The sequence below is a fragment of the Nostoc sp. UIC 10607 genome, assembly GCF_047228265.1.
In the GTDB taxonomy this organism is placed as follows: domain Bacteria; phylum Cyanobacteriota; class Cyanobacteriia; order Cyanobacteriales; family Nostocaceae; genus Nostoc; species Nostoc foliaceum_A.
Genome location: NZ_JBIQNW010000029.1, coordinates 1 through 56,364, shown reverse-complemented (window position 1 = coordinate 56,364; position 56,364 = coordinate 1). Strand labels below are relative to the sequence as shown.

General features: G+C 43.4%; 61 protein-coding genes, 1 pseudogene and 1 CRISPR repeat array (1 of these 63 only partly in view). Of the genes and pseudogenes, 38 read left to right on the top strand and 24 right to left on the bottom strand.

Annotated features, from left to right (window positions below; all coding sequences use genetic code 11):
• From ACEYW6_RS22095 to ACEYW6_RS22000, 20 genes are all read left to right on the top strand, one after another.
• Positions 1–361, top strand: partial view of a lipocalin-like domain-containing protein gene (locus tag ACEYW6_RS22095; RefSeq protein WP_193914936.1) — the 3' portion only. The gene continues 128 nt to the left of window position 1, outside the view; 361 of the gene's 489 nt are visible here — the last part of the coding sequence; its start codon lies beyond the left edge, outside the window; it ends in the stop codon at positions 359–361.
• 347 nt (positions 362–708) lie between these two features.
• Complete coding sequence (locus ACEYW6_RS22090; protein ID WP_412981439.1) at positions 709–1,602, top strand: pirin family protein; 894 nt, start codon at positions 709–711, stop codon at positions 1,600–1,602.
• Positions 1,595–2,008, top strand: a complete 414-nt coding sequence (locus ACEYW6_RS22085; protein ID WP_412981438.1) for a hypothetical protein — start codon at positions 1,595–1,597, stop codon at positions 2,006–2,008. The genes ACEYW6_RS22090 and ACEYW6_RS22085 overlap by 8 nt, the downstream gene beginning before the upstream one ends.
• Positions 2,009–2,029: 21 nt before the next feature.
• The gene (locus ACEYW6_RS22080) at positions 2,030–2,128 is read left to right on the top strand and encodes a rubredoxin (RefSeq protein ID WP_190946824.1); all 99 of its coding nucleotides are present in this window, start codon (positions 2,030–2,032) and stop codon (positions 2,126–2,128) included.
• 59 nt (positions 2,129–2,187) lie between these two features.
• Positions 2,188–2,853, top strand: a complete 666-nt coding sequence (locus ACEYW6_RS22075; RefSeq protein WP_412981437.1) for a hydrolase — start codon at positions 2,188–2,190, stop codon at positions 2,851–2,853.
• A gap of 133 nt (positions 2,854–2,986) precedes the next feature.
• On the top strand, positions 2,987–3,217 hold the full coding sequence (locus ACEYW6_RS22070) for an AraC family transcriptional regulator (protein WP_412981436.1): 231 nt from the start codon (positions 2,987–2,989) through the stop codon (positions 3,215–3,217).
• A gap of 35 nt (positions 3,218–3,252) precedes the next feature.
• Complete coding sequence (locus ACEYW6_RS22065) at positions 3,253–3,621, top strand: cupin domain-containing protein (RefSeq protein WP_412981435.1); 369 nt, start codon at positions 3,253–3,255, stop codon at positions 3,619–3,621.
• A 98-nt stretch (positions 3,622–3,719) separates the two neighbouring features.
• On the top strand, positions 3,720–3,896 hold the full coding sequence (locus tag ACEYW6_RS22060) for a hypothetical protein (RefSeq protein ID WP_412981434.1): 177 nt from the start codon (positions 3,720–3,722) through the stop codon (positions 3,894–3,896).
• Positions 3,897–3,967: 71 nt separating this feature from the next.
• Positions 3,968–4,696, top strand: coding sequence for an alpha/beta fold hydrolase (locus tag ACEYW6_RS22055; RefSeq protein WP_412981433.1), 729 nt, complete (start codon positions 3,968–3,970; stop codon positions 4,694–4,696).
• Between the two features lie 113 nt (positions 4,697–4,809).
• Positions 4,810–5,085 (top strand): UBP-type zinc finger domain-containing protein, encoded by a 276-nt coding sequence (locus tag ACEYW6_RS22050; protein WP_193914943.1) that lies wholly within the window; start codon positions 4,810–4,812, stop codon positions 5,083–5,085.
• Positions 5,086–5,155: 70 nt separating this feature from the next.
• On the top strand, positions 5,156–6,094 hold the full coding sequence (locus ACEYW6_RS22045; protein ID WP_412981432.1) for a DUF5996 family protein: 939 nt from the start codon (positions 5,156–5,158) through the stop codon (positions 6,092–6,094).
• Between the two features lie 65 nt (positions 6,095–6,159).
• The gene (locus ACEYW6_RS22040; RefSeq protein WP_412981431.1) at positions 6,160–6,537 is read left to right on the top strand and encodes a nuclear transport factor 2 family protein; all 378 of its coding nucleotides are present in this window, start codon (positions 6,160–6,162) and stop codon (positions 6,535–6,537) included.
• 223 nt (positions 6,538–6,760) lie between these two features.
• A complete protein-coding gene (locus ACEYW6_RS22035) occupies positions 6,761–7,810 on the top strand; it encodes an SGNH/GDSL hydrolase family protein (protein ID WP_412981430.1) in 1,050 nt (349 codons plus the stop codon).
• Positions 7,811–8,614: 804 nt separating this feature from the next.
• Positions 8,615–9,358, top strand: a complete 744-nt coding sequence (locus ACEYW6_RS22030) for a CPBP family intramembrane glutamic endopeptidase (RefSeq protein ID WP_412981429.1) — start codon at positions 8,615–8,617, stop codon at positions 9,356–9,358.
• Positions 9,359–9,386: 28 nt separating this feature from the next.
• Complete coding sequence (locus ACEYW6_RS22025; protein WP_412981428.1) at positions 9,387–10,178, top strand: CPBP family intramembrane glutamic endopeptidase; 792 nt, start codon at positions 9,387–9,389, stop codon at positions 10,176–10,178.
• Positions 10,179–10,321: 143 nt separating this feature from the next.
• Positions 10,322–10,609 (top strand): hypothetical protein, encoded by a 288-nt coding sequence (locus ACEYW6_RS22020; protein ID WP_096646670.1) that lies wholly within the window; start codon positions 10,322–10,324, stop codon positions 10,607–10,609.
• Positions 10,610–10,800: 191 nt separating this feature from the next.
• Positions 10,801–11,007 (top strand): hypothetical protein, encoded by a 207-nt coding sequence (locus tag ACEYW6_RS22015; protein ID WP_412981427.1) that lies wholly within the window; start codon positions 10,801–10,803, stop codon positions 11,005–11,007.
• A gap of 78 nt (positions 11,008–11,085) precedes the next feature.
• Positions 11,086–11,487, top strand: a complete 402-nt coding sequence (locus ACEYW6_RS22010; RefSeq protein WP_412981426.1) for a RidA family protein — start codon at positions 11,086–11,088, stop codon at positions 11,485–11,487.
• 74 nt (positions 11,488–11,561) lie between these two features.
• A complete protein-coding gene (locus ACEYW6_RS22005) occupies positions 11,562–11,816 on the top strand; it encodes an SgcJ/EcaC family oxidoreductase (RefSeq protein WP_412981425.1) in 255 nt (84 codons plus the stop codon).
• A gap of 36 nt (positions 11,817–11,852) precedes the next feature.
• Complete coding sequence (locus ACEYW6_RS22000) at positions 11,853–12,308, top strand: peptidoglycan-binding domain-containing protein (RefSeq protein ID WP_412981424.1); 456 nt, start codon at positions 11,853–11,855, stop codon at positions 12,306–12,308.
• A gap of 104 nt (positions 12,309–12,412) precedes the next feature.
• On the opposite strand, the gene ACEYW6_RS21995 is transcribed toward ACEYW6_RS22000, so the two are convergent.
• The gene (locus ACEYW6_RS21995) at positions 12,413–12,622 is read right to left on the bottom strand and encodes a hypothetical protein (protein WP_412981423.1); all 210 of its coding nucleotides are present in this window, start codon (positions 12,620–12,622) and stop codon (positions 12,413–12,415) included.
• Positions 12,623–12,667: 45 nt separating this feature from the next.
• Here ACEYW6_RS21995 and ACEYW6_RS21990 point away from each other — a divergent pair, with 45 nt between their 5' ends.
• From ACEYW6_RS21990 to cobJ, 5 genes are all read left to right on the top strand, one after another.
• Positions 12,668–12,925: an alpha/beta hydrolase gene (locus ACEYW6_RS21990; RefSeq protein WP_412981422.1), complete on the top strand. Its 258-nt coding sequence runs from the start codon at positions 12,668–12,670 to the stop codon at positions 12,923–12,925.
• Between the two features lie 105 nt (positions 12,926–13,030).
• Positions 13,031–13,672 carry an isochorismate family cysteine hydrolase YcaC gene (ycaC, locus tag ACEYW6_RS21985; protein ID WP_412981421.1) on the top strand — a complete coding sequence of 214 codons (642 nt, stop codon included), beginning with the start codon at positions 13,031–13,033 and terminating at the stop codon, positions 13,670–13,672.
• Positions 13,673–13,818: 146 nt separating this feature from the next.
• Positions 13,819–15,402 carry an iron uptake porin gene (locus tag ACEYW6_RS21980; RefSeq protein WP_412981420.1) on the top strand — a complete coding sequence of 528 codons (1,584 nt, stop codon included), beginning with the start codon at positions 13,819–13,821 and terminating at the stop codon, positions 15,400–15,402.
• 133 nt (positions 15,403–15,535) lie between these two features.
• Positions 15,536–15,835, top strand: a complete 300-nt coding sequence (locus ACEYW6_RS21975) for a transposase (protein WP_412981419.1) — start codon at positions 15,536–15,538, stop codon at positions 15,833–15,835.
• Positions 15,836–16,053: 218 nt separating this feature from the next.
• On the top strand, positions 16,054–17,784 hold the full coding sequence (gene cobJ, locus ACEYW6_RS21970) for a precorrin-3B C(17)-methyltransferase (protein ID WP_412981459.1): 1,731 nt from the start codon (positions 16,054–16,056) through the stop codon (positions 17,782–17,784).
• Positions 17,785–18,909: 1,125 nt separating this feature from the next.
• Here the strand turns inward: cobJ and ACEYW6_RS21965 are convergent.
• Positions 18,910–19,683, bottom strand: a complete 774-nt coding sequence (locus ACEYW6_RS21965; RefSeq protein ID WP_412981418.1) for a glucosamine-6-phosphate deaminase — start codon at positions 19,681–19,683, stop codon at positions 18,910–18,912.
• 203 nt (positions 19,684–19,886) lie between these two features.
• Between ACEYW6_RS21965 and ACEYW6_RS21960 the strand changes: the two genes are divergently transcribed.
• On the top strand, positions 19,887–20,573 hold the full coding sequence (locus ACEYW6_RS21960; RefSeq protein ID WP_412981417.1) for an HAD family hydrolase: 687 nt from the start codon (positions 19,887–19,889) through the stop codon (positions 20,571–20,573).
• Positions 20,574–20,625: 52 nt separating this feature from the next.
• Here the strand turns inward: ACEYW6_RS21960 and ACEYW6_RS21955 are convergent, their stop codons facing one another.
• The 3 genes from ACEYW6_RS21955 to ACEYW6_RS21945 all read right to left on the bottom strand — a co-directional run bounded on the left by ACEYW6_RS21955 (position 20,626) and on the right by ACEYW6_RS21945 (position 22,315).
• Positions 20,626–21,252 carry a PadR family transcriptional regulator gene (locus tag ACEYW6_RS21955; RefSeq protein ID WP_412981416.1) on the bottom strand — a complete coding sequence of 209 codons (627 nt, stop codon included), beginning with the start codon at positions 21,250–21,252 and terminating at the stop codon, positions 20,626–20,628.
• Positions 21,253–21,383: 131 nt separating this feature from the next.
• Positions 21,384–21,575, bottom strand: coding sequence for a helix-turn-helix domain-containing protein (locus ACEYW6_RS21950; protein WP_412981415.1), 192 nt, complete (start codon positions 21,573–21,575; stop codon positions 21,384–21,386).
• Positions 21,576–21,580: 5 nt separating this feature from the next.
• Positions 21,581–22,315 carry an AraC family transcriptional regulator gene (locus ACEYW6_RS21945; protein ID WP_412981414.1) on the bottom strand — a complete coding sequence of 245 codons (735 nt, stop codon included), beginning with the start codon at positions 22,313–22,315 and terminating at the stop codon, positions 21,581–21,583.
• 165 nt (positions 22,316–22,480) lie between these two features.
• On the opposite strand from ACEYW6_RS21945, the gene ACEYW6_RS21940 reads away from it, so the two are divergent.
• Both ACEYW6_RS21940 and ACEYW6_RS21935 read left to right on the top strand, forming a co-directional pair.
• Complete coding sequence (locus tag ACEYW6_RS21940; protein WP_412981413.1) at positions 22,481–23,215, top strand: SDR family oxidoreductase; 735 nt, start codon at positions 22,481–22,483, stop codon at positions 23,213–23,215.
• A gap of 361 nt (positions 23,216–23,576) precedes the next feature.
• Entirely contained in the window at positions 23,577–24,038 is a 462-nt protein-coding gene (locus tag ACEYW6_RS21935) for a helix-turn-helix domain-containing protein (protein ID WP_412981412.1), read from the top strand.
• A gap of 102 nt (positions 24,039–24,140) precedes the next feature.
• Here the strand turns inward: ACEYW6_RS21935 and gatA are convergent, their stop codons facing one another.
• Entirely contained in the window at positions 24,141–25,601 is a 1,461-nt protein-coding gene (gene gatA, locus ACEYW6_RS21930; protein WP_190892115.1) for an Asp-tRNA(Asn)/Glu-tRNA(Gln) amidotransferase subunit GatA, read from the bottom strand.
• A 240-nt stretch (positions 25,602–25,841) separates the two neighbouring features.
• On the opposite strand from gatA, the gene ACEYW6_RS21925 reads away from it, so the two are divergent.
• The 3 genes and pseudogenes from ACEYW6_RS21925 to ACEYW6_RS21915 all read left to right on the top strand — a co-directional run bounded on the left by ACEYW6_RS21925 (position 25,842) and on the right by ACEYW6_RS21915 (position 29,452).
• Entirely contained in the window at positions 25,842–26,018 is a 177-nt protein-coding gene (locus tag ACEYW6_RS21925) for a hypothetical protein (RefSeq protein ID WP_181374256.1), read from the top strand.
• Between the two features lie 175 nt (positions 26,019–26,193).
• Positions 26,194–29,109, top strand: coding sequence for a glycerol-3-phosphate acyltransferase (locus ACEYW6_RS21920; RefSeq protein WP_412981411.1), 2,916 nt, complete (start codon positions 26,194–26,196; stop codon positions 29,107–29,109).
• Positions 29,106–29,452, top strand: a pseudogene (locus tag ACEYW6_RS21915) (cupin domain-containing protein). The gene ACEYW6_RS21920 and the pseudogene ACEYW6_RS21915 overlap by 4 nt, the downstream one beginning before the upstream one ends.
• A 97-nt stretch (positions 29,453–29,549) precedes the next feature.
• Here ACEYW6_RS21915 and ACEYW6_RS21910 read toward each other — a convergent pair.
• The 7 genes from ACEYW6_RS21910 to ACEYW6_RS21880 all read right to left on the bottom strand — a co-directional run bounded on the left by ACEYW6_RS21910 (position 29,550) and on the right by ACEYW6_RS21880 (position 37,378).
• Positions 29,550–29,906, bottom strand: coding sequence for a hypothetical protein (locus ACEYW6_RS21910; RefSeq protein WP_190892109.1), 357 nt, complete (start codon positions 29,904–29,906; stop codon positions 29,550–29,552).
• Between the two features lie 149 nt (positions 29,907–30,055).
• Entirely contained in the window at positions 30,056–30,727 is a 672-nt protein-coding gene (locus tag ACEYW6_RS21905; RefSeq protein ID WP_412981410.1) for a glutathione S-transferase family protein, read from the bottom strand.
• A 96-nt stretch (positions 30,728–30,823) separates the two neighbouring features.
• Positions 30,824–31,315, bottom strand: coding sequence for a DUF4174 domain-containing protein (locus ACEYW6_RS21900; RefSeq protein ID WP_412981409.1), 492 nt, complete (start codon positions 31,313–31,315; stop codon positions 30,824–30,826).
• 259 nt (positions 31,316–31,574) lie between these two features.
• On the bottom strand, positions 31,575–32,225 hold the full coding sequence (folE, locus tag ACEYW6_RS21895) for a GTP cyclohydrolase I FolE (RefSeq protein WP_412981408.1): 651 nt from the start codon (positions 32,223–32,225) through the stop codon (positions 31,575–31,577).
• Between the two features lie 158 nt (positions 32,226–32,383).
• Positions 32,384–33,359: a CRISPR direct-repeat array (repeat unit 37 nt; unit sequence GTTTCAATCCCTAATAGGGATTTTAGGTAATTGCAAT).
• A gap of 357 nt (positions 33,360–33,716) precedes the next feature.
• Complete coding sequence (locus ACEYW6_RS21890; RefSeq protein ID WP_069073361.1) at positions 33,717–34,040, bottom strand: hypothetical protein; 324 nt, start codon at positions 34,038–34,040, stop codon at positions 33,717–33,719.
• Between the two features lie 174 nt (positions 34,041–34,214).
• A complete protein-coding gene (locus ACEYW6_RS21885) occupies positions 34,215–34,394 on the bottom strand; it encodes a chlorophyll a/b-binding protein (RefSeq protein ID WP_190892099.1) in 180 nt (59 codons plus the stop codon).
• A 128-nt stretch (positions 34,395–34,522) separates the two neighbouring features.
• Positions 34,523–37,378 carry a CHAT domain-containing protein gene (locus ACEYW6_RS21880; RefSeq protein ID WP_412981407.1) on the bottom strand — a complete coding sequence of 952 codons (2,856 nt, stop codon included), beginning with the start codon at positions 37,376–37,378 and terminating at the stop codon, positions 34,523–34,525.
• 200 nt (positions 37,379–37,578) lie between these two features.
• Between ACEYW6_RS21880 and ACEYW6_RS21875 the strand changes: the two genes are divergently transcribed.
• The 3 genes from ACEYW6_RS21875 to ACEYW6_RS21865 are packed head-to-tail and all read left to right on the top strand — an operon-like array spanning position 37,579 to position 38,402.
• Positions 37,579–37,731: a hypothetical protein gene (locus tag ACEYW6_RS21875; RefSeq protein ID WP_412981406.1), complete on the top strand. Its 153-nt coding sequence runs from the start codon at positions 37,579–37,581 to the stop codon at positions 37,729–37,731.
• Between the two features lie 27 nt (positions 37,732–37,758).
• On the top strand, positions 37,759–37,986 hold the full coding sequence (locus ACEYW6_RS21870) for a DUF2281 domain-containing protein (protein WP_412981405.1): 228 nt from the start codon (positions 37,759–37,761) through the stop codon (positions 37,984–37,986).
• The gene (locus ACEYW6_RS21865) at positions 37,986–38,402 is read left to right on the top strand and encodes a type II toxin-antitoxin system VapC family toxin (protein ID WP_412981404.1); all 417 of its coding nucleotides are present in this window, start codon (positions 37,986–37,988) and stop codon (positions 38,400–38,402) included. The genes ACEYW6_RS21870 and ACEYW6_RS21865 overlap by 1 nt, the downstream gene beginning before the upstream one ends.
• A 211-nt stretch (positions 38,403–38,613) precedes the next feature.
• Here ACEYW6_RS21865 and ACEYW6_RS21860 read toward each other — a convergent pair whose 3' ends face one another.
• Entirely contained in the window at positions 38,614–40,203 is a 1,590-nt protein-coding gene (locus ACEYW6_RS21860) for an alkaline phosphatase D family protein (protein ID WP_412981403.1), read from the bottom strand.
• Between the two features lie 226 nt (positions 40,204–40,429).
• A complete protein-coding gene (locus ACEYW6_RS21855) occupies positions 40,430–40,672 on the bottom strand; it encodes a PEP-CTERM sorting domain-containing protein (RefSeq protein WP_412981402.1) in 243 nt (80 codons plus the stop codon).
• 480 nt (positions 40,673–41,152) lie between these two features.
• On the opposite strand from ACEYW6_RS21855, the gene ACEYW6_RS21850 reads away from it, so the two are divergent.
• Positions 41,153–42,727 (top strand): iron uptake porin, encoded by a 1,575-nt coding sequence (locus ACEYW6_RS21850; protein ID WP_412981401.1) that lies wholly within the window; start codon positions 41,153–41,155, stop codon positions 42,725–42,727.
• Between the two features lie 154 nt (positions 42,728–42,881).
• On the opposite strand, the gene ACEYW6_RS21845 is transcribed toward ACEYW6_RS21850, so the two are convergent.
• Positions 42,882–44,054: a glycerate kinase gene (locus ACEYW6_RS21845; protein WP_412981400.1), complete on the bottom strand. Its 1,173-nt coding sequence runs from the start codon at positions 44,052–44,054 to the stop codon at positions 42,882–42,884.
• Between the two features lie 103 nt (positions 44,055–44,157).
• The gene (locus ACEYW6_RS21840; protein WP_412981399.1) at positions 44,158–45,624 is read right to left on the bottom strand and encodes an SLC13 family permease; all 1,467 of its coding nucleotides are present in this window, start codon (positions 45,622–45,624) and stop codon (positions 44,158–44,160) included.
• Positions 45,625–46,240: 616 nt separating this feature from the next.
• Here ACEYW6_RS21840 and ACEYW6_RS21835 point away from each other — a divergent pair.
• Positions 46,241–47,557, top strand: a complete 1,317-nt coding sequence (locus tag ACEYW6_RS21835; protein WP_412981398.1) for an amino acid permease — start codon at positions 46,241–46,243, stop codon at positions 47,555–47,557.
• Positions 47,558–47,618: 61 nt separating this feature from the next.
• Positions 47,619–48,164, top strand: coding sequence for an RNA 2'-phosphotransferase (locus ACEYW6_RS21830; RefSeq protein WP_412981397.1), 546 nt, complete (start codon positions 47,619–47,621; stop codon positions 48,162–48,164).
• A gap of 75 nt (positions 48,165–48,239) precedes the next feature.
• Here ACEYW6_RS21830 and ACEYW6_RS21825 read toward each other — a convergent pair whose 3' ends face one another.
• The 3 genes from ACEYW6_RS21825 to ACEYW6_RS21815 form a co-directional block, all read right to left on the bottom strand.
• A complete protein-coding gene (locus ACEYW6_RS21825; RefSeq protein WP_412981396.1) occupies positions 48,240–48,449 on the bottom strand; it encodes an SDR family oxidoreductase in 210 nt (69 codons plus the stop codon).
• 85 nt (positions 48,450–48,534) lie between these two features.
• Complete coding sequence (locus ACEYW6_RS21820) at positions 48,535–49,296, bottom strand: class II aldolase/adducin family protein (protein WP_412981395.1); 762 nt, start codon at positions 49,294–49,296, stop codon at positions 48,535–48,537.
• Complete coding sequence (locus ACEYW6_RS21815; protein ID WP_412981394.1) at positions 49,280–49,954, bottom strand: hypothetical protein; 675 nt, start codon at positions 49,952–49,954, stop codon at positions 49,280–49,282. Before ACEYW6_RS21815 ends, ACEYW6_RS21820 begins: the two co-directional genes overlap by 17 nt.
• Before the next feature lie 644 nt (positions 49,955–50,598).
• Between ACEYW6_RS21815 and ACEYW6_RS21810 the strand changes: the two genes are divergently transcribed.
• The gene (locus tag ACEYW6_RS21810) at positions 50,599–51,417 is read left to right on the top strand and encodes a carbonic anhydrase (protein WP_412981393.1); all 819 of its coding nucleotides are present in this window, start codon (positions 50,599–50,601) and stop codon (positions 51,415–51,417) included.
• Positions 51,418–51,534: 117 nt separating this feature from the next.
• Here ACEYW6_RS21810 and ACEYW6_RS21805 read toward each other — a convergent pair whose 3' ends face one another.
• The 4 genes from ACEYW6_RS21805 to ACEYW6_RS21790 all read right to left on the bottom strand — a co-directional run bounded on the left by ACEYW6_RS21805 (position 51,535) and on the right by ACEYW6_RS21790 (position 56,078).
• Positions 51,535–53,214, bottom strand: coding sequence for an RluA family pseudouridine synthase (locus tag ACEYW6_RS21805; RefSeq protein WP_412981392.1), 1,680 nt, complete (start codon positions 53,212–53,214; stop codon positions 51,535–51,537).
• A 60-nt stretch (positions 53,215–53,274) separates the two neighbouring features.
• Positions 53,275–54,150, bottom strand: coding sequence for a GNAT family N-acetyltransferase (locus ACEYW6_RS21800; RefSeq protein WP_412981391.1), 876 nt, complete (start codon positions 54,148–54,150; stop codon positions 53,275–53,277).
• A 104-nt stretch (positions 54,151–54,254) separates the two neighbouring features.
• Entirely contained in the window at positions 54,255–55,580 is a 1,326-nt protein-coding gene (locus ACEYW6_RS21795) for a hypothetical protein (protein WP_412981390.1), read from the bottom strand.
• A gap of 336 nt (positions 55,581–55,916) precedes the next feature.
• Entirely contained in the window at positions 55,917–56,078 is a 162-nt protein-coding gene (locus ACEYW6_RS21790; protein ID WP_412981389.1) for a hypothetical protein, read from the bottom strand.
• Positions 56,079–56,364 lie beyond the last annotated feature (286 nt).

The following is a 56,364-nucleotide window of genomic DNA, read 5'->3' as shown; positions in this document are numbered from 1 at the left end:
TTACACATCAGATGGTCACATGATGGTGATGTTTTCTAGGAGCGATCGCTCACCGCTGAGTCAGGAGGTCAGATCACCTCTGACTCCCCAGATGCAATCTTTACCCGTGGAAGAGCTTGCTCAAGCATTTACAACATTCAATGCTTACGCTGGAACTTATACGTTGAGTGGCAACACAGTAACTCACCAGATCAAAATTGCATCAATTCCTAATCGCGTTGGTACAACGTTAGTTCGCACCTTTACTCTTAATGAGAGCCGACTAACGCTCGTGACGCCGCCAGTCTTGAGTGATGGTGTTGAAGCGGTTTTTGAGCTGCTGTGGGAACGCATTATAGCAAGGGGAGTTCGTTGTCGATAACGAAGTAGAGGCAAGTACGATCACTTTTCACTCACTGAAAACGTCGCTATCCTCGGTTATCTCGACGGACGAAACTGGCTCACTGGCGAACGATCGATTGCCGCTCCCTACCTGTTCGTCATTCTGCGCTGGGCGATCAACACTCAAGCTGGTTGTCATTCCCGGCTGGCCGCACGCCATCAACTGGACTCACCCCGCTCAGATCAATCCCCTGTTGCTGGACTTTCTTCAGCAGGAATAATCAGTGATCTGCTGCATTTCTGGCTTGCGAAAAAACTCTGTGATTCACCCTGTTGAGTCAGGCTCAAATGATACACATATTTGTCTAGTTCTGAAGAGGCAATTCTATGACTGTCCCCACTCAAACGTCTCGAACCATTGCCGGAGTAATCAACAGCGTTGAAACACTCGAAGGGGCCGGATTTCTTGTACGTCGGCCCTTTCCCAAAAGTAGCTTCTCTGAATTTGACCCGTTTCTCCTCCTCGACGAGTTGGGTCCGATTAATCTAAAGCCGGGTCAGGCAAAAGGTGCACCCGATCATCCGCACCGGGGCTTTGAAACCGTCAGCTATGTCTTGGATGGACGGTTAGAACACAAAGATTCTGCGGGACACGCCGGGCTACTAAATCCGGGTGATGTCCAGTGGATGACAGCAGGTGCCGGGGTCGTGCATTCCGAGATGCCGGAGTCAATGTTTACCCAAACTGGTGGACGGCTCCACGGCATTCAACTATGGGTCAATCTGCCACAACGAGACAAAATGATGCCGCCCCGCTATCAGGAAATTCCAGCGGCTCACATTCCGGTAGCTCAAACCGAAGATATGTCTGTGACGGTGCGGGTGATTGCGGGAGAAGCGTTAGGGGCAAAAGCCGTAATTCAGACGCGCACGCCAATAACCTACCTCCACTTCACACTGCAACCAGGGGCAACGATAATCCAGCCTGTACTCTTTGAGTACAACGCCTTTGTCTATGTACTGGAGGGGTCTGGGTTGTTTGGGACAGAGCCAGTGCCTGGTGATGATGGGCAGATGGTGCTCTTTTCTCAAGATGGAGAAGATGTGGTGATCTCCAACCCTGCTGATACTCAGCGTCCTCTAGATCTTCTGCTGATTGCAGGTGTACCCCTTAACGAACCAGTCGTGCGCTATGGTCCATTTGTCATGAACACTGAAGCTGAAATCACCCAGGCGATCAACGATTACCAAGAAGGAAGGATAGGACGAATTCATGCTTAACACACTTCAATATTGGACTAGTCAACATCAACGCTTGAGTGAGTTACGAATCAAACTACTGCATCTGCACAAGCTTTTACTAGAGACTGAGCGTCTTACCTATGAGCAAGTTCGAGGGCAAGTTTCTAGAGGTGAATTGCTACAACTGGTGATTAGTCATAAGCAGTTTGCTTGGTTGCATCGACTCTCAGAATTGATTATCCAAATCGATGAGTTGCGTCATGCCGATGAACCTGTTACATCAGAAGCAATTGAAGCGATTGACAGTGACATTCGGACACTGCTCAGCCCCGACGAATCGGGCAATGAGTTTGCCATGAAGTATAACACGGCGCTTCAACGCCACCCCGATGTCGTGTTAGCTCATGCAGATTTCATGATGTTGCTGACCTCTGACAGTATTTAACCCGCTTAACCACAGTCTGGAATTGCTTCGGGAACAGCTTTTGAGGATCTGCCGGAAGATTGGTTATGTCCAGTCTGTGGCGCGAAGAATGTGAAAAAACTGTGTGATTCACCCCGTTGAGTCAGACTCACACGCTAGGGCGTGTCTGAAAAGTAAACATTGAATGGAGACTTATAGCGATGTCTAAAAATCCAAAAATCGGCTTAGAAGGACTGCTTCGTCCAGAAGATAGCATCCTGGTACTGATTGACCACCAGCCCTATCAGTTCACCAACTTGAACAGCCATGAACCTACGATGATCATTAACAATGTTATTGGTCTTGCTAAATCGGCAAAGGTGTTCAACGTACCAACAATCCTTACCACAGTCATTGAAGAGAGAGGAGGTTACATCATTAAGGGACTACAGGATGTTTTTCCTGATCAAAAACCGATCAACCGCACTTTCATCAATACCTGGGAAGATCCAAACGTTACAGATGTAGTGAAGAAAAGTGGCCGCAAGCAACTTATACTTGCTGCGCTTTACACCGAAATCTGTCTCGCAATGCCAGCAATCCAGGCGCTAGGTGAAGGTTATGAAGTATTCATCGTTACCGATGCTTCGGGTGGTGTTACTGCGGAAGCTCATGACATGGCTGTTCGCCGTATGGTTCAGGCTGGCGCAATTCCAATCAACTGGATGGCTGTACTTGCTGAATGGCAGCGTGACTGGGCACGCACAGAAACATCTGCGGGTATATCAGATATTATTCTTGAGCATGGCGGTGCTAGTGCGGTGGCCCTTGCCTGGGAACTTCAGCTTCTTGCAACAACCCCTCCAGTGACCTCAGGTGGACACTAATACTTGAGGTTTCCTCTACGGAAGCAACAAGTAAAATAGGAGACAGCATTTTGAAAAAGATAAAATACTGTCTCTGTCTCAAGCGTTATTGATTCATCTGTTGCGCCACTATTCTGAGGTCGTACAATTTATCATGCCTGAGAATAGAAGCTTAACTTACAGCCAATTGCAGCAGGCGATCGATTACATTCATGCTCATCTGAATCGTGATTTATCCTTAGCCAAACTGGCAAGTGTAGTTAACATCAGCCCGACTTACTGTGCAAGTTTGTTTAAGCGAACGATGGGGATTTCGCCCCATCAGTACGTAATTCAACGGCGCGTGGAACAGGCAAATTTCTCCTCCAAAATTTACAGATTTTGAACTTGCTCCGATTGTGTAATTGCAAGCCTAAACTTATGCTGATCCAAAAACTAAACGACTGTGAAGAAATTATCGCTGGAGATGGAACTGTTCTGCGTGAACTGCTTCATCCTGACAAACAAGACATCAACTTGCGTTACAGTTTGGCGTATGCGATCTTGCCTGTTGGCAAAACTTCGATTCCCCATTTTCTAAAGACTTCTGAGGTTTATTACATCATTAGCGGTGTTGGAGAAATGTCGATCGATAGCGAAGTTCGTCGCATTGAACCAGGCGATGCGGTTTACATTCCTCCAAATGCCATTCAGTTCCTTCACAACTACGGCAACGAACCCATTGTTTTCGTTTGTCTAGTTGATCCAGCTTGGCGCAAAGAAGACGAAACGATTTATGCACCAGTCTGATTCATGCAAATCTCACTGCTAGGGATGATTGATCACGATCTTAAGAAACCCAGCTATCGTTTTCAGTCAATGTTCATTGAAACTCTCTAGGAGCCATCATGAGTACTACTGTAGTGAATGGCGCGTCCCATGTTGGGATGGTTGCCCATGCAATGCTGTTGCCAAGCTCATCGATTGTGCTGCAACCGCGCTATAGACGAGGCATAAACGCATCCGGCTACATCACTGGCACTGGACAATCCTTAGTGATCGATGGCGGATACACAGCGAACTGACCCATTTCAAGAGAGAACAAGAGAGAACAGACGAGCTTGATTTTCAGATCACATCTACAAGGAGGGATTCTATGTCAACTTTTGTCTTAGTTCATGGCTCCTGGCATGATGGTTCTGCTTGGCAGGCAGTCATTGATCAACTAGAAGCAAAGGGACATCATGCTTTTGCGCCCACGATCGCTGGACATGGCAAAGGCGTGAACAAAAACGTCAACCATGCTCAATGCACGCAATCGATCGTCGATTACATTGTGAATAAAGACTTAAACGATATCGTTCTAGTCGGACATAGTTTCGGTGGGACAATTATTGCCAAAGTTGCTGAAGCAATCAGCGGTCGCATTCGACGACTCATCTTCTTCAATGCCTTTGTCCTCAATGATGGTGAAAGCCTCAACGATAACACCCCACCGCACTCTCAAGCGTTATCCGATCAGCTAGCGAGACAATCGGGCGATCATACGGTGATGCTACCTTTTGAGATTTGGCGAGAAGCGTTTATCAACGACGCTGACCTCGAACTGGCTCGATCGAGTTACGCACAATTATCGCCCGAACCGTATCAACCGTGGCTTGACAAGTTAGACCTAAAGCAGTTTTACTCGCTGCCCATCCCCAAAAGCTACCTCTACTGTACAGAAGATAATGTCCTCCCTCAAGGCGAACAGTGGGGTTGGCATCCCAGAATGTCTAGCCGCTTGGGACTATTTCGGCTTGTACAAATGTCCGGTAGTCATGAGGTGATGTTTTCCAACCCGGTCGGCTTGGCAGAAAAGATAATTGCGGCAGGGCGCGACTAGCTGATGGTTGAGATGAACAACAGACAATCGCTTATCCCCGAAACAAGGGCGCTAACCGATCAGAATTTGACCAACTGTTCACCGTTGTCTCCTACCAGGGATACCAAAAAACTATGACCTGCGAACATCTCAACAATCTAACTGTGGAAAACCTGATTTCTAAAGCAGCTTATCCCGTATTTCGTTGTGAAGAGTGCATTAAAATAAATAGCCGCTGGGTACACCTCCGGATTTGCCAAACCTGTGGCAAAATGCTGTGCTGCGATTCTTCTGAGCATCAACATGCTCGCCGTCATTATGAAGCAACCAGTCATGCAGTGGTTAGTTCGGCTGAATTGGGGGAGCAGTGGTTATGGTGTTTTGCAGATGAACAGGGAAAAGACTATTGATAGCGATTCTGATTTCATCTAGATTTCCTTCTCATTTCTTCAACATGTTCTCCTCATGTGGGTGATTTTCATGGCTGTTTCTAATCAAAGTACTCCCATTGATATCGTTTGGCCTAGTTTGCCCTTAGCAGCTTGGCAGGATACCTATGCAACTCTCCATCTATGGACGCAAATCATCGGTAAAATCCGGTTGGCACTGGCACCTAAACTCAATCACTGGTGGCAATCTACTCTTTATGTCACACCGCGTGGACTAACAACCGCTTCAATCCCTTGCGGAACTCGTAACTTTCAAATTAGCTTTGATTTTCTCGACCATCAACTACAAATCGACACTAGCGACGGCATTACTAAAAAAATTGCACTGGCTCCTCGCTCTGTGGCAGATTTTTACCAAATGGTGCTAACTACATTGAGCGACATCGGCATCGAAGTTCAAATCTGGACGATGCCGCAAGAAGTGTCAGAACCCATCCCGTTCGATCAGGACTATCAACACGCAGCTTATGATCCAGAATATGCACAACGGTTCTGGCGAATTCTTGTGCAAGTCGATCGGGTCATGACCTTATTCCGTTCCCGGTTTATTGGTAAATCCAGCCCTGTACATTTTTTTTGGGGCAGCTTTGATCTTGCTGTGACTCGTTTCTCTGGTCGTCGTGCGCCAGAACACCCAGGGGGAGTTCCGAATATGGCAGATTGGGTCACACGAGAAGCCTATTCACACGAAGTCAGTAGCTGTGGTTTTTGGCCAGGGGGTGGGTCAATTGTGGAGCCTGTTTTTTACGCTTACGCTTACCCTATGCCGGAAGGGTTCCATAATTACCCGATCCAACCCACAGAAGCTTTTTACAGCTCAGAGATGCAAGAGTTTATCCTACCCTATGAAGCCGTGAGACAAACTGACGATCCAGATGCAATGCTCCTTGCTTTTTTCCAAAGCACCTATGAAGCAGCAGCCAATTTAGGACATTGGGATCGAGTTGCGCTGGAACATACTCAAAGTTGAGTGTTGGAACTTACTAAACTCAAGTTGGTTAAAACAAAGACAACTTGAATAGAGGAGAAATTCAAATGTCAGACAAAAATAAAGCCATCTTAGAAGAGGCAAACGCGGCGATCGCCCAAGGCAACAATGAAGGATTCTTGTCGTTCTGCGCCGACGACATGGAATGGACATTTGTAGGTGACAAGACCCTTAAAGGAAAAGAAGCCGTTCGCCAATGGATGGCAATGACATACATAGAGCCGCCAAAGTTTAGGGTCGCTAACTTAATCGCTGAGGGTGATTTCGTCACGGCACTCGGCGACATCACCATGAAGGACGAAGACGGGAAAGCGGCTCATTACTCGTACTGCGATGTCTGGCGCTTTCGCGGCGATAATATTGTCGAGTTAAGGGCTTTCGTTATCAAAACCGAGGTCAAGGATGAAACCAGCAGAGCGGCGTAAATCATCTGCAAAAGTCAGGATGTATTCTTGCAAAGCAGAAAGTCCGCCGAGTGATAATCAAGAATTGCTGTAAAGCCGTGAATTTTTTCGCTTTTACTACGATTTCACTTCGCTTATCGACAATCGTTACTGAACAGAGGAACACCATGAATAAGCATAGTGAATTAAAAGTAAAGGTTACACCTTTGAACATAATTTTAGATATTGGGAAATGCATTGATCTATGCTGAAAAATACAACTTTCAAGACATTTGTTACTGCCACAGTAAGTAGTGCGGCTTTTTTGTGTGTAAGTGTTAATAATGCTTATGCTGCTTCTTTCAACTCTATTTCTCGTATTTATGCTTTTGGTGATAGCTATTCAGATAATGGGGCAGCACTTCGGATTACAACAGCAGCAGTTAACTCTGGGGTGCCTGGAGCATTTATATTCCCCCAAGTAGACGTGTATGACTCTGATGGTCGATGGACAAATAATTCCGGCTTAACATCAGTTGAGGTACTAGCAAAACAAAAAAAATTACAATTAACAGATTATGCTGTGGGTGGTGCAAAAAGCGGTAATGGCAATTTAAGTACTTGGCTTGATAAATATCAAAATACTGGTTTATTCGGTCAAATCGAAGAATATAAAGCAGAAGTTAATCGCGTGCCAGATTCTAAGGGATTATACTTCATTTTTATATCTACAAATGACTTATTAGAAAGGTTTTTTAATAATCAGACTGGTTCGGTCGATGTATTAGCTGATGCTGCTGTTAACAATATTGTTTCTGGAATATCACAACTTGCAGTGCTAGGTGCAGAACAGTTTTTTGTTGTAAATTCTACAGATTTAGCTGCATTACCACTTTTTGAGCAATACTCAGAAGAGGCAGCTAAGTTTACAGATGTTATCAATAAAAGTCTTCCCGGTCAACTCGATACCCTGAATAAGCAATTAGGTGTCGAAGTTGCACTGTATGACCATGTTGCAATTAGCAACAAAATTCGCTCTACCCCAGCGACATTTGGTTTTACCAATATAAATGATGCCTGCAAACTTTTATACACCACTGGGGGGTTAGAGCCTGGTTGTTCAACACCTGATAATTATTATTACTTCGACGAGATTCATCCTACTCGTCGTGTACATCAAATCATTGGTGAAGATATGGCCAATTTCTTAGATACACAGAAAACACCAACTGTTCCTGAACCATCAAATGTTGTAGCTTTGATATCTTGTATAGGTATAATAAGTTTACTACGGCGTAAAGTTCATAGTAGCTAAGGGTATCACCGTGCCAAAGTAGGTTTCATTGTACGCGCTTGTCCCAAACTTATAGCGGTTCTCAGTTGGGTGCAATATAGTAACAGCAGTGCGTGAACCATCCAATAATGTCTTTTTTAGTTACAGCATCTAAGGCATTTGTAATGGCCTTATCTAGGTATTGAGCCGAGATACAAGTAAAAAACAGCAAAATGGTCTGAAAAACCCTGCTGTATATAAGTTTGAACGTTTTTTAAGCGAAAGTAGGATTTTGCCTGAAGATACTTGCAGTCTGAGGGTCAATAATTGCTTTTCGCCAACCCAAGAGTTTAATAAATACTCTGTGGCAGAAGGCTAATATTTTGGGCTATAATCCTTTGCCTGTAATAGTTACAGACAATCCATTGCGAAGGATACTCAAAGTCCTTGCTGTAAAACCTGTAAATAAAATTAATAAATACTCTAGTTTTTGTAGCGATACATACCCAAGATTTACGTTATCCTGCCAATTTTACTTAAAAAATGGCTGAACCCTATATATAGTATGAGTTTCGAGACCATATTGCAGGTTTTTACTTATATCTCGGCTCAATACCAACTGGAACCGTTGTGACCACCCCAGCCCTGCTCACAGTCAGCGCGTTCCACGCAACCTTCCACGCGCTATCGGTGCTGGTTGCAATCCCTGTGTTCCTGGCGATCGCCTACAAGGTGTTCAAACGCGACGAGGTATCCGAACCTGTTTCCCAGAGCGATCGAATTGGTCGTCGGTGATCTCGTCAGTTCGTAAAACCATCAGCAAATGGATCAAAGGAGTTGATCATCATGTCTAAAGTGCCTTCTAACTACTCGCAGCAGTCATGGAAGTCCCCCATCGCGTCCTCGGAGCAGTCTGCACCTAACAAGCCCTCCCGTCCGGGCTGGCTTGAGATCATTGTGGGTCTTGTCGTCTTGGCGATCGTCGGATTCGGGGTTGGCTCGCTACTCAGGCGGCTCGGTCTTGACCCCGTGGTCTACGGACTGATTTTGACTTCGTGGACGGGTGTCGCCACGCTAACCGCGTTCGCGGTGGCTGTGCGGCTGCGGATTCGTTCCCTGAACGCCTTCGGTGTGCGTCCGGTCTCTAAGCGCTGGTTGCTCATTGCGATCGGAGTCGGACTGGTTGCCTTTGTACTCAAGGGATTGGCAGTTCTGGGCTGGATTCAGATCACCGGGAACACCAACAATGTTCAGGGTGTGTACGCAGAGGGCGGTAGCGGCGGAGTACTATCCCTGGTTTTAGCCACGTTGTTCCTCGGTATCGTCACGCCTCTTGGCGAGGAGTTGTTCTTTCGGGGTGTCGTCGCTAACGCGCTGCTGCGCTACGGTTCGTTCATCGGGGTCGTGGGTAGCACCGTGATCTTTGCCCTTTGTCATGGCATCAATATCGTCTTTCCCGCAGCCGTAGTCGCGGGTCTCGCCACTGCCGAGGTCTTCCGCCGCAGCGGCTCGGTCTGGACTGCTGTCATTGTTCACGTCGTTTTCAACTTGCCCACAATTCCGGTGATGGTAGCTGCTGGCATGGGCTGATAGTACGGATCATCTGGAGGTTAAACCAATGGCAATTCTGAAACAATTCGGGATTTTATTTGTATTGGGCAGTGTGGGAATTGTGATGTTCACGATCGCGTCTATTCCTTTAGTCGAGCAACAGTTAGCGAAACTGTCTCCAGAAATGCTGGAAAAAGTGCCGCCATTGTGGATTTTAATGCTTCTGCAAGGACTACAGTATTCAATTCTACTGGCAATCAGCATTCTGGTCGGAATTGGTTGTGCCTATCGTGTTGGATTAAGCTCCCATTTGATTGATCATTGGGTGTTTCACACCGCTAAGTCTCCATCTTTTGCCGTTGAGATGAAGTGGAGCTTGGGTGTGGGTGCAGCGGCGGCGATCGTTCTCTTGTTGCTCGATCAGTTGATGCAACCTGTCCTACCTGAAGCGCTACGGGCAGCCAATAATACAGAGCCAAGTTGGTTGAATTTGCTCACAGCAATGTTCTATGGCGGCATCACTGAGGAAATTTTGATGCGCTGGGGTTTAATGTCGCTGCTTGTTTGGACCGCGTGGAAAGGGCTAAAACAAGGCGTTACGTTGCCAAGTCAAGGGATTTACCAGGGTGCGATCGTTCTAGCCGCGTTGGTATTTGGACTACTACACCTGCCAGCGACTGCCGCGATCGTTCCCCTCACTCCAGTTGTGATTATTCGGGCGTTGTTACTGAATGGGATTGTGGGGATTGCGTTTGGCTGGCTCTTTTGGCAATATTCGCTAGAAGCTGCAATGTTAGCCCATATCAGCTTTCATGCTTTTGCTTCTGTTCTTAGCGCTTTACTGGCAAGGTTGGCTTAAGTTTTGGAATAGATATCGTAGGGCTAGCACTGCCCACAAAGCTTTACCGTGAAAGGTTTTAAAAAGAAAGGTTTTAAAAATGGTGGGCGATGCCCACTACTTGAATTGATGCTCAACTCTACAGTTTTAAGGTGGTAAATCAAATGATTCAGTGCAAAGATTTTGCGCCTCGGATTACTGAACGGGGACCCTTCGGCGGAGCTTCCGATTATGAATCCTTCTCTGAGGTTGTGAGTGAGGTCAATCAGTGGATTGAAAATACAACGATACAGGTGATCAATGTTGAAACCGTTGTTTTACCAGATAGCTTGAAAAGCACAAGTGATGGTGTCTACGGCGTGACAGTCAGTAATGGGGTCTACCCAGTGATGATCAGCCAGGGCGTTACAGTCAATTGCTTTCAATGTGTGCGTGTGTGGTACAGAGAATAAGCTTCACCGGAGAAGAAATAATGAAACGATTTACCTTGTTTACTTTCCTGTACCTCGCGCTGGGAGTTTGTCTAACGGCGATCGCGCTTGGATACCCAAATCTGCCTTCGGGTCTTCAAATAAGCCTGTTCATCAGTGCAGGAGCGTCCTACCTCGTTTGTCTCTTCAGTACCTTCCCATTTTGGCGGGAGATGACAATCCGTTTCTATCGCAGGCGGAATTCAGCGGTCATTCTACCCTGGTTAGTGATTGGAGTGAACATTGTTTGGATGCTCTGGGAAGTTCAGAGTCAGAACTGGGCAATGGCAGCCATTTTACAAGCGTTTTCGCGGCTAATAGTTGTCTTACTGTTTGCAGAAATCATTGTGATTACATGGCAAGTGAATTCTGAACATTAGGGTCTAAATCGGATGATGCCGAAACAAACTCGTTTCAGCAACGCGAGATAGAGTCAAACGTACTACATGAGGAACACCATGAATAAGCCCAAGTTTTTTGTTACCCCTGGTTATGGGGAATATCTGTTAAATCAATTGCATTACTCGCAAGCGGTAAAAATTGACAATCGAGTGGAGATATCAGGGCAAGGCGGCTGGGATGACAATCTGCAAATTACCGAATCGCTTGCAGACGAGATTGCTCAGGCGTTCCGGAACGTCGAGCAAACCTTGGCGATGGCTGGTGCGGGTTGGGAGCATGTGGTTCACGTTAATTCTTACCATGTTGGCGGGTTACCCCCGGAGGTTAACGAAGTGATGTCCAAGCTATTTCGTCATTATATGCCGAACCACGCTCCAATCTGGACACAGGTAGGAGTCGCGGCGCTTGGACTACCCACGATGCGGATTGAAATTCGCGTGACTGCAATTGTTCCGTGAGTTTTGTAAGCGTTAATAACACAATTTATGCTGCTCGAAAACTGGTCTATCACTTAAAAGGAGAACTCAAGAGTGTGAATTCACAAACAGCTCAAACCACCACTAATGCTGACGAGTCGGCAATCCGTGCTTTCCTTCACCAGATGATTGATGCTTGGAATCGAGGTAGCGGGGAAGGCTTTGCTGCCCCGTTCAGCAAAACTGCCGATTTCCTCACGTTCGAGGGCACACATCTCAAGGGTCGAAAAGAAATCGCTGCATTTCATCAGCAAGCGTTACCTCGTTGCAGGTCTCAAAGCGAGTGGAGTAATCACTCCGACGCAAATTGATGCGAAATAAAACCAATCCCCATCAGGAGGACAATCATGAAACTTCAACTCATTTTCGGAGTACTAACGATCGCAACAGGATTGCTCGGAGGTTCATTCACTCATCCCGCGATCGCACACAGCATTCCTCCACAACAAACCTCCCCCATTCTGATCGCCACTGCCTACACTGATTTAACCTTACCTACCTTACGCCAAGGCGATCGCGGCAAAAACGTGCAATTGTTACAGCGCATCCTTCAAGACAATGGCTTTTTAGGAGCCGCAGGTGTGAGGTTAGGCAATCCAAGAGGGGCGATCGTCGATGGCATCTTTGGTGCGGTCACAGTGTCTGCGGTACGCGATCTCCAGAGACGATACAAAATCCCAGTTACAGGGCGAGTTAATCCAACCACCTGGGAAGTCCTGGATATGCACGAAAACCCCTATCGATCGCCGCTTCCCTGGAAACAACAGAACATTACACAACCACAAGCCACAGGAGATTTCTAATGAACCGAAAGATTCTTTCAACCAAAATCACAACCACAATCGCAATCACAATTCTGTTCGGCGTACTCCTACTGTTCAATTTTCCATCCCTGGCTCAAGTCAGTTCACAGGTGATTCCTAGAATCGAAGTGATCGAAAGTTCTGAAGGGATTCCACCCAGCTACCGTTTGGTCATCAGCCTGTCGCAGGACAATGTTTATGTCTTCTGTCCGACTGACTTCGAGCCACAGTTGAACTATCTGCGAAATGTCAAGGCGATTCAATGTAAGCCGTTTATCAGTCCCTAGAAGTAAACCAGTGAGGGGCAACAGCATAACAACTCACACCACTTTGTTGCTTTGAACAGAGGAGAGATTCAGATGTCAGAGAACAATAAAGCAATTTTAGAAGCGGCAAACGCGGCGATCGCCAACATTCGCGGCGGCTCCGAATATGGCAAGGCATGGCACGAAGGCGGCATCAGCCTCGCCAAGACGCTCGGCGCGAGCCTGCTGACCGTCGAGGGCGAACAGCACGGTGTAGCCCTCACCGCCGGCAATGCGTGTGTCAACGACATCCTCGCTGACTACCTCATCGGTCTCAAAATCCCCGCAGACGGCGTTCGCTGCGTCCTTTAGGCGCGTTGGGATACTGAGTCCATCTCGCAACAGCTTACGCCATAAGCTATTTAGAGCATTCTGCAATTCCTCATTCCCAATAACTCAAATTAGGATCAATAACTCATGTCTACATTCAAGTACAACCGGTTAGACAAAAATAATGCTGCGGTGCTGCTGGTCGATCACCAAACTGGACTGTTCTCACTTGTGCGTGATATTGGTGCAGCCGACTTCAAAAATAATGTGTTAGCACTGGCAAGTGCAGCCAAGTTTTTTAACCTGCCTACAGTTTTGACAACTAGCTTTGAGGATGGCCCCAATGGTGTCATCATCCCTGAACTGAAAGAGAAGTTTCCCGATGCTCCCTTTATTCCCCGCCCCGGACAGATCAACGCTTGGGACAACGAGGACTTTGTGAAAGCAGTAGAAGCCACAGGCAAAAAGCAATTAATCATTGCCGGGATTGTCACCGATGTATGTGTTACTTTTTGTGCGCTTTCGGCATTGGAGGCAGGTTATGACGTTTTTGTTGTCACCGATGCCTCTGGAACCTTTGATGAAGCCTGTCGCTATGCAGCTTGGGATCGAATGTCTCGTGCTGGAGTTCAATTGGTCAATTGGTTTAGCGTTGTGTGTGAATTGCACCGTGACTGGCGTAACGATATTGAAGGGCTAGGTAGTCTTTTAGCAGGGTTTATTCCTGACTACAAAAACCTGATGACCAGCTATACAGCAAACTCAAGTGCTGGATCTCCCAGTAAATAATGAGAAAGTGTCTATTTTAGCTCGTGTGTAACTGAGTTGGTATTGTCATCGCTAGGTTATCAACTTTACTTGAAACATAGCGGTGACAACTACTTCTTGGTAAAAAATTGCCGAACAATCTGGTGTCTCTAAGGTGGTTGTTCTCAATGAAACTTTTTTCTCAATTAATTCTCTCGTCATCTCTGATCTTTGGAGTATGCCTTACTCAGCAATGCCTTTCTAGGTCTGCTACTGCCAAAGATACGTTGCCTGAGCAAGTCACATCTGTGAATCAGCTTACTGATGTGCAGCCTACAGATTGGGCATTTCAAGCATTACAAGCCTTCGTTGATCGCTACGACTGCATTGTTGGTTATCCCGATCAAAAATTTCAAGGCAATGTCTTACGACAAGCCGCTTTGCGTCTACGCTCAATCACTCGCTATGAATTTGCTGTCGGGTTGAATGCTTGTCTGGCTCGGCTCAATCAGCTACTAGAAAGTACGACAGCAGATGTGATTAAGAGAGAAGATTTACAAACTTTGCAAAGACTTCAAAAGGAATTTGCAGCAGAACTCTCAATATTGCGTGGACGGGTAGATTCCTTAGCAACACGCACAGATCAATTCGAGTCTCAGCAATTCTCGACGACAACAAAATTTACTGGAGAAGTAGTTTTTGCGGTGAGTGGTGCATTTGGCGATGATAAAGCTGTACCAGCAGGAGAAACACCTGGCTCCAGGGGTAAGGTCGGTGATAATATCATTTTTAGCGATCGCGTGCGGTTGATATTTAACACCAGTTTTACGGGGCAAGATTTACTGAGAATTCGATTTCAGGCTGGCAATATTCCCAACTTTAGGGAAGCCACAGGCACAAATATGGCTCGCCTCAGTTTTGATAGTGATACAGGTAATCAGTTAATTCTCAATCAACTCTATTATCAATTTTCCATCGGGTCTGCTGTTAAGGTGAGTGCGATCGCTCAAGGTACGTTATTTGATGTGGTCGATACCATTAACCCTCTATTGGGAAGTGATGGCAGAGGTTCTATTTCTGCATTTGGGATTCGCAGCCCTATCTATCGTGAAGAAACAGGTGGGACAGGCATTGGTATCAGTTATAACTTCAACTCAGCCATCAATTTGGCACTGGTTTATCTTGCTAGTGAAGCCAACAACCCGACTGCGGGATCTGGATTATTTGATGGTTCCTACTCTGCCCTAGCACAACTGACATTAAAACCTACGAAATCCTTAAGTTTTGGCTTAACCTATGCTCGTTCTTTGAATGCGATCGATATCAGTACAAGTAGTACCATTACCAATGACCCCTTCAATGGAGCCAGTAAAAACATTGTTGGGAATAGCTATAGTCTTGCAGCTTCCTGGCTCGTCAACCCTGCCTTCAGATTAGGGGGCTGGGTAGGATATCTCCAAGCATCGGCACAAGATATCCCCAATGATCCCAGCGCTGAGATTTTTTACTATGCTGTTAATTTTGGATTCCCAGATTTGGGCAAAAAAGGCAATCTATTGGGCTTTGTCTTTGGACAACCCCCCAAAGTAATCAGCAATGAGTTTGGGGTAATAGATCGCAACACCTCATTGCATTTTGAAGCCTTATATCGATTGCAAGTGAACGATAATGTCTCAATTACTCCTGGTGCGGTCGTCATTATCAACCCCGATCACAACAACAATAATGACACCATTTTTGTTGGTACCATTCGGACGACGTTTCAGTTTTAGGGTCTGTACAGGTAAGGTAAGAGCCGTTTTTCTTTTTTAAAGATCAAATTACCTATAACGTTAACGTGAGTTCGACGGATAGAAAAGCCCAAAAAGCTTGCTAGATAAGAATTTACTTAACTGAGCAGACAAAGTGCGATGGCTACGCCCGCCGCAGGCATCGCTACGATTGATTGAGAATCGGGAAAAAAGTCACAAAAAAACTTTGGTAAAACTGATTGACAAGATTTTATTACGCAAACGTGCTGTAATTGAATCGGTCAATGACCATCTGAAAAATATATGTCAAATAGAACACTCCCGCCATCGTAGTCCATTTAACTTTTTGGTTAACTTGATAGCTGGTTTAGCTGCTTATACCTATTTGCCTAAAAAACCTTCGATTAACATTTACCCAAAAGATTTGCCTGCTCTACCTCCTGCCATTTTTTAATTCCGTCGAACTCACGTTGATTTATAACCAGCTAAAGTAATTAGCGCGTAGGCGTAAAGCCTGCGGCATAGCTACGCTTAGGGCGTAGCCTCTCGAAGAGTTGCCCGTCGTAGACATTGCACTCTGAAATTCCCAAGCTTGTAAACGGGAAGTCACTGTATGTCTAAATCTGTGGTTTCATTTGAAGGATATCAGATTTTGCAAGATATCTACTTATGATGATGAACGTTGCACCCGCGATTGTAGTACTAGGTCAAAATAGCGTCACAGTAGCACGCAAAATCATTACTATCCTACCAGGGGCGACACTATACGGTCTAGCGGGTCGCACATCTGGAGTTGATGTCAGCTTTACTAACTTTGGCGAGACGCTGCGCGAGCTATTTGCCCAAGGAACGCCGCTAATTGGCATTTGTGCCGCTGGTATTTTAATTAGGACGCTAGCTCCCCTACTCTCGGATAAACAGCAGGAACCACCAGTGTTGGCTGTGGCTGAAGATGGTAGTGCTGTTGTCCCCCTCTTGGGCGGACTTGGTGGGGTAAACGATTTGGCCCGCCGCATTGCCGAAGCGCTTGATGTTAAACCTGCAATTACAACTACAGGTGATTTACGTTTGGGTACAACGCTCTTGTCTCCTCCCCCCGGATACCGTTTAGCAAACCCAGACGATGCTAAGAAATTTATTTCAGATGTGCTAGCTGGGGCAGAAGTCAGACTAGAAGGCATAGCGCCTTGGTTGAGCGATAGTAAATTACCCATAAATCCCAATGGAGATTTGACCATCCAAGTTACGGAACGTTTGGTAACTCCTACAGCCAACTGTCTTGTGTATCACCCAAAAACTGTAGCGATCGCAATTAGTGACATCATTGATGATGCAGTAGCTTTAGTACAGCAGCTACTAGCTGATGCCAAACTAGAAAGAGCATCAGTCGCCGGGATATTTGCACCTATCACCGCCGCAGCTGATCCCGCAATCCACGCAGTCTCTAGCGCCTTGGGAGTGCCTGCCCGCTTTTTTACCCCAAATCAGCTAGAAAGTCTGTTAACACAAGGTTATAGCCCCGCCCAAGCAGTTGTGATCGCGGCCACAGGCACATCCCCCTTATCTTCCTCATCTCCCCACATAGCGATCGCTATTGCCCCTCAACCAATTGACCCCAACACCATCGGTCAACCACGCGGACGATTAGCGATTATTGGCACGGGCCCCGGTGGATCGCAATGGATGTCTCCAGAAGTCAAGGAGATACTCAAGTCGGCAACTGACCTAGTGGGTTACAAAACTTATTTGGATTTAGTCGGTTCTCTGGCTGATGGCAAGCAACGGCATGAGTCCGACAACCGCGAAGAAGAAGCACGGGCGAAAATGGCCCTTGATTTGGCCGCATCTGGGCGATATGTAGCTGTAGTTTCATCTGGTGACCCAGGTATCTATGCAATGGCAACAGCAGTATTTGAAGTATGCGATCGCTATGCCAAGCCCGAATGGGACAATATCGATATTCATGTAGCACCAGGGATCTCAGCCATGCAGGCAGCAGCAGCAGCCATTGGTGCGCCTCTTGGACATGACTTCTGTGCTATCTCCCTCTCTGACATTTTGAAACCTTGGTCTGCGATCGAACAACGAATTGCGGCTGCTGCCGAGGCTGATTTTGTAATTGCTTTCTACAATCCTGTTTCCAAAGAGCGTACCTGGCAACTGGCAGAAGCGAGAAATATTTTGCTGCGACATAGAACACCGGATACCCCAGTAGTGTTGGCGCGAAATCTCGGCAGACCAGGACAGGCGGTGAAAGTGATCACACTTGACCAGTTAGCACCAGCAACCGCTGATATGCGGACAATTATTCTCGTTGGTTCCACAAAAACCCGAACCATCAAGCGCCGCGATGGTAATATCTGGGTTTATACGCCGCGTCGCTATACAGAAAAGCAGGCATAAGCACTTTTTTAAATCCACTTTTCTAAGCGATCGCATAATAAAACCCCAGGATTGGGAATTCATTCCTGGGGCTGTTATACCTGACCACCTTTACCTTTTTAATGCAAAAATCTTGTAAATCCTTACTTTTTAAAAGACATATATATCTGTGTTATGTCCAAATATAATTACATAAGTTAGTAAATTTGTGGTAGTCTTAATCTCTGTTGCGGGGAATAATAAGAAATATTTTGACACAATTTAATAGCTATTATTGAAGTATCTTAAACAAGATATAATTCAAGTAATTATGTCTATTAAAATAGTTCAAGTGACTTGATTTTTTTTGGCGAATCAACAACAATAAAAACATCATGATTCATACATGATTGTAGCCGAAAAAAGTGACAGAAGCCCTTAGTTAAGTCCGCGAAAGCGGACTTTTTTATATTGATAGCGGTTTCCATTCAGATGCGGTACAACATATCGTGAGGTGTAGGAATACGGCAGTACCCATTGGTGGCAACTTAAACTAAAACTCCTTTAAAGCCTTGTTCCCAGCTAGAGGAGCGAAATGCTCATCATTGCAACTCAAGAGGCGGCAGCCCTCCCAGTCGGAGACTCTTGACGAGACAATCTCTAAGCCATGCTTTTAAATATCTACAATTATTTAACTAATTAGCCTAACTAGATAGAACTAAATTATATAGCTACAGACCGAAGTCTTACTAGATTATGGGTAAATAGACAAGATGCACGCTACAAAGAATTATAGAAAATTTCAAAATTACCAATCATTTAAAAATTTAGTAGTTTTCTAATTTCTTAAAACTATAAATAATAAACATAATTACAACAATTTTGTCCAAGTATTTAACATTAGAAAATTGATGGTATAAATTTGCTCAAAAATTAGGGTAGGCGCAAGGATCTTATGCTATTAAGGCATCACATCAGGCAACACCTAAAGCATATAATTGTATACAGCAGTTTTTGTTTGCATGAAGTACAAAATCACAGATTTTGAGGAAGGAGAAAGAATAATAATTTCTGTTTCGAGTTCTTGGTTTTGTACCTCATTTAGTTGCAAACTGCTGTAACTCGCCGTTCGCGTAATCAGCTTGAATTGGAGTCCTTAATCCCTCTTCACGACAGCAAACTAGCAGAATTGACATCCAACAATAACGTCGCTTGAGGTTGTTGACGGAGAATAGAAGCCGGACAGTTTGTACTTATAGCTCCTTGCAACATCTCTTTTACCACATTCGCTTTACGTTTTTCTGGAGCAAGACAGAGAATTTTTTTGGCTGAACAAATCGTCGGGATGGTGACAGTAAAAGCATACTGTGGGACAGTTTCTAGATCCGGAAAGTGACCTGTGCTTACTTGTTGCTGACGGTTCACTGTATCCAGTTTTACTAGTTTTACACTGTAAGGATCTTGAAAATTTACTACTGCTGGATCATTAAAAGCCAAATGTCCATTTTCGCCAACACCAAGACAGCATAAGTCAATTGGTTGTGCTTGCAGTAGTTTAGTGTAGCGATCGCACTCTGTTACTGGTTGCAATGTATCACCTTCTATATAGTGAAATTGCTTAGGAGCAACCCGTTTCTCTACACGTTCTCGCATATAGCGCCGGAAACTCGCAGAATGGTCAGCCGTAATTCCCAAATATTCATCTAGATGGAACAGAATAATCCTTGACCAATCTACACCACCCAATGCAATCAAAGCATCGAGAAATTTAAGTTGTGAGTTACCTGTTGCTAACAATACAGCGGCTGTATCTTGTTGTTTGAGAACTTGCTGTAAATGCTTTTGTGCGATTTTGGCAACATCCTGGGCCATTTCGACTTCAGAGTTGTAAATCTGCACTAGTAAATCATCAACGCGAAAAAAGTTTGTAGCGGCTAGCATTTGCTTACACAGAAGGTTATCAATTATACGGCACTTTGTTGAGAAGCTCTACCTGTCTGCCTTTACATGGCTTATCCAGTATAGATTTTAGGATTTAGCGCGACTTTTTGCCCTGTATTAACCAAGGAATAATCACTAAGAATAAAAAACGATGTAAACTATTTAAATTAAGTTAACAATTATTTACATTTTACCAAACAATCATGCTAACTGCAATTCTCTTTGACCTAGACGGCACTATTGTTAATACTGACCCCATACACTACCGAGCTTGGCAGGAAATGCTGTTAAATTACAGCATAAAAATTGACGAAACATTTTATAAATCCCGAATTAGTGGGCGGCTAAATCCAGAAATTGTTAAGGATATTCTGCCACAATTATCAACAGTAGAAGGACAAAAATTTGCAGACAAAAAAGAGGCACTTTTCCGCAAACTCGCCCCTCATCTAAAACCGTTGAGTGGATTTTCTGAACTATTAGAATGGACAGATACACATAATTTAAAACGTGCATTAGTTACTAATGCCCCTAGATTAAATGCAGAATTTATGCTAGACGTTTTGGGAATCAAAGAAGCTTTCCATACAGTTGTTGTAGCGGATGATTGTATTGCAGGTAAACCTGACCCTGCACCCTACCAAGTCGCCCTGAATAAGTTGGGGATTACAGCAGAGGAAGCGATCGCTTTAGAAGACTCTCCCTCTGGAATTCGGGCGGCGGTGGGCGCAGATATCCGCACTATTGGTATAGCGTCAACCCACGATCCCCAAGTTTTACAGGAAATCGGCGCATTTATGGCAATTCCAGATTTTACTGATTTGCAGTTGTGGACATTGCTCAACTCACTTATTGAACAAGATTTAAGTGCGATCGCTTCTAACTTATAAGCGCAAAATCTGAGAATATTGAGAGTAGAGATGCAAGTTTTTGCCTCTCTACTTATTTTTGAGCCAAAATTGCGTAAATTTCCCGTTTAACTTGCTCTAATAGCTCACGCACCCGATTTATTCGCTCCACATTGCCACTACGAGCCACCTGCACCACAACAGCAGCTAATTCTGTTGCAGCATTTCGCAACTCAATAAACTCTTGGGGCTTACCTGTCACGAAACTTTTGACGGTATCCCAAGGAGTATCTGAAGTTTCTTGTTGGGCACGTTCTGCCAAAAGTTGTCTACCTTCATCGGTGATCGTGTAAATCCGCTTGCCACCTTCCTGGGCGCTCTTAAGATAACCACCTTCCTCCAGCAATTGGAGTGTTGGATACACTGAGCCAGGACTGAGGCGACGGAAACCACCGTAGCGAGTTTCCGCATCTTTGATCAGGTCGTAACCATGACTAGGATGCTCAGATAACAATTCCAGCAGGATGAACTTGATATCACCCCGACGAGTTCGATATTCATCTCCCCAACCACGACCAAACATTTCATTACCTAAGTGTTTGCCATGATCTCTACCATGATGCTTGCCATGCCCAAACCAAGACTTGACAAACAATGAATCATCTTCGCTAACTCCTGCCCATGCAGGTGTCCCAAAGCGCGATCGAAAGTGTCTAAACATAAATCAATTTCAAATCAACTTTCTCTAATATACGATATATCGGAATATATCGCGATATATCGGAATAGAATTTTGATGAAGATTTTTGAAGTAAGCAATTGTGCCAACGCAAAGCTGATATAGGTCTACGCTTAGGCTGTGCGTAAACGTTCAATATCCCTTATCGGCGGCGCACCGAACATACGGGAATATTCGCGGCTGAACTGTGAGGGACTTTCATAACCCACCTGATAGGCAGCATTGGCCGCATCGGAGTTTTCAGCAAGCATCAGGCGACGTGCTTCCAACAGTCTTAATTGCTTTTGATATTGAAGCGGACTCATCGATGTCACTTTCTTGAAATGGTGATGGAAAGATGAAGGAGACAACTTGCCTGCCCAGCTAGCTCCTCAACCCGCATCGGCTTTGTAAAATCAGCCTTGATAAGCTTTATCACCTGGGCGATGCGCTGCATATTGCTGCCAGATGTCGCAATCTGGCGGACAGCTTCGCCCTGTTCACCCACTAAAAGGCGATAATAGATTTCGCGGATAATCATCGGCGCAAGGATCGGGATATCCTGTGGCGTATCCAAAAGCCGTGTCAGTCTCATAGCGCAATCGAGCAACGGTGCATCGATGGTGCTGACAAATAAGCCTCTGACAGAGTTCTTCTTACCCTCAATCACACTGGTTTGAGCAGTAATAATATCGCAGAGTTGACATGGATCTAGATTCAGCTTGAATCCTAAATAGGGTTGCTCTGGGGTTGCCTCAACGATAAACGCGCTCAATGGCAAATCAACCGAGACTACAAGATATTGAGCCGCGCCATAACGATAGGTTTCCTCACCCAGCAACGCTTCCTTTTTGCCCTGAACAAGGATGGCGAGGATAGGTTCGCAGACACCCTGTAGTGCGGTGGAAGCAGAAGATTCTCGCTGAAATTCCAGCTGCTCAATAGCTGTTTTATGAAAACCGTCCCCTTTGCCATCGGTGTGACGAGTGACTAGTGCTGCCAATTCTTGACATTGATGAGCGATCGCACTTTGGTTTATGACTTGGTTGATGATTTTGATCGTCACAATGTTCTTCGATTAATTTAATCATCCTCTTGTAGGCATTGTAGAACATCGATTTGGAGAATTAGGCAATAAAGCGCGAGGTCTGTGTATTCCAAACCTTTGCACTTACTCATACGATGAACACATCCAAAATTCAAATTAACCTCAACAGAGGGAAAAATAACCATGTTAAACGTAGAAAATAAAGTCATTGCTATCACTGGAGCCAGTAGCGGCATCGGTGAAGCCACCGCTAAGTTACTCGCCAAAAACGGTGCAAAGGTTGTTCTAGGGGCACGGCGCACCCAAAAGCTAGAAAAGATTATTGAGGAAATCCGTAATCAGGGTAATACAGCAGAATTCAAAGCGGTGGATGTTGCGAATCGTGAGGATATGAAAGCGTTCATTCACTTCGCCAAAGATAAGTTTGGTCGCGTCGATGTCATCTTTAACAATGCAGGCGTGATGCTCCTATCGCCGATGAATGCCCTGAAAGTCGAGGAATGGGACAACATGATTAATGTGAATATCCACGGCGTATTGAATGGTATTGCTGCTGGTTTACCAATCATGGAAGCGCAAGGCGGTGGACAGTTTATCAATACCGCGTCCATTGCCGCGCACATGGTCGGGCCTACCAGCGCGGTCTATTCCGCGACAAAATATGCTGTTTGGGCCATATCCGATGGATTGCGTCAAGAATCGAGAAATATTCGCGTTACAATAATATCCCCTGGCGTAGTTGAGACTGAACTCGGCTCTGATATCACAGACGACTCAGCAAAAGGCTTCTTGAAAGAACTCCGCAAAACTGCACTCACTCCTGATGCGATCGCTAGAGCCGTCTTGTATGCCGTGTCCCAGCCGGATGATGTCGATATCAATGAAGTGATTGTCCGCCCGACAGCAAGCGCATTCTAACGCTGAGAGAACATCATAAAAAGGAATAGACAGATGGCATATTGAAGGGGAAGTAGGCATTGGGCATGGGGAAGAATTAAATAATGCTGCAATTATCCCAACCCAGAGTAGCAGTTAGGAAAATACTTGTATTAAAAATTGCAGTTTATTAACTTCCATGCCCTAACTTTTTATTGAATACCAAAGTGTCTATATTAACAAAGAAATTACTTAGGATGAGTAGCTCTAGCATTTTTGTATCTAGATTTCAAGCATTCTCAAAAAATTTTACTCTAAAATCAATTATTCAGTAAAAATACGTATGCAATTTGAAGTCTTCTCACTATATGAATAGTAGAATTAGCCCATACAGGAGAAGACTGTGACGCTCTTAAACCAAGCTCAAGTAGAGCAGCTAAAGGAAATAACCACACACTTGCGACAAGTAAGACAAGAAAAATCCATACGCATAGAAGAAATAGCTGCTGAAACACTGATTCGAGCAGGTGTTTTGCAAGCTTTAGAAGAAGAACGATTTGAAGAATTGCCTGAGCCTATTTTTGTTCAAGGATTGATCCGTCGCTATGGAGATGCTTTAGGACTGGATGGGAGTGCTTTATCACATGCTCTTATAAGCAGCAATGTAGTCCGTCAAGACTCCAATAATGCCCATAAGAGTTCAGACAACAAATCCAATACATACATACCTCTTGTCGTCACCTACATTCTATTATTAGTAGCTGCATCTGCTGGCCTTTTCTATACACTTAATCCACCGCAAATTGCATCTGAATCCCTGACTCCAGCAGTCAATGGTCAACAGTCAATGGTAACTAATCAGTGAATAGTAATCAGGGAGTGGGGAAGAAGCAGGGGAGCAGGGAACAGGGTGACAAAAGAGAATTATTGAATAAGTTTCTTCCTTGTCTCTTCCCAATGACCATTTTCAAGATATTTGTGGTTTACGCAGATGCCAAGTAGTAGATTGCTCATAAGCGTAAGCTACCTGAAACAGTTGGTCTTCTCGCAGCACATTGCCAATTAGCTGTAATCCTATCGGTAGCCCCTGATCATCAAAACCACATGGCAAACTTAAACTAGGTAAACCAGCAAGATTCACAGGAATAGTCATCAAGTCAGTTAAATACATACTCAAGGGATCAGTAGTTTTTTCCCCTGCTTTGAATGCTGTCGTGGGAGATGTGGGACAAACTAACACATCAACCGCGCCAAAAGCCTTTTCAAAGTCTTGCTTAATCAGGGTGCGGACTTTTTGCGCTTTCAGGTAGTAGGCATCATAATAGCCAGCCGAAAGGGCATAAGTGCCGATCATAATCCGGCGTTTGACTTCTGTACCAAAACCAGTGGCACGGGTGCGAGTGTACATCGATAGCAGATTATCCGCATCAGGGGCACGGTAACCATATTTAACGCCATCGTAACGAGCTAGGTTTGCTGATGCTTCTGATGGGGCGATGATGTAGTAGGTGGGTAAGCCATAGCGAAAGCGGGGACAGGAAATTATATGAATTTCTGCTCCCAAACTTTGTAGTTGGTCTACTGCTTTGGTAACAGCTTGTTCCACAACAGAGTCGAGACCTTCACCAAAAGTTTCTTTAATGATGCCAATTCTTAGCTGACCTCTGGGTTTGAAGTCTGGTTTTAAGCTGGCGGCGTAGTTGGGAATGGCAACTTTGAGGCTGGTAGAATCTTTGGGATCGTGACCTGCGATCGCACTTAATAATATTGCAGCATCTTCTACTGTGTTTCCAAATGGCCCAATTTGATCCAAAGACGAAGCGTAAGCCACCAAACCATAACGAGAAACCAAACCATAAGTTGGTTTCATTCCCACCACACCGCAAAAAGATGCAGGTTGCCGAATCGAACCGCCAGTATCAGAACCGAGAGCAACTACACATTCTTGAGCCGCCACCGCCGCTGCAGAACCCCCCGAAGAACCACCTGGAACTCGTGACAAATCCCAAGGATTAGCCGTGACTTGGTAGGCAGAGTTTTCTGTGGAACTACCCATCGCAAACTCATCCAAGTTGGTTTTGCCTACCATTACCGCACCAGCATCTGCAAGTTTTTGCGTCGCTGTTGATTCATAAGGCGGCACGAAATTTTCCAAAATCCGAGAGGCGCAGGTGGTAGGAATCCCCTTAGTACATAAATTGTCCTTGATCCCCACAGGAATGCCTGCTAGCAGCCCAATTTCTTCTCCGGCAGCAATTTTGGCATCCACAGCACCCGCCTGCTCTAATGCCCGTTCTGCGGTCACACATAAAAAGCTGTGCAATTTCGGCTCTAACGCTTGAATGCGCTCTAAAGCTTCTTGGGTAATTTCAACGGCAGAACGTTCTTTCTTAACCAGCTGTTGGTGCAACTCGCGGATGGATGCCATGATTGCTCTCTTTGTGACTCAAGTCATTGATTCTAGTACATATTGGCCGATATTGGGTATTGGGTATCGGGCATTGGTTATTTCTCCCCTGCTCTCTGCTCCCGATAATTGTATAAATAAGACTAATACTTCCAAGGAAGTAAGCAATTGTGGTGATGGAAAAATCGCCAAGCTAAAACAAAATAATATGAGGAATTTAACATCATCAGCAAATAGAAGGACTACAATCAAAACGGACAAATGTTTCATGCTCCAACAAAAGAGGATTACAAAGCTATGTCCGACTTAAATCGCGGAATTATGAAATTTGAGGGTGCAGATTCCCCAAAAGTAGTCACTATCTCTACCGTGTTGCTTCTGGGATCGATCGCTGCTCTCATAATCTGGGCGCTGCAAGCTGCCTATGCGCTAAACTAAAACCATTAGTAACCTAGAAGGGCACTGGCAAAAACGGTTTCCGTCGTAGCCAAGTGTCCATTCAGTAACTAGTAAATAAAAACGCCCTAATAACCATCAAAAATTTCAGAAAAACTTTAGATTTTAGATTTGAGGTTTTAGATGGAAAATTTAAATCTAAAATCCAAAATCCAGAATGTTTGAACCTTGGGGTGTCTTAGTTATTTTAATTATCTGCCCCCTTTTGGGCGGATTACCCCTGATTGCATGGATAACTTACGCCCTCAAGCGGAAGCAGTTATCACAAGTTGGTACAGGAAATATTAGTGTATCGGCTGCCTTTTATCACGGCGGTAAGTTTGTAGGAATTCTGGCAGTCTTGTCAGAAGCTTTGAAAGGAGTTGCAGCAGTCTTACTCACCCGCGTTTTCTTCCCAGAGGGATCGTTCTGGGAATTGATCGCTCTCATCGCTCTGGTAATTGGTAGATACTGGATAGGCAGAGGGGCAGGTACGACAAATGTCGTCTGGGGATTTGTCGTACATGATCCACTTGTGGCAATATTTGTATCCTTCTTTGCAGGTATTAGCTTTACAATTCTGCAATCGAGACAGCTAGTCAAATTTGGGGTTTTGCTTCTCTTTCCTCTGTTTGTGATAGTTCTGCATATTAGCGATTACCCCAGAATGCTTGCTGCTGTCGCCTTAGCTGGTTTAATGGGCTGGATTTATACTAAAATTCCTGATGATATGAATCTACCAGCCCAAGAGGCACAAACAGAATCGCAAGCGATGTTAGAATTTTTACGCGGCGATGTCTACGACGGGCTACGCCAAAGCACGATGGTTTCTTTAGATGAAGAGTTGGATGCTGCCATTGTCGGAGAAAAGGCGGCCACGTTATCTCAAATTAAGCGCTGGGGCTATCCAGTCCCGAAAGGGTGGGTAATGATCCCGATTGATGATCCTAACCTGTTGACAGAATTTCTCCAGCCATCAAAATTATCTCCCTTGGTGGTACGTTCTTCTGCCATTGGAGAAGACTCAGAACAGGCTTCGGCTGCTGGGCAGTATGAAACAATTTTAAATGTTACCAGCCCAGAGGCATTAAAAGAAGCGATCGCTCAAGTTCAAGCTTCCTACAATCATCCATCTGCTGTGCAATATCGGCGCGATCGCGGCTTGAATGACTCAGCAATGGCTGTGTTGATTCAACAACAAGTCCAAAGTGTATATTCTGGCGTAGCTTTCAGCCGCGATCCCATTACCCAGCAAGGTGATGCGATCATCATTGAAGCCCTTCCAGGTAGCCCGACGCAAGTCGTTTCGGGAAAAGTTACACCAGAACAATATCGCGCTTTTGTCATTGAAGGAGAAAATTCTTCCTCTGTGCAATTAGAGGGTCAAGGACGAGTCCCACAAGCATTAATTAAGCAAGTTGCATACTTAGCCTACCGACTCGAAAAACGTTATCATGGCACTCCCCAAGATATCGAATGGAGTTATGACGGTCAAACGCTGTGGGTGTTACAATCTCGACCAATTACCACTCTATTACCAATCTGGACACGCAAAATTGCCGCCGAAGTGATCCCCGGAGTAATTCACCCCTTAACATGGTCGATTAATCGTCCTTTAACTTGTGGAGTTTGGGGAGAATTTTTTACTCTAGTTTTAGGCGATCGCGCCTTGGGGTTAGATTTTGCCGAAACAGCAACTCTGCATTATTCTAGAGCCTACTTTAATGCATCCCTCTTAGGGAACATCTTTATCCGCATGGGATTACCGCCGGAAAGTCTGGAATTTTTAACTAGAGGAGCTAAATTAAGTAAGCCATCCTTGCAATCAACCTGGGAGAATTTGCCAGGACTAGGGAAGTTGCTGAAGCGGGAATTAAGTTTAGAAAAAGACTTCAAGGAAGATTATCACAAACGGTTCATTCCTGGTTTGTCGGAGTTGGCGCAGTCAGATATAGATAATTTGGAACCAGCCAAGCTGTTGGCAAGAATTGACTTGATTTTAGAGTTGCTGCATCGAGGAACGTATTACAGCATTTTAGCTCCCTTAAGCGCTGCCCTGCGGCAGGCGATTTTTCGGGTGAAAGATGGGCAAATTGATAATAGCGTTACTCCAGAAGTGGCGGCATTGCGATCGCTGAGTGCTTTAGCCACAGATGCCAAGGAAGTATTGCTTGAGTTTGAGCCGCAGCAAGTATTTGAGCAATTAAAGCAAACCCCAGAGGGAGAGAAGATCCTGCAAGAATTTGACGAATTGCTTCAGGATTACGGCTATTTAAGCGAAGTCGGAACTGATATTTCCGTTCCCACTTGGCGGGAAAATCCCCAGATGATTAAGCAGATGTTTGTGCAGTTAATGCAGGGTAACGAACCACAATCAGGCGCTAAAGACGCGATTAATAGCATCTTTGCTGGCAAGCGCAAACGCTCTTTTGTGCAACGGCGTGTGGATATCAAAGGACGAGTTACCGAAGTTTATTCAAGGCTTTTGGCTGAATTGCGTTGGAGTTTTGTAGCTTTAGAGAAGATTTGGTTAAAGTCCGGTTTACTCAAGAAAACAGGAGATATCTTTTTTCTAGAGTTTGATGAAGTGCGGCATTTAGTTGTGGGTGACGATTCTAGGTTAATTGAGGAGTTGGATAAGTTAGTGGAATTGAGGCGATCGCAATTCGTCCAAGATAGTGAGATCATTCAAATACCCCTTTTAGTCTACGGCAATACACCTCCTCACCCCTTAGCTCCCTCTGCACTCTACTCTGATCAAATCTTACAAGGGATTGGAGCCAGTCACGGACAAGCTGAAGGCAGGGTGAAGGTGTTGCGAAATTTACAAGACATCCCAGAGATTGATCGAGATACAATTCTGGTAGTGCCTTACACAGATTCCGGCTGGGCACCTTTGTTATTAAGGGCTGGAGGATTAATTGCCGAAGCTGGAGGCAGGCTTTCTCACGGTGCGATCGTGGCTCGTGAATATGGTATTCCCGCTGTGATGGATGTTCGAGGCGCTACATGGCTTTTGCAAGATGGTCAACGGGTAAGGATTGATGGGTCTAGGGGTATTGTGGAATTATCAAATGATTTGAGACCTGAATGATTACTACTTCCCTCAAAGACCTGCCAGAAGAATCTGTTTCTCACAATGCCGAAATCAAAAAAAGGTGATGCTACGCTTCGGCGATTTACCTCACCTGACTAACTTTTCTCAAGCACGTTTTGCTCCCGGACAAACTGCACCAGCACACGCACATCAAGATATGTGCGAAGTATTCTTTGTGGAAGCTGGTTCGGGATTAATTCACATTGATGGTAAAGAATACCCCCTACTTCCGGGAAACTGCGTGGCGATAGAACCGGGAGAAGTACATGAAGTTGTCAATAGTGGCTCAGTTGAGCTTGTTTTGACCTACTTTGGTTTGCGAGTCGAAAAATCAGCGTAATTATTTTGAATACAAGATACAGTGAGGGCACAACATTGTTATGCCCTCACAAAAGTTTGCGGATGTTGCTTATAAACAAAGAAAAATTTGTAAAATGCTAATATACCAAAGGTGTCACGCCGCGCATCTGACGTAAAGAATTTATACAAGCAGGACAATCGCAATTAAATAAGGTGACTGCCACATCGCTTTCCTCGACATTGAACTCCAGCATAGGAGAATTTTCCTGAGAAAACTCTATTTCACGCTGATAGTTAGGAATTTGAGCTAATACCGAAGCCCTTGCACAAACTAAACCCACTTTATGTTTATTGCGTATACAAGATAGACGGTCTGTGGTGTTGGTTTTTAGTTCTGGCTCCATAGCTTGTGCTTGATTGAGCATTACTCCCATAGAGAGAATAGAGCTAATCAGCACAGGAGAAGAAAGCAAACTCAGTATGAATTTGTTCATTGATTTTCTTAGAAAACAATCTCGATCGCTCAGGTTATCCGATTAAATCTTACAGTGCAAGTAAAGCCTAACAGGAATATCATGAGTTGTACCATCCGGTGGTTTCTCTCTTGCTTGTTGGTCAATGCTCTAACTACAGGTCACTGAACTCAGAAGCTCAGTTCGTAAGCACCACCACGCTCCAGCGCACGCTGGTAGGCCGGACGCGTGTGAATGCGATCTAGGAAAGCCATGAGCTTCGGACGCTTCGCATCCAGTCCTGCTTGCGCGGCGGCTGCCTCCAGGGGGAAGCTCATCTGGATATCAGCTGCGGTGAATTCATTGCCAGTGAACCATGTGCTTTTCTCCAGTTCCGCCTCTTGGTAATCTAAATGCTGCGTGATCTGAGGTTTAATAAATGAGTTCTTGACCCGGCTGACGATGGCCCGAGCGATTGGCCGCACGAAAAACGGTATTGGCCCCTTTTCGATTTGGTCGAAGATGAGTTTCAGCAGCAGTGGAGGCATAGCCGAGCCTTCCGCGTAATGTAGCCAATAGGTGTAGCGCAGTCGCTCCGGCGTCCCCGGAGGAGGAATCAGCCGCCCGTTACCGTAGCGTTCGACCAGATACTCAATGATGGCACCGGATTCGGCCAGGGTCAGGGCACCGTCGGTAATCACTGGCGACTTACCGAGTGGATGTACCTCGCGCAGCGATGCTGGTGCTAACATGGTTTTCGGGTTGCGATCGTAGCGCTTGACTTCGTACTCTATGCCGAGTTCCTCCAGCAGCCAAAGCACACGCTGGGAACGGGAGTTGTTCAAGTGATGGACAGTGATCATCAGATTATTCCGCTATAAAAAACTTGACAAATCTTTTTCAAAGCTAGTCATTCAACTAAAGAAAACATTAGAGAGTCTTAACTACAGCAATTCTAATTACTTTCTGCCTCGCTCTTGAATTTCTTGCTGACGCATGGGCATAGCGTCAATTTCCTCAAAAATTGCTGTAGCCTTTACTGGTGTAGTATCACTGCGCTTAACACCACTATCTTTGCCCACCAAAACCACACGGAAATTTTCTTTGTCAACCCCAAAGTACTCGCGCAACTTGGCAGCAGAAGACGCATCTATTGGCTGTTTGTTGGCATAACTTTCATCTGTTGCCAAAACCTGAACGAGAACTAAATCCCGATCTGCAAAACCACTGTTATGCTCTTGTAATAGTTGCATTTGCTGCTGATAGGTATGGTTATCAACAGACGGTGCAAAGACTAGTAGCACGCGATTTTTCCATTTTTTGGAACTGAGGTTAAATGAAGACATTTTGATAGCATGATTGGTTGAACCTTGGACAATATCAGCTTTTCTAACTGGCGACAGGACTATACACGCTAATAGGGAAAGGGCAATTAATGCTGAATTATTCACAATGGCTTTTTATCTGTTTTATTTGCTCTCAAGCTATCATTATTTTCTCCGCTTTTCCTCTATCTGTTGATGGTTTATCTTCGTATTAGGTAAGTAGGTAGGTGAGAATTACTCAAACTATAGCAGGCTGACGGTTTATCAAAATCTAGCCTGAAAACCCCAAAGTTTGCCCCTCAAAACTGTTTGGATTTTGAGGGGCAAACGCCAGTTTAAAAACTGGTCATAGTCAAATCTCTACATTTATGTGAACCAAAGCTATTTAATGAAATTTAGAATTGTGTCGGATCAAATTCATAAATTCCTCACGAGTCCGCACATCTTCTGCAAAAACACCGCGCATTGCACTAGTAACAGTCCAAGAACCGGGTTTCTGCACACCACGCATCACCATACACATATGGGTTGCTTCTATTACCACTGCAACCCCTTGCGGTTTGAGTAATCCTTGTAAGGCATCAGCAATTTGTACAGTCAGACGTTCTTGAACTTGTAAACGTCGTGCATACATTTCGCAAATACGGGCAATCTTAGATAATCCTATTACTTTGCCATTAGGAATGTAAGCAACATGAGCACGACCAATAATTGGCAGAATATGATGTTCGCAGGAACTGAAAATATCGATGTCCCGTACTAATACCATTTCATTGGCATTTTCTGTAAATACTGCTCCGTTTAGCAGTTCATCCAATGATTCATGATACCCTTTTGTGAGAAACTGTAAGGCTTTCATCACCCTTTTCGGAGTATCTTTTAGTCCTTCGCGGTCTGGATCTTCTCCTAATCCAATCAGCAAAGTACGCACAGCCTGCATCATTTGAGCTTCTGTTACAGTTTGCTGTTGCCCAGTCGCTAAAGATGACAGTACCTGATCGGCAGAAGTTAGATCGGGACGAATCGATAGAGTCATTTTCTGAGTTCTATGGGAATGTTTGATAAATTGGCCTGTTGTCAGATGTCGGTTGCGCTCGACTCCTAACTCGTAACTGAGTGTAACATAACTTTACACTTCTTAATCATACCAAACATTTTGTCAGCCCAAGAAGGATGTGCCAGACATTACACCGGGTTTCAATCCCTAATAGGGATTTTAGGTAATTGCAATTAAATTCAACTGACCAAAAATTGCTTTGGGCGTAGTTTCAATCCCTAATAGGGATTTTAGGTAATTGCAATACGACTGGGAAATATTACGAATAACCGCCCAAAAGTTTCAATCCCTAATAGGGATTTTAGGTAATTGCAATCAGTTCTAGCAAGGATTACAGGTCAATTTTTCTGTTTCAATCCCTAATAGGGATTTTAGGTAATTGCAATCTCTATCGAAAATCTTATTAAAGGAGCAATTGGGGCTGTTTCAATCCCTAATAGGGATTTTAGGTAATTGCAATTTTCGTTTCTTGTCCTACTCCTGTTGATGGTGGTTTCAATCCCTAATAGGGATTTTAGGTAATTGCAATTTATGCCAGTTAGCGAAAAGTCTGGATATCCAGGTTTCAATCCCTAATAGGGATTTTAGGTAATTGCAATCAAGGTGAATTAATCAGGTTGGCACGGGAGGCAAGTTTCAATCCCTAATAGGGATTTTAGGTAATTGCAATCAAATAATAAGTGTAGAGGCTGATTCCCTACAAAGTTTCAATCCCTAATAGGGATTTTAGGTAATTGCAATGTTTTCTCTCTGGTGGTGGTTCTGGGTCTGTTTTTGGGTTTCAATCCCTAATAGGGATTTTAGGTAATTGCAATATTGTAGGATTGAGAATTGATGCGGGGATATTTGATTTTCAATCCCTAATAGGGATTTTAGGTAATTGCAATTTGGTACATCGCAATAAGGGTTTCTGTAAAGTTTTAATTTTCAATCCCTAATAGGGATTTTAGGTAATTGCAATTCAATTATTTTTATCTTGAATCCTGCGGGTAGAATCTTTTCAATCCCTAATAGGGATTTTAGGTAATTGCAATTCTACAAGGTTCCGAGGAACCTCAATAAATTCTGGTAGAATCTTTTCAATCCCTAATAGGGATTTTAGGTAATTGCAATAGCTGGCTTCTGAAAGTCTTGCTTTATTTGGTTTTCAAGGTTCGGTTGCGCGAATGCAGAAATCATAACATGAGGAGTTGTGAGTTGGCTAGAGGCAAATGGCTGAAAACGAGTCCCCATAAGGTGCGCGGATGGTTTAGAAATGCTAACGCTCTCAAGTTCTTGTATATAAGGTAATTCAGCCATTTTTGTAGTCACCCCTTCCCCAACACCTACCAATCCGCGCATTCAGCAAAAAACTAATCTGATTGGAAAGCTGCTTACTTATGGATATCCTACTCGATTAGGTTAGCTGACTTCAGGGCGATGCCTGGGTTGGGTTACACTTAAGCAATATCAGCACCGCCATAACCAACTTTATTTAGCAACGTCTTCAAAGTCTGTTATTGCACAAGCAAACTCCCTAAAAGCTGTTTTAATCAGAACTTCTTTCGTTCCCCTTTCCAGCGAAGAATTGCGTATGAGGTCTGTTAATTCTATGAATAACAGAGAAAACATAAAACGATCTTGGCGGTCAACTTGTTTCAAGCAAGACGATATAAACTGATAAAGCTCTGTTTTTCTAGGTTTGGTTTGTTCTTCCCATATTTGTAACCCAAGCCGAAAAGTTCTCAAGCGGATTTCATTAGTGTTGAAGGACGCGTCTTTGTAGCGGACTGATACGCGTTGGGGTATTTCCATGAGTTTTAGCTATACATATTCAATGTAAAGTAATTATTCACTTATATTTTGGCTCAACCGGAAAAATCTGATATTTTGCACCAATTCCAACAACTGCCATAGGTTTAGAAACGAATAACTTGTGTGGAATGACAATTATTAGGGGGCACGGGTGTGCGCCCCTACCTCATTAATTTAGAGGATGCCCCAGAAATGGAGTAAGCCTTGACCAGAAAAAGCTTCAATCAAAATCGCAGATAGAAAACCAATCATTGCAAGACGACCGTTCCAATTTTCACTCTGAGGAGTGAAGCCAAAACGTACAGCATTAGGATCTTCTGAAACAATAGGCGCAGGATTCTTAAAACCTGACATGAGTAAAACTCCAAAGTTAAAGTGTTGTAGCAGTTGTAACCGTCTGTAAAGTAATGTAACAGATGTTTAAAAAAATTCAACATTGAGTGAATAAAGAAAAGCTGAAGAAAAATTCACTCAGCATTCCTTTATTTCCATTCACCTTGTAGAGTGAAAGCTGCCCAATAATAGGGCGCGGCATATTTTTGAGTGCGCCATATTTCTATTTGGGCTATCCGCAATGCTGCTGCTGGCTTTAGTCCTTCTTGCAGCATCTTTTTGTAAAATACCTTCATGAGTTCGGATGTTGCCTGATCATCTACACTCCACAAACTCACCACGACTCGCGGACTGCCTGCATACATAAACCCCCTGGTTAACCCTACTAATCCTTCTCCCTTAACTTCCTCTCCTAATCCGGTTTTACAGGCGCTGAGTACTACCAGTTCTGCTTGCAGGTTGAGGTTGAAAACATCGTGCAAACGTAAAAAGCCATTTTGTGGCATTCCCTTGTCGTCAAATAGCGATAACACTACTCCTGATAATTCTGGATGCTTGCTGTTGAGAATGCCATGAGTAGCGAAATGGATAATGCGATATTGACTCAACTCGTTGCTAGTTGCAGTGGTACGACTAGCAGTAAAGTCAAAAGCTTGCTTGCCTTCGTTAGCTGGTACAAGAGCAAGAATTTGCTCGGCTTCTTGACGTGTAAAACGCAGACGTTCAAAGCTAATATCTGAGTCTGTGGCAATTCTGCTTAAAGCGAGGCTGTCTAAATTATTTTCTGCTACAGGTGGGCGAAACACTTGTACTTTACCTTGGAGACGCTCATCATCACTGCTGAAAATCGGATCTGCCAAGACAACTAATGTTTTGGCAGCAGATTTACGTTCTTTGTGTTCACGTCGAAGGATAGCTACTGTAGAGGCTGAGGGTAAAGTAATGATTTCATGGTTGAGCAGTAATGGTTCATAGCTGCTACTTCCTTTTGAATTTGGTCTAGTCAGGGCGGAAAATGGGACATACTGCAAAGCACCATCACTGACAACCACTAAGCGTTTCTTTTCTAGTTGCTGGGCGACTGGTGTAAGTAGTTGTTGAGAGAGAACATCTATAGATGGGCTATTTCTGAGATATGGGGTTGTGATTTCTTGACGGAATTTTTGGACGGTAGCTTCAATGTCTGCACGCTTGGGTAGTTCGTAACTGGTAATACTCTTATTGGTAACTGCCCAAAGATAACTGCGCTTTTCCCCCAGAGAATATTCTAAAAGCAGAGTGTTGTCATCAAGCACCTGCTGCTGAATCTGCGTGAGTGAGAGAGGCTGGGGTTGAGTGAGTGCTGCATAACGTGGGCTGGTGGCGCGGATCTGCGCCTGGATTTGCTGATATTGTTCTAAAAGCGCCTCATTTTCTTTTTCTAAAACTTGCACCTGTGCTGAGGTATGGTTGCCACCTAGTAGCTGTATCCGGCGTTTTTCTAAAGTATCAAGTTTTTGTTGCAAGTTGCGTTCTTGAGATAGTAATTTTGGCTCTACGCCTTGGCGAATATCGGTCTTAGCTTCTGTCAGCAGTTCCAAAAGACTCCGGGCGCGGGCGCGTTCGCTGGTTTGCAGTGCCAGAGCATCATATCCTTGAGATGGTTGCTGTTTGTGTAACTGCATCAGCAGGTCGATGTAAAATTCATAATAATTCTGCACTGTGGCAAAATAAGAGGTGCGGAGTTCCTGAGAATTAATTTTGGTACGTAAATCTTCAACAATGTTGATAACTGTTTTAATCTCAGTCAGGGCTGCGTTAAGATTTCCTTGATTGCGTTGTACGGAGGCGACATTATAAAGAGTCTGAGCTTCCCTTGCCCTATTTCCCACCTGTCGATGCAGAACCAGGGATTGATTAAAATAATCCAGCGCCTTTTGCTGTTCTCCTAAATCTAAGTAGACTGTACCGATGTTGTTCAGGGTAGTTGCTAACCCTACTTTATTTTCCACAAGTTGGAATAAAGGCAGGGCTTGGTTGAAATAATCCAGCCCCTTTTGCCGTTCTCCTAAATTTAAGTAGACTGTACCGATGTTGTTTAGACTACGAGCTTCCCCTGACTTGTCTCCCACTTGTCGAGATATAGGTAAAGCTTGGTTGAAATAATCCAGCCCCTTTTGCCGTTCTCTTAAATCTAAGTAGACTGTACCAATGTTGTTTAGGGCAATAGCTTCTCCTACCTTGTCTCCCACTTGTTGAATTGGAAGCAGAACTTGGTTGTAATAATTCAGTGCCTTTTGTCGTTCTCCTAAATCTAAGTAGACTTTACCAATGTTGTTGAGGGTACGAGCTTCCCCTGCTTTGTCTTTTACCTGTCGCCTTAAAGGTAGGGCTTGGTTGAAATAATCCAGGGCTTTTTGGTATTGAGTTGACTCTAAATAGACTATGCCAATGTTGTTCAGGGTAAGAGCTTCCCCTGCTTTGTCTCCCATCTGTTGCTTGAGTAACAGGGCTTGGTGAAAATAAGAGAGTCCTTTTTGCAGTTCTCCTGAATTTAAGTAGACGTTGCCAATGTTGTTCAGGGTAATAGTTTCCCCTTTTTGATCTCCCAACTGTTGCCTGATTGATAGGGCTTGATTCAAATAAGAAAGCGCTTTTTGCTGTTGCCCTAAATCTGAGTAGATTTTGCCAAGATGAGCGACGGTGAAAGCTTCTGATGAGCGATCGCCTGCCTTCCGATAAAATGGGAGTGCTATCTCAAATTTTGCGATCGCCTGTAGCAAAGATTCTGCTGTTCCTTGCTCATATAGCTCCTTCCCCTGCTGATATGCAAGTTCAGCAGCAGCAAGAGTTGCATCTGGCGAATCTGTCTGCATTATCTGTGCAATGTTTATCGGATACTGCCCAGCATTTGCCACATTTGATTCTGAAAATAGCAAAATGCTGGTAAAAATAACAATAGTGCGACCTGTTACAAAAAGCAGAAATTGCCATTGTCTTGAGTCACATATCTTAAATTTAGTCATATATATCTGCGGTTTCTGTAGGTTATTAGATTTAGAATTCCCAAAACTAAGTAAAAAACCGTAGGTTAGCTCATTGTATATGTATAACTTGAGTTAATTCAGTCTGGCGATCGCAGTAATTAGTGAGTTAAACTGCGTTTGATCAGGGAAATTAGCATCAGATTATACTCAGGTAGTAATTGAAATTATACAAGTGGTGTTTGACGCTAGAAAACGCAACATCTTCTTCGACTCACAATCTTAAGCATTTTCGCTATTCTAGCGATCGCCACCTAACTATGCGATTGCATCTGATGGAGAGTTATTGGCTAGAATCAAAGTCATCTGCCACAGATGAACTGGGGCGTTACTAGTAACTTGAAATTGAAATAGAGAAAATAATGATGGAAATTTCCCAGATTGCAGCAGCCAAAATCCAAGAACTCCCGCCCGAAAAGCAACAGGAAGTACTAGACTTTATAGAATTTCTCCAATTTAAAATGCGACTGCCACAGACAGAGAAACCAGTATCTTTCTTAGAAGCCGCACGGGAATTTGTTGGTTGCCTCAACAATGATCTCACAGACCTCTCCTACAACAACCAACATATGGAAGGCTACGGAGAATAATGCGGCGTAGAGTATTGCTAGACACAGGAGCTTTAGTTGCATTTCTGCAACCTCAAGATCGGTTTCATAGTTGGGTAGTCAAAGAGCTAGAAACCATTGCCAAGCCACTCTTAACCTGTGAAGCCGTTCTCTCAGAAGCTTGCTTTCTGCTCAGAAATATTCACAATGGTCAAGATATTGTGATGACATTAATAGAACTGGGAAATATTGAAGTCCCTTTTCGTATTCAAGAGGAGTTTGAATCTGTTAAAGCCCTAATGAAACTTTACCAGTCTGTACCAATGTCTTTTGCAGATGCTTGCTTAGTGCGGATGTCCGAAAATTATTCAGAAAGTATGATTCTGACTCTAGATAGCGACTTCCACATCTACCGCAAAAATCGTAATGAGATAATCCCTATAATTATCCCCAATTAATATCACCGACTTTGCCTCACGTTGTCAAATTATTGTTTAATAAATTTTTAGTGCGATCGCTAATCTTGTAGATTGGGTTAACGCTAGAAAGCATCGACTTGCAAAAGTTACATTTTCTGAAAATGAAAACACAGATGGATGCAGATAAATACTAATAATTCATCTGTATCCATCTATGATTATCTGGTGTCAATACCTGGGAATTAAATGATTAGGCTTGTTGTATTTCTGGACGGCCATCCTCAACTACAAATGAAGCTCGTTTACTAATCGTGCCAAATGGGGTTGTGACATTTGACATAACTAGATAATCTGTTTTCCAGGTTGTAGGAGTCAGCGCACAACGAACATAACCCCGTTGAGCGTTGTAGAACTTAATGTGTGGGTTATCGGGTAAGTAAGCTTCAACCGTGGGGTTGCTATCTGTCCCATCGCCACCGGAGCTAATTGAGGTAGCGACGAATTCACTCCCAAGTGTGGCGGATTCTGGGTTATCAAAGTTAGCTTTGAGATTCATCGCCCAGTTGGAATGCACATCGCCTGCTAAGGATACTGGATTAGAGGGCTGGCGCTGTCCGAGGAAAGCCATGAGGCGATCGCGCGAAGCCACGTAACCATCCCATTTATCCATGCTATGGGTTCCGCCTTCTCCTGGTGTTGTGTCTCGTTGAGCAATAGGAACTTGCTGCGCCAAAACATTCCACTTAGCTTTTGAGCTATTTAGACCATCGAATAACCAGTCCTCCTGTGCTTTGCCGGTAATCGTTGCATTCGGATCTAAGTTTTCTGGGCAACGTTCTTTGGTGCCATCACCACAGGGCTGATCGGTGCGATATTGGCGGGTATCTAAAACATGGAAGGTGGCTAAGTTACCAAAGGAAAGCCGACGGTAAAGTTGCATATCGGGGCCAACGGGACGCGAGAAGGGGCGTAGTGGCATGTGTTCGTAGTAAGCCTGATAAGCAACAGCCCGCCGTTGGAGGAAAATTGCCCGATCCTGATCTGGTTCAGTATCAATTTCTGAAATATCGTTGGCGTAATTGTTTTCTACTTCATGGTCATCCCAGGTGACAATCCACGGAAACGCTGCATGAGCTGCTTGCAGATTGGTATCGGTTTTATAGAGGGCGTGACGGTTGCGGTAATCTTCCAAAGTCACAATTTCTGCACTGTTGTGCTGTCTAGGGCCATTATTTGAGATTCCCCCTTCATAGATGTAATCGCCAACATGCACTACTAAATCTAGGTCTTCCTGTGCTAGATATTTGTAGGCGGTATAGAATCCCTGCTGATAGTTTTGACAGGAGACAAGGGCAAAGTTAAATTTACTTAAGTAGCTATTTGCTAAAGGTGCTGTACGAGTGCGACCAATAGGGCTAGCGTCTTGCCCAACAAGAAAGCGATACCAGTACCAAGTATCAGATTGCAGTCCTTCTACCACAACTCGAACTGAGTGAGCTAGTTCTGGAGTTGCCAATACCGTACCTCTGGAGACAATGCGCCTCATATCGGGATCAGTTGCAACTTCCCAGCGAATTGGCACATTCATAGGTGGCATTCCACCTCCGTTTAAGGGTTCAGGAGCGAGACGAGTCCAGATCACTACGCTGGTAGGATAGGGTTCACCCGATGCTACGCCCAAAGTGAAAGGATAGTTGGAAAATCTGCCTCTAGCGATCGCTCTTTGATGAGAAAATTGGTTAGCGATCGCTAAACCAGACAATGCTCCTGCCCCAATAATTAAGTTGCGTCGTTTCATTCGACTGTGCAGGAACTGCTCAAAATTCCGGTAATCTACCATTCTCTACTCCTGGCTAACAGGTAAGTTAAAGCACAGCAACAGCTAACACGAAGAAGGCAGGGTAATCGTAGACAAACTTCATAAATAATTCCCTTACCAAAATTAGGTTTTAATTCCCAATTTTTCTCTTAGTATCATTGTGTTAAATGTTGTTTTGCTACATAAAAGCCTACTAATAAGAGATTAATCCTTGGCAAAGAAAGCGTTAATATCAACTTAACCAAGGTTAGACTGTAACCTTTTTCCTTGATGCTACCTTTCTCTTCATCATCCAGCCAAGGCTACAAGCAAAAAGAGCGCCAACTAAAGGTGTAGGTTCAGGTACTTGTGTATACGAAACTTTCCCTGAGATGGGTTTAGCATCAGGAGAAGTTCTAGAGAAAATTGTAAAATCCTCACCAATAATTCCGTAACTTATAGAACTGGAAGGAAAGGAATAATTTTCCCTTTCTAAAAAATAAGTTGCCAATTAATTAGAATCATCCTATTTTATAGTCAGGAGCTTAAGCAAACTTTAATCAAAGGTAAAAATAAAATCAATTATCGGTTAACGAATTATCAAAGAAGGCAGTTCTTGCCGGAGAAAGGATTTATCAACAAGACACATACTACGAACGCTACAACCCTCATTCTTTAGTTTGTCTATATTATCCTGCTAATGTTTGCAGCACATTACCCACAATTGGGTATAGTTCGCACCAATAGGGAAATGCTCATGTTGCGTTGCGTAACCTTATCTGCGTTACAAAAATATCTAGAGGCCATTAAGCTGAGATATTTGGATGATGATCATCACTAGACAAACGCATTAAAATTAGGGGCTATTAATTTATTCGAGGATTAATTGCAAATAAATAGATGAGAATTTTCTCATGATTTATGAGTTATTATCATGCTAATTTATTATGCAAATAGCGTTGTATATTCATACTTTCTTGTTGCAGTGAAAATGAATAAAATCGGTGAATTCCTCATCTTGACATCTAGCTTAACTGTTGCCACAAGCTGCATTAATACACCAATTTTTGCTCAAGCAAATCAGCGACAGACTACTCTAGCAGACATATCACAATTAACATCTGTTTCTCAACTCTCAGACGTACAACCTACAGATTGGGCATTTCAGGCTTTACAATCACTCATTGAAAGATATGCGTGTATTGCTGGGTATCCGAACGGAACTTATCGCGGCGAACGTGCAATGACACGTTATGAATTTGCAGCTAGTTTAAATACTTGTTTAACAAAAGTGCAAGAGTTAATTGTCACTACCAACAATAGTTTAGCAACTAAAGAAGATTTAGATTTAATCCAAAAATTACAATCACAATTTTCGTCAGAGTTAGTAACACTACGCAGTCGAGTAGATGCTTTAGAAAGCACAAATTCTGAGTTAAAAGCAAATCAATTCTCTCCTACAACAAAACTAGAAGCTGAAGCAATTCTGACTGTTGCCAATATTTTTGGTGAAAATGTTGCCGATAGTGATGATAATCAAAATAACAATGCACAATTAGATACCAATCTTATATTTGCCCAGCGTGTACGTTTAAATTTTCTGACTAGCTTTACCGGAAAAGATGAATTAAACCTCCGCTTAGAATCAGGTAATATTCCCGAATTTGATGACAGCACTACAGGTACAACAATGACTCGTTTGGGTTTTGATGAAGATACTGGTAATGATATCGGGTTGGATGAAGTATATTATTCCTTTCCTATTGGTGACAAGATAAAAACAACAATCGCTATTACAGAAATGGAATTAAATGATATTGCTGAACCTATAAATCCTTTGGCGAGTAGTGGTAGCGGTGCAGTCTCGCGTTTTGGTAGGTATAACCCAATTTTACGGAGTATGGACGGAACAGGTTTAGGGATTAACTATCAATTAAATCAAAGAACTCATCTTGCTGTTGCTTATATGGCTAATAATGCAGCCGCTCCGACGGAAAATAATGGCTTATTTAATGGTAACTTTGCGGCACTTGGACACTTGTATTTTCGACCAGTTGATAATTTAGGTATTACTTTTACTTATCTTCATGGTTACTATGCAGGTGGAGGGGAAAGTGGAGTTAATTTGACAGGAAGTACAGGTAGTTTAACCGCCCGTAGTCCTTTTGGTAATGTTGCGACTACAGCAAATTCATTTGGTTTAGAAACTAGCTGGCAAATAAATCCAAAGTTTATCCTTTCTGGTTGGGTTGGTTATACAAAAAGCGAGTCGCAAGTCACTAATGATGATGCAGATATTTTCAATTATGCTGTTAGTTTAGCGTTACCTGATTTGGGAGGTGAAGGTAATTTAGCTGGTTTAGTTATGGGAATGCCACCAAAAGTTACCAGTAGTAGTCTAATCGCTGATCGAGACACATCTTTACATATAGAAGGCTTTTATCGGTTTCAGGTTACAGATAATATTTCGATTACGCCTGGGTTATTTTTGATTACTAATCCTGAACATAACGCCAATAACAACAGTATTTTTGTGGGGGCTATTCGCACTCATTTTAAGTTTTAAACTTTTGCTAGCACAGTAGCATGAATGCTGTTCAATAAATCAGTAAAATTAAATGGCTTACTGATGTAAGGAACAGCTTTATTTTGCAATTTAGTACTGATAAACTACTAGTAAATTTCTGGTGAAAACTTAAATTATTTCAAACGATGAATTACTAACCTATAGGCGTGTAACTTTTAATTTGCCTGCCAACTAACAACAACCGCGCTAGTTGTTCAGCCGCATTTGTTAATAAGCTTGCAGTTTGAGCAATAGCCTCACTCAATTGGCAGGGATGAGTCAAAATACTGTTGAAGTAATCGATACCTTCCTGGAAATTAATTTCCGCACCCTCACCAATAGTTCCTACAAGTGCAATCACTGGTAATTTATAAAGCTTGGCACGCTTTGCTACTTCAGCAGGAATCTTACCGCGTGGAGTTTGAAAGTCAATACAGCCTTCCGCAGTAATGATTAAATCAGCTTCTAGAATCAACTTATCTAATTCCAAATACTGCATAACTATATCGTAGCGTGAGTATAATTTAGCTCCAATTAAAGCGTGTAAACCTGTACCCAATCCACCAGAAGCACCACCACCCGACATTTCTCGCACGTCAATACCTAAATCTGCTTTGATGACTGCGGCGTAGTGTTCTAGTGCTGAAGCCATTCTTTCCACCGTTTCTGGAGATGCACCTTTTTGGGGGCCGAAAACTCTGGCAACCCCCTTTTTACCGCACAGAATATTATGCCAGTTGCAAGCAACATCAATCTGGACTTTATTTAAACGAGAATCTCGCCCAGACAAATCAATGCATTTGAGTTTGATTAATTCACCGCAACCCAAACCTAACTCATTTCCACTCTCATCCAATAACTTTATGCCCAAAGCCTGAGCCATTCCTGTACCTCCGTCATTAGTACCGGAATCACCACAGCCAACTAAAATGCGCTCTGCACCAGCATCTAAGGCAGCTTTAATTAACTCACCAACGCCATAGGTTGTTGTGATCATTGGATTTCGCATATTGGAAGGTACAAGACGTAACCCAGCCGCAGCAGCCATTTCTAATACTGCTGTTTTCTTTGTAGTTCCACCAAGAAAGCCAAAGTGAGATTGTACTTTTTGTCCCACAGGCCCAGTTACCTCAAGATAATGTAAAGTACCCCCTGTGGCTGCTACAAGGGTTTTAGTAAAGCCTTCACCGCCATCTACTAAAGGTACTTTGCGGATATTTACATCGGATAAAACTCTGGTTATACCCGTAGCAATACAATCAGCTACTTGTTCTGCATCAAGACTTTCTTTAAATCCAGAAGGAGCGATTAAAATATTTAGTGTCATTATTAACTTCCTGCGGCAACCCAGCCGCTTTTTTGTTGTTCAATTGGAGATTGGAGATAAGGAGAGAAATTCTTATTCTTAACTCACTACTGGGCACTTAGAATTAGAGGGATAAACCTACCCAACGCCACCAGGTGTAGTAGAACAACACGATTAAAGCTAAGTGAACGACAATCATCACTGAACTTAGCCGGAGTAAATCTGTTGGTTTAAAGCCTTGTTCTTCTGCCTCTTGGTAAACCATCAGTGCTTTGGAACTTACAGGAAAGGTGAGGCAATAGTCCATTCCCAGGGTGCTGAGAAACAAGACAGCGACAGGATTTATATTTAGACTGCTGGCGAGGTACAGCAAAGGAGGAACTAAAGCTGCTGCTCTTGCAGTGTGGGAAGTCATGTAGATATGGGAAGTCAGAGAAATGATAGCCAGTAGCAGCAGAATCAGAAAATGGGGTTTAGTGCTGTTGATGTCACTCAAATCAAAGATATTATTGATAATCCATCCCGACGCACCAGAACTGATTAATGCACGTCCTAAAACCAGAGTTGCAGCTACGAAAATAATTAGATTCCAAGAAACAGCTTTGACTGCATCCTTCCATTTAATCACCCCAAACTTGGGTGCGGTGAGAATCATTGCACCGATGATGGTGACGGTAGCAATTTCTAAACCATGCCATTTTTCAGTTAACCAAAATGCCAACATCAAGAAGATAATCAGCAATGTTTTGCGTTCTGGCACAGATAAGGGTTCTGATTGCAAACATTTAACATCTAACTTTTGTTGACAGCGTTTTTTGTCTAGAAACATCCGCATGATTACCCAGCAAGATGCATAACTGGCAGCCACTCCAAAGGGCAAGCCGTAAAGCAACCACTGACTAAAAGATATATCTTTTCCTGAAATTTCTTGTAATAAATCTTTAGCAATTAAATGGGAACCTGCGCCAGTTAAGGAAACAATCGTAGACACCAGGATAATAGTAGGCATCAGCAACGCTAGAGCCTGACGGATGCGACTATCCTCTATGGCATTGGTGAGACTGCGAAAAACGGGATGGGTAACAGCAGCACGTCCAGAAGTCGAGGGAATCAAAAATGAGATTGGAATTAAGACTGTAGTGAGCAACCAAAATAAACTATTAACGTTGTGTGCTTTGGCAGCTACTACTTGAGTTAGCCGTGCTGCTAAACCAGTCTGCTTAACTGCTCCTCCTAAAACAAACGCACCTATCATTAACCAGACGACATCTGAACCCAAAGACTCAAAAAATTGTTCTTGGGAAATCCCCCCGGTTAACAGTAAAAGAAGTGCTGAACTCAAGGCAATATAACCAGCATTGATTGAGGTTGTTGACCACAAAATTACTGCCAGCAGAAATACAAATATTGTCACCCGCCCTTGTGTAGATAAGCCATTGGGTAAAAATACTGCAACTCCAGATAGAGAAGTTAAAAATAGTGCCAACAGTGATTTAATTTGCCAACGGTTTGAACGGTAAAAATATTTAAAAAATATATTCAATTGCGTATTTGTGGTGATGTGATTGTAATATTTTTCATCTATTTTCATCTCTTTTATTTCTGCTTTATCTTTGTTAATTAGGATGCCTCCTGATGATAAGTAAAGTATTACTGAGTGTCAGTTAACTTTACCTTAAATTAAATTTAATCAGAATTTTATGAGAAGATAATTAAGGAACCATGAGAACATTCTCATGAAAAACACTGATACCAAATGTAAAGCGACAGATTATTTGACTGCTCATAGCCAGTAATCAGATTCATCCCTCGCCACTGGATGTAAGGCAAAGATTTGATTCCAGCCAGCTTTAAGCTTCGCCCAAATAATCTCGCTGGTAGTCCAATGCCACCAAATATCAAACTGGGGTAGTAGGCGATGGTGTTTTTAATTCATTTATAGTGGTTTCCGTATGGGTAAGTACAGCAAAAAGGACACGGCATTGCCGTGTCCCTACCCATGTAACGCATCTGAATGAGAATCGCTGCGAGCGGTTCCTGACTTTTACCGTAGTAACAAAAGAGCGATTAAAGTTGTGTTCATAATGAAGTGGCGATCGCTTATTTAACAGAAAAATCTGCTTGAAAAACCAAGAACATCAGGGTTTTTACGAATAATATTTACATATGTTAATATTAACTTTTTGGTTTAAGTACGGGTATTCAGTATGCTTCCCATAAAGACTGTTCTCCAAGATTCAGAGCAAGTCACTCGGTTGTTTTCTCATCTCGAATTCGATGGAAAAAAGCTCAATCATCAACCGGGTAGTGTATTGGGGAGTACTGCACTGATTGCGGGAACCACTGTTGGGGCTGGGATTCTCGCCCTACCAGCTGTTACCATGCCGTCTGGTATTGTACCCTCCACATCTGGGCTGATTGCTGTTTGGCTCTACGCTTTAGTTTCAGGGTCACTGGTTGCAGAGGTAACCTTGAACACGATGCGAACAGAAGGGCGTGCCAGTATAGGTTTTTTGGGAATTGTTGAGAAAATCCTTGGTAAGCTGGGAGCGCGACTTGCAGGCGGCGCATATTTATTCATGCACTATGCTCTCTTGGTGGCATACATTACCGAAGGTGGAGAGATTTTAGGTTCTGCGGTAGCAAAAGTCTGGGGTGCGCAGATATTACCTACGTGGGTAGGTACAACAACTTTCACGCTCTTATTTGGTGGCATTATGTATCTTGGGCGAGAAAAGTTTATTGAAAAATTAAACAGCGCCTTTGTGGGAATTGTCATCGTTTCTTTCTTGGGACTATTGTTTCTGGCAGGAGGGCATATTCAGAGTGCCCAACTTTTATTTCAGAACTGGAGTGCTCTTGGTAGTGCCATTTCAGTGATGTCTGTGGCCCTATTTTTCCAAAACGTTGTGCCGCTGGTTGTAACGCAACTTGAAGGGGATGCCCGCAAAATTCGTCAGTCTATCTTTTTTGGTTCTGTGATTCCTCTAATTATGTTCTTGGCGTGGAATGCCGTAATTTTAGGAAGCGTCAGTTCCGATATGCTACATGTCACATCTGGCGGTAGAACTGTTTTTGACCCACTGCAAATTCTCCGAGCAGGTGGGGCGGGGGAATGGTTAGGAGTGCTAGTATCTATTTTTTCAGAGTTTGCGATCGCAACATCATTCATTGGATTTGTCTACGGATTGTTGGATTTGTTCAAAGATATTTTTATCATTGCACAGGGCAAACTTTCTAGCCGCCTACCCCTATATTCCTTAGTTCTTTTCCCTCCGATGACTCTTGGAACGCTCAATCCCAGCATCTTTTTCACTGCCCTAGATTACACTGGAACATTTAGTATCTCAGTTTTAGGTGGAATTATTCCGGCGTTAATGAGTTGGAAGCAACGTCAAGAACAAGAAAACTCAGATAGTATAAATCAACCACTCGTTCCTGGTGGGAAGGTGACACTCATTGTGATGGTTGGAGTAGCATTAGCCATGATGGGAAGACAAATTATGTCAATTGCCATACAGTAAAACCATCAATGATAATTTTGATGTAGCATAATAAATATGCGTTTGTAGTGCATCCGATCAAATGAGTGATTCTCGCCTCGTCAAAGTCAGCAAATATCTCAGCAAATATCTGCGGCACACACCGGATGCAATTGGAATTAAACTTGCTCCTGGTGGTTGGGTTGCTGTTGATGAACTACTTACTGCTTGTGCTAAAAACAACTTTCCGATTACCCGCCAGGAATTACAGGTGGTAGTTGAATTCAACGAGAAACAACGCTTTTCTTTTGATTCTACAGGTAATTTGATTCGTGCTAACCAAGGACATAGTGTAAAAGTCGATTTACAATTAGAACCTTTTGTCCCGCCAGATGAGCTTTATCACGGCACAGGAAGCAAATCTGTAGAATCAATTCTGCAAACAGGAATTTCCAAAATGTCGCGACATCATGTCCATTTATCAAAGGATATTGTAACAGCACAAACTGTTGGTGCAAGACATGGAAAAGCAGTGGTTTTGACTGTACATGCCGCGGCAATGCATCAAGCGGGTTACATCTTTTATTGTTCTGCTAATGGTGTTTGGTTAGTGGATCATGTGCCACCTGAATATCTACAAAAAGTTTGAATTTTAATAGATTGATAAGATTTATTTATAAATCTGAAAAAAGCAACTATTGCATTGTTTTGAGTATTTAATTGCTCAAAATGTTCCTTGAATAACTCTACCATCTACATGCAGCATGACTCCATTTACAAATGAGGCTGCTGGTGAACTCAGAAATACCGCGACATTGGCAAACTCTTCTGGTGTACCGATGCGACTTAAAGGAACTGTTGCACTGACTCTAGCAATTTCTGCTTCTTTTGTTTCACCACTTTTAGCAATCCGCGCGTTGATTAATTCTTCCACCCATATCGTTCTTGGACATAAAAGAGCGGGAAGTGCGGTGAATGGAAACTTCGCCGCTATTATCCCAGTGCCAAAAAACACAGCACTAATTTAGCAAATCAGGTTCTTCACGTACAATCCTGTCGTAAAGAGGCTGGAAACCAAACCACCCATTTGTATGTGACCCCACTTGAGTTTGTGTTAAACGGGCTGTTTCGTGTTTGATAGTAGTGGGTCTACCCGCAGCTTCTGCCAGTAGTTGGGCTTGGCACGATCGCTCTAAGTTAATGTACCAAAAGGCAGCTTCATCTACCGTATGTCCCACAGTTAAAATGCTGTGGTTACGCAGGATTATGGCTTTCTTTCGCCCCAAGGCTTGTGCTAGTCGCTGACCTTCAAAACTTTCTAAAACAACACCTGTAAAATCTTCAAATAGGGCATGATCTTCATAAAAAGCACAGGAATCTTGAGTCAAGGGGTCAAGGAGACGACCTAAACTAGACCAGGCTTTACCATAAAGTGAATGGGCGTGAGCCGCCGCGATTACATCAGGTCGAGCTTCATGAATATGAGAATGGATGGCGAAAGCAGCTTGATTCACTTCCGCATCGCCTTTAACCACTTCGCCTTCTCTGTTAACTAAGATCAGATCAGATACTCGGATGTGACCGAAGTATGTTCCTAATGGATTGATCCAGAAATGGTCTGTAAACTCCGGATCGCGAGCTGTAATATGACCTGCGATTCCCTCGCTGAAACCAAACTTACCAAACAGGCGAAAAGCAGCGGCTAGGCGTTGCTTACGGTGTAGGCGTTCGTCTTCAACTCGCTCGAATATGGGGGGTTTTGGTCTAGCGTACTTGGGCATGTTCTTTTTCCTGTTCCTCTTTGCAGGGAGCGTTGGAATATCCAGAGCGAAAGGATTTGACGCTGTGAGATTCTGGGATGAACTGGTGACGCAAGATGCAACCAGTATCATTACCCAGAAGATGGATCGATACAGATGTGCTCTGGGACGTGGTTTTGACGGCGTGGATATCACCATCTGGAGGTAAGAGGCAGTAGATATCCCCTGGTTGAAGCGATTGCACTTCAGTTACTTGTAATTGTGCGTGTCCTTCAGCATCGCCGTTATCTACACGGCGATAGACTGTTTCTTCTTGATTGCCTTTGTATAAACCAATCAATCCCCAGGCTAAATGGTCATGGACGGGAGTCGTTGAACCTGGGGGAATCACCAAACTGAAGACTGACAGTGAACGGTCTTTGGCGCGATAAAGTAGCCACTGACCAATACCGCCGCCCATCCTGCTTTCGGGGTTGACTTGGGCAAACTTTTCAGATAGCCATTGCTGTTGAGCAAGCAGTTCTTGAAAATAGGATTTTAGTCTAGCGAGAGTTTGTGTGCGATCGTCAACAGTACTAGCGCTAATTTCCCGCACTGTTGCTACAAAGGATCGTAGTTCCTGGCTTTCAATAAACCATTGGTCTTCTGGCAATGGTTCCAAGATGGTTTGGTTCGTCATCTATATTCCTCCATTTGGGAGGCGACTAAGATTAATACCAATTTTTTGATCTTTGCTGGTCAGATAAATAATTTATTTTAGCAAAACTATGTGTTGTAAAAATAGTTATGTTGCAAAAAATGTTAAGAGCATTTAACTTCAAATTTCAAAAATTCCATTTGGTAAAAACTATGTAATAAATTTTGTTTAGCTATTTATCGCGTGTGTGGGTCGTTCTGCCGCACCCGTCCGGGATCACTATACGGCCTAAATTGCGGGCTGGAAGACTGAAAAAAGTCAAGAAGGCTGAGATTTTGAGAGAAAACCTAGGCTTCGAGTACTTGCTGTCATGCTGGCAGATTGCTTGTGCAGACAGGGAATCGGGAATGAGGAATTAGATAAGTGGAAGGAAAAAATATCAAATTTATTTCCAATTGTAGATTGAGTTCATGTTAAAACTGTGGCCAAAGAGAGTAGTTTGGCAAGACTGCTTAAACAATACAAGAATTAATTTCACCCTTTGACTAAGCCGATGGGGCAATGGCAAAAGCCGATCAATTAAGTCAATCTGTTTATAGATACTATTAACCTGTCCTACTTCCTTAATTTGAGAAATAAATTTTTACGAAAGATTTCAAGTATTACTTATTCATTTAGGTACTTTTATGAAAAAACTGATTAAAGGTTTGCGCGAATTCAAAAGTAGTTATTTTTCTGCTAATGAAGAACTGTTTGAACAACTTTCTCATGGTCAAAAGCCCAGAGTACTATTTATTACTTGTTCAGATTCGCGTATCGATCCAAACTTGATTACACAAGCCGGGTTGGGGGAATTGTTTGTTATCCGCAATGCAGGCAACATCATTCCACCATTTGGTGCGACTAATGGCGGTGAAGGGGCAACAATTGAATATGCTATTCAAGCATTAGATATTCAACAAATTATTGTTTGTGGTCACTCGCATTGTGGTGCTATGAAAGGGTTAATGAAGTTAGACAGCTTGCGGGTAGAAATGCCGCTTGTACATGACTGGCTCAAGTATGCAGAGGCAACCCGACGGCTGGTGAAAGACAATTATAGCCACTATGAAGGGGAAGAACTCTTAGAAATAATTATTGCCGAGAATGTACTCACCCAAATCGAAAATTTACGGACTTATCCGGTGATTCACTCTAAGCTCCACCAAGGGCAACTCAATATTTATGCTTGGATTTATCAAATCGAGACAGGAGAAATTTTGGCATACGATCCACAAAAGCACGCCTATGTCTTGCCCCAAAATCAGCTTCTCCCATCGGAGATAGATGAGACGTTACTTAGCCCACCTTTAACTAGCAATGTGGAGATACATTTCACTAAAACTCAACAACAAGCATATCAATCGTCTCAGGAACTCCCTATTTCCACAAATGAATGGTTTCCAATGACAGTGCTTTCTCCAGAGCAAATGGAGCGAATTTATCGAGGCTCGAATACAAAGTAAAAATGTAGAGTAGAGAAAATCCGGCGTTGCTGAATCAAGGGATGATTATGACCCATTTGGAACGAACTTCAATGCTTTCAACCTCAAATTCATCCCCCATTTATGCAACGCCCATTCTCAAAATGGTGTCTTTACATTTAGGTGAATAGTTTCATTTAACTGCGGATGCTCGAAGCGAAGTTCCCTAGCGTGGAGATGTAATCGGCTAGTCACTACACAGCATCCATAAAGGCGATCGCCTAAAATAGTTACCCCAAGTCCTCGTCTATCAGCCGCATGAACCCTCAGTTGATGGGTGCGTCCTGTTAGCGGCGTAAATTCTACGCGGGTGTAGTCTCCTTCCCTCGCCATTACTTGGAAGTGTGTCAAGCTCGGTTTACCGTGTTGCCAATCAACTTTTTGATAAGGGCGATTTTCAGGATCTCCCCACAATGGCAAGTCAATCACACCTTGGTTAACTGTCACAGTACCGGAAAGCAGGGCTTCATAAACTTTGTGAACTTGGCGTTGCTGAAACTGCTGGCTGAGTTGGCGATGGGTTTGGCGATCGCGTGCCAATAACAAAATACCAGAAGTTTCTTGATCTAGGCGATGCACAGATATAAGTGCCATGCCATCAGCTAACAGATGACGTAAGCGACTCAAGACACTATCTTGGCGATCGCGGTAACGACCAGGCACCGAAAGTAGCCCAGCAGGTTTGTTGACAGCAATCAGCCATTCATCTTCATAAATAATTGGTAAAGTGACTTCTCCCCCAACCCCTCCCCTGGGGGCAGGAGGTTTCAAGCCTGAGAGCAAAAAGCCCATCAATGGCTGACATCGCTCGGCACATGCTCCGTAAAACTCCCCCTGGATTTTATCCTGATTTACGGAAGAAGCACCCCACCAAAATTCTGCCATTGCCAGTGGTTTGAGATTATGTGTTGCGGCATAATGAAGCAACTTTGGGGCACAACAGTCTCCTGTACCAGTGGGAGAACCTCCTGGCATCAATTGCTGTAATGATAGCGATCGCCCAGAAAAATTAGTCAGGCTGTAGGTAGCGTGCATCTGAGCTTGGAGTTGACGGGACAGTTCTTTACGCTGTTGTTTCAGTTCGCTAATTCGCGCATCCGTCGCTGCAATTAACTGCTGAAGGGGCTGTAATACCGCATTTTGCTGGCGTTTAAGTTGTCGTCGCTCAATTCCCTGCTGACGACTCTCTTCGTCGAGTTGTTCAAGGGCAATAGTGAGTGCTTCTGGAGTGAGTGTATTGCAGATTTGCTGACGTTTTTCCTGTCGTTGATGTTTACAATAGCGATGGCGATCGCTCATTACTTGCAACTGTTGCTCAAATTCCTCAGACAGGGTTTCATACTGCTGGCGTTCCGTTAGTTGCTTGAGGTTAAGAATTTCCTGCTTAATCGCGTCCAACTGTGCCAAAGTGCGGGCTTCTTCTAAAGCAACTTCGTCTCTTCCTGGAATTGGCGGCACCCATCCCTCAACCACACTACAACCATTCAAAAGACCGGAGAAGGCTTTGAGTACCCTTTGTTCGCCATTAGGCAGTTCGACTAATAGTATTCCATACATCTTGCCTTCACGAGAAGAACAGTCATTTTTGGCAAGTTGTTGCATTAAACCGTGAGCGATCGCTTCGGACGTTGAGGTGCGGGGTAATCTTAAGCGATGTTTACGACGGGCTACGCCTACGCCACTTTGGAGACAACGCCCTTCATACCAATAACTACAAGATGAGTCACTGACAGCCAAATCGCAGTCAATGAAATCTGAAAGTGCGTGCAGAACTATCATACAAAGTATGCTTGCAAATCTAGCTAATCTTAATATGTGAAATTGCTGTTTTTGAGTAACTCAACACCTTGCTGAACGCGGCAGCATAAATTTCTCACCTTCCGCTGCAAATTTACCACGAACCATCAACACAGTTTCATCAAATACATGGGTGAATGCTTGCACATCTTTGACATCAAGAAGTTCTGGACTAAAGTAAATCACTACTTCTTCAATGGGTTGAGGTATTTTAGCAAGAATATTCTTCAAAGAGCATATCTGCGTTGTAACTAAATCAAAAAGATGAAGTCGGTTATCTTCTATCTCCATGCAGGCGATTAAATCTAAATCTTCTGCATAGTATAAAGGACGACTTCCTTCATTGACGCAGAACACAGGTTTTTCCTTGACTACACCAACTATATTAGAGACAGGTGCGCGTGTTTCCAAAAGTCTGTGTAACAATGTGTAATCTTTGGTCACTGTAAAATCCAGTGTTCTGAAGCTATCAGTGCTACCTGTGGAGTTACACTTAACTTTGAAGATGTGTTCTTCGACTACACGAAAGCCAAAAGGTAAGTAAAACTCCGGTTGTGGTGTCGTCAGTACCAGGGTTTCGTAAAAACTATCGCAATATTCCAGCACTTCTCCCATTACTTCACGGTAATACCCTCTCCTGCGAAATTCTGCACGGGTAGCTACTCCATGAACTCCGCCGACAGTGAGCCTTTGTCCCATAATTTGCATGGGAATTTCTAACACTCCCACATGGGTAATAGCTATATCATCATGAAAGCGCATAAACGGAGTTGAAGCTGTTTCCCAGGATGCACCTAGTTTTCTTGCACATTCTGCTAAACTGCTGAGTCCGGGAAATGTGACTTCCATCAAGTCAAAAAGCTTATCGCTTAAGCTGGGATCATCAGAGAATGACTGTTTGAAACGATACTGGCTCATAGTTCAAGTATTACTATTAATTCAGTAATGAATACAAAATCAATTCCAGCGAATCCAGAAAAAGGGAGGTTACACTAAAGTGTTTACTACAAACTCTCTAGAATTTAGCCAGCAGGAATTGATGAATCTCTCTCCGGTGGATTGTCTTGTTCTGGTGGAAGCAGTTGTTCAAATGAGTTATCTTCTGTGGATGTAGATTCCGGCTCTTTTTTCATGCCATGCTGTTCTTGCCCTCTAAGTCCAAGATATGTTGCCGCACTGATTCCTTGAAGTGTAAGAAGTGTTTCATCAAATTCCGGCATTGCCAGATTTTTAATGATTTCCCAAACAAAGAATAGTCCAATCGCAACTGTCCAAATAAATGTTTGGAACCGATGAAAGTTGACTCCATTGATATCTGATAATATATCGTAGAAAAAACCTTCAGAAATCCGTTGACTACCTTTTCGCTTTTTCTCATTACCTTGCCCATCAATTAATGAACTACCAAAGGCAGTTATAGAATTGATGCCCAATAATATTAGTGATTGTTCAGTCAAAATATTGGTATAATCTCCTGTTATGCCGTAGATAATCAGGTAAGAACCAAAAATTAGAAATGTCCAAAAAGCAAGTTGAGATATCGATAGACTGAATGGGTTTCTGTTTAATTTTTTTCTACCAAGGAAAAATTGAGCAATTGGGGTTTTCCGATATTCGTTTTCAAGATCAACTTTTTCTGCGATCAATAGTTCCTGGCCACCAATCACCTCTTTTTTTGAGCAAACCCCTTCTATCCCAGGGCTACGAAGAGTGTTTCGGCAATACCTAACAAATATTAATACAATAGCCACAAGTAGAAGCAGACATAGCCAAAATCGCCACGAAAATAGAACTATTTTTAATTGAGGAGGTGATAAAGGATTGCTTACCGGAATCGCTAGTTTCTGGGGACAGCCGACTCCCGCTATCACGTTAATACTATATCTGCTTGTTCTACCAAGAAGCGCATTCCATGCAGTTTGAGATGAGTCGGTACGTTCAAGTCGAAAGGCTAACCAATTATCATCAACAATTTTCTTTTGATCTTTACCTGGAACCATGACGATGACTGGTTCTCCGTGGACATCCTCTAGTTCATAGCCATCCAGGTACAACACTAATTGTCGAGGATCAAATGAATTGGCGTTAGCCGTTGCATTTCTGGTCGCTGCTGATAATCCTTCAACTCTTACCCTGATGCGATCGCCCATCTTAACTTGGTTACGGCCATTGTCGGCAATGACTTGTTGAGTTTTGAGACCAGGAGGTACCGAACATACCTGAGGCGATGCCAAATTTACAGAAGGGCCATCTGAACTATCTTGAGCAATGACTGCAAAGTTAATAGAAACAATCAACAGAAAAATCAACAGAAAAATACCAGTAAATCTTTTAGCATTTCTATACATCGCTCGGTATTCCACCAACATTGATTACTATGTCGGTAGTGTAACCATACTTGAGCCATTACGTATATTAAAAAACTTGTCTGAAAAAAAATACCTCCACGCCTACGCTTTTGTCTTTATTGTCTGATTGTAAGGCAGCAGTAATGCAGCAACAGGAAGTATTTATTGTTGCTAGTGTATAGGCAATACTTTTGAGTTAAGGGGGAAATCGAAGTCGTTGGTCATTAGTAATTGGCACTAATGACAAATGACTAAATCGGCGAGCAGCTATACGATTCCCGCCGATTTTCGTTGAATTTACCCCTTCTACAAGGAATATGTAATATGTTGCCAAATTTAAACTGTCAATGTAAAACCCTTGAATGTCGCATCCAGAATATTATTACCTAGAAGCTTAAGTTGAATTCCTCCAATGACTACCGTCATAATAGCCTCAGATACTTCGCGTTCTTCAACTTGATTGTCAAGTTGCAAATCAGTAATTGTGATCCTAGACATATTTTTTTGCTTAATATTTTCTAAATTCCAGTAAAATTTTCGTCTAATTAGCTAACAAGCTCATCATCCAAAAGTTATAGATTCTAATGTTTGTAAGTTTTTTAAAAAGACATTACTGTAATTCAAATATCTTTCTTTTGTAACTTTTAGAGCATGAAGATTTGAGGATTAAAAATATCGTGAAAAATCATTGTTTAGCGTAGCCGTGCCCCCGTGAGCATCGGTGAGAGGTTAGAATGATTGCACTTTTGTCAAGAGGGTGCAGGAAAAGGCGATAAATCCAGCT

Coding starts and splice junctions, on each gene's coding strand:
- ACEYW6_RS22085 (WP_412981438.1), top strand. CDS start 1,595: ATGCTTAACACACTTCAATATTGGACTAGTCAACATCAACGCTTGAGT.
- ACEYW6_RS22025 (WP_412981428.1), top strand. CDS start 9,387: ATGGCAATTCTGAAACAATTCGGGATTTTATTTGTATTGGGCAGTGTG.
- ACEYW6_RS22020 (WP_096646670.1), top strand. CDS start 10,322: ATGATTCAGTGCAAAGATTTTGCGCCTCGGATTACTGAACGGGGACCC.
- ACEYW6_RS21810 (WP_412981393.1), top strand. CDS start 50,599: ATGAAAAAACTGATTAAAGGTTTGCGCGAATTCAAAAGTAGTTATTTT.
- ACEYW6_RS21830 (WP_412981397.1), top strand. CDS start 47,619: ATGAGTGATTCTCGCCTCGTCAAAGTCAGCAAATATCTCAGCAAATAT.
- ACEYW6_RS22075 (WP_412981437.1), top strand. CDS start 2,188: ATGTCTAAAAATCCAAAAATCGGCTTAGAAGGACTGCTTCGTCCAGAA.
- ACEYW6_RS22035 (WP_412981430.1), top strand. CDS start 6,761: ATGCTGAAAAATACAACTTTCAAGACATTTGTTACTGCCACAGTAAGT.
- ACEYW6_RS21990 (WP_412981422.1), top strand. CDS start 12,668: ATGTCAGAGAACAATAAAGCAATTTTAGAAGCGGCAAACGCGGCGATC.
- ACEYW6_RS22010 (WP_412981426.1), top strand. CDS start 11,086: ATGAATAAGCCCAAGTTTTTTGTTACCCCTGGTTATGGGGAATATCTG.
- ACEYW6_RS21845 (WP_412981400.1), bottom strand. CDS start 44,054: ATGACACTAAATATTTTAATCGCTCCTTCTGGATTTAAAGAAAGTCTT.
- ACEYW6_RS22090 (WP_412981439.1), top strand. CDS start 709: ATGACTGTCCCCACTCAAACGTCTCGAACCATTGCCGGAGTAATCAAC.
- ACEYW6_RS21795 (WP_412981390.1), bottom strand. CDS start 55,580: ATGTATAGAAATGCTAAAAGATTTACTGGTATTTTTCTGTTGATTTTT.
- ACEYW6_RS21840 (WP_412981399.1), bottom strand. CDS start 45,624: ATGAAAATAGATGAAAAATATTACAATCACATCACCACAAATACGCAA.
- ACEYW6_RS21955 (WP_412981416.1), bottom strand. CDS start 21,252: ATGTTTAGACACTTTCGATCGCGCTTTGGGACACCTGCATGGGCAGGA.
- ACEYW6_RS21815 (WP_412981394.1), bottom strand. CDS start 49,954: ATGACGAACCAAACCATCTTGGAACCATTGCCAGAAGACCAATGGTTT.
- ACEYW6_RS21940 (WP_412981413.1), top strand. CDS start 22,481: ATGTTAAACGTAGAAAATAAAGTCATTGCTATCACTGGAGCCAGTAGC.
- ACEYW6_RS21865 (WP_412981404.1), top strand. CDS start 37,986: ATGCGGCGTAGAGTATTGCTAGACACAGGAGCTTTAGTTGCATTTCTG.
- gatA (WP_190892115.1), bottom strand. CDS start 25,601: ATGGCATCCATCCGCGAGTTGCACCAACAGCTGGTTAAGAAAGAACGT.
- ACEYW6_RS21835 (WP_412981398.1), top strand. CDS start 46,241: ATGCTTCCCATAAAGACTGTTCTCCAAGATTCAGAGCAAGTCACTCGG.
- ACEYW6_RS21910 (WP_190892109.1), bottom strand. CDS start 29,906: ATGAACAAATTCATACTGAGTTTGCTTTCTTCTCCTGTGCTGATTAGC.
- ACEYW6_RS22030 (WP_412981429.1), top strand. CDS start 8,615: ATGTCTAAAGTGCCTTCTAACTACTCGCAGCAGTCATGGAAGTCCCCC.
- ACEYW6_RS21995 (WP_412981423.1), bottom strand. CDS start 12,622: ATGCTGTTGCCCCTCACTGGTTTACTTCTAGGGACTGATAAACGGCTT.
- ACEYW6_RS22050 (WP_193914943.1), top strand. CDS start 4,810: ATGACCTGCGAACATCTCAACAATCTAACTGTGGAAAACCTGATTTCT.
- ACEYW6_RS21800 (WP_412981391.1), bottom strand. CDS start 54,150: ATGAGCCAGTATCGTTTCAAACAGTCATTCTCTGATGATCCCAGCTTA.
- ACEYW6_RS22065 (WP_412981435.1), top strand. CDS start 3,253: ATGCTGATCCAAAAACTAAACGACTGTGAAGAAATTATCGCTGGAGAT.
- ACEYW6_RS22060 (WP_412981434.1), top strand. CDS start 3,720: ATGAGTACTACTGTAGTGAATGGCGCGTCCCATGTTGGGATGGTTGCC.
- ACEYW6_RS21870 (WP_412981405.1), top strand. CDS start 37,759: ATGATGGAAATTTCCCAGATTGCAGCAGCCAAAATCCAAGAACTCCCG.
- ACEYW6_RS21920 (WP_412981411.1), top strand. CDS start 26,194: ATGTTTGAACCTTGGGGTGTCTTAGTTATTTTAATTATCTGCCCCCTT.
- ACEYW6_RS21880 (WP_412981407.1), bottom strand. CDS start 37,378: ATGACTAAATTTAAGATATGTGACTCAAGACAATGGCAATTTCTGCTT.
- cobJ (WP_412981459.1), top strand. CDS start 16,054: ATGATGAACGTTGCACCCGCGATTGTAGTACTAGGTCAAAATAGCGTC.
- ACEYW6_RS22000 (WP_412981424.1), top strand. CDS start 11,853: ATGAAACTTCAACTCATTTTCGGAGTACTAACGATCGCAACAGGATTG.
- ACEYW6_RS21820 (WP_412981395.1), bottom strand. CDS start 49,296: ATGCCCAAGTACGCTAGACCAAAACCCCCCATATTCGAGCGAGTTGAA.
- ACEYW6_RS21890 (WP_069073361.1), bottom strand. CDS start 34,040: ATGGAAATACCCCAACGCGTATCAGTCCGCTACAAAGACGCGTCCTTC.
- folE (WP_412981408.1), bottom strand. CDS start 32,225: ATGACTCTATCGATTCGTCCCGATCTAACTTCTGCCGATCAGGTACTG.
- ACEYW6_RS21805 (WP_412981392.1), bottom strand. CDS start 53,214: ATGATAGTTCTGCACGCACTTTCAGATTTCATTGACTGCGATTTGGCT.
- ACEYW6_RS21905 (WP_412981410.1), bottom strand. CDS start 30,727: ATGATCACTGTCCATCACTTGAACAACTCCCGTTCCCAGCGTGTGCTT.
- ACEYW6_RS22040 (WP_412981431.1), top strand. CDS start 6,160: ATGTCAGACAAAAATAAAGCCATCTTAGAAGAGGCAAACGCGGCGATC.
- ACEYW6_RS22055 (WP_412981433.1), top strand. CDS start 3,968: ATGTCAACTTTTGTCTTAGTTCATGGCTCCTGGCATGATGGTTCTGCT.
- ACEYW6_RS21860 (WP_412981403.1), bottom strand. CDS start 40,203: ATGGTAGATTACCGGAATTTTGAGCAGTTCCTGCACAGTCGAATGAAA.
- ACEYW6_RS21850 (WP_412981401.1), top strand. CDS start 41,153: ATGAATAAAATCGGTGAATTCCTCATCTTGACATCTAGCTTAACTGTT.
- ACEYW6_RS21950 (WP_412981415.1), bottom strand. CDS start 21,575: ATGAGTCCGCTTCAATATCAAAAGCAATTAAGACTGTTGGAAGCACGT.
- ACEYW6_RS21965 (WP_412981418.1), bottom strand. CDS start 19,683: ATGCTAGCCGCTACAAACTTTTTTCGCGTTGATGATTTACTAGTGCAG.
- ACEYW6_RS21960 (WP_412981417.1), top strand. CDS start 19,887: ATGCTAACTGCAATTCTCTTTGACCTAGACGGCACTATTGTTAATACT.
- ACEYW6_RS21885 (WP_190892099.1), bottom strand. CDS start 34,394: ATGTCAGGTTTTAAGAATCCTGCGCCTATTGTTTCAGAAGATCCTAAT.
- ACEYW6_RS22015 (WP_412981427.1), top strand. CDS start 10,801: ATGACAATCCGTTTCTATCGCAGGCGGAATTCAGCGGTCATTCTACCC.
- ACEYW6_RS22045 (WP_412981432.1), top strand. CDS start 5,156: ATGGCTGTTTCTAATCAAAGTACTCCCATTGATATCGTTTGGCCTAGT.
- ACEYW6_RS22070 (WP_412981436.1), top strand. CDS start 2,987: ATGCCTGAGAATAGAAGCTTAACTTACAGCCAATTGCAGCAGGCGATC.
- ACEYW6_RS21790 (WP_412981389.1), bottom strand. CDS start 56,078: ATGTCTAGGATCACAATTACTGATTTGCAACTTGACAATCAAGTTGAA.
- ACEYW6_RS21980 (WP_412981420.1), top strand. CDS start 13,819: ATGAAACTTTTTTCTCAATTAATTCTCTCGTCATCTCTGATCTTTGGA.
- ycaC (WP_412981421.1), top strand. CDS start 13,031: ATGTCTACATTCAAGTACAACCGGTTAGACAAAAATAATGCTGCGGTG.
- ACEYW6_RS21925 (WP_181374256.1), top strand. CDS start 25,842: ATGTTTCATGCTCCAACAAAAGAGGATTACAAAGCTATGTCCGACTTA.